At 72.2% G+C, this 56,036-nt stretch carries 51 protein-coding genes and 2 riboswitches (2 of these 53 running past the window's edge); of the genes, 28 read left to right on the top strand and 23 right to left on the bottom strand.

Annotation, left to right across the window (positions count from 1 at the left end):
- Window positions 1-1,149, bottom strand: the 5' portion of a protein-coding gene (locus ACZ6NZ_RS15530; RefSeq protein WP_465858698.1) for a hypothetical protein. The gene continues 30 nt to the left of window position 1, outside the view; 1,149 of the gene's 1,179 nt are visible here — the first part of the coding sequence; its start codon is at window positions 1,147-1,149; its stop codon lies beyond the left edge, outside the window.
- 372 nt (window positions 1,150-1,521) lie between these two features.
- Between ACZ6NZ_RS15530 and ACZ6NZ_RS15525 the strand changes: the two genes are divergently transcribed.
- Together ACZ6NZ_RS15525 and ACZ6NZ_RS15520 are read left to right on the top strand one after the other, a co-directional pair.
- Window positions 1,522-4,386, top strand: a complete 2,865-nt coding sequence (locus tag ACZ6NZ_RS15525) for an alpha/beta fold hydrolase (RefSeq protein ID WP_465858697.1) — start codon at window positions 1,522-1,524, stop codon at window positions 4,384-4,386.
- On the top strand, window positions 4,386-5,252 hold the full coding sequence (locus ACZ6NZ_RS15520; RefSeq protein ID WP_366610830.1) for an ABC transporter permease: 867 nt from the start codon (window positions 4,386-4,388) through the stop codon (window positions 5,250-5,252). The genes ACZ6NZ_RS15525 and ACZ6NZ_RS15520 overlap by 1 nt, the downstream gene beginning before the upstream one ends.
- Here ACZ6NZ_RS15520 and ACZ6NZ_RS15515 read toward each other — a convergent pair.
- On the bottom strand, window positions 5,242-5,847 hold the full coding sequence (locus ACZ6NZ_RS15515) for a DUF4232 domain-containing protein (protein ID WP_465858696.1): 606 nt from the start codon (window positions 5,845-5,847) through the stop codon (window positions 5,242-5,244). The genes ACZ6NZ_RS15520 and ACZ6NZ_RS15515 overlap by 11 nt on opposite strands.
- Window positions 5,848-6,228: 381 nt before the next feature.
- Here ACZ6NZ_RS15515 and ACZ6NZ_RS15510 point away from each other — a divergent pair, with 381 nt between their 5' ends.
- Window positions 6,229-6,684, top strand: a complete 456-nt coding sequence (locus ACZ6NZ_RS15510; RefSeq protein ID WP_465858695.1) for a DoxX family protein — start codon at window positions 6,229-6,231, stop codon at window positions 6,682-6,684.
- Between the two features lie 397 nt (window positions 6,685-7,081).
- Here the strand turns inward: ACZ6NZ_RS15510 and ACZ6NZ_RS15505 are convergent, their stop codons facing one another.
- Window positions 7,082-7,387, bottom strand: coding sequence for an ArsR/SmtB family transcription factor (locus tag ACZ6NZ_RS15505; protein WP_465858694.1), 306 nt, complete (start codon window positions 7,385-7,387; stop codon window positions 7,082-7,084).
- Window positions 7,388-7,478: 91 nt separating this feature from the next.
- Between ACZ6NZ_RS15505 and ACZ6NZ_RS15500 the strand changes: the two genes are divergently transcribed.
- The 4 genes from ACZ6NZ_RS15500 (at window position 7,479) to paaN (ending at window position 13,000) form a co-directional block, all read left to right on the top strand.
- The gene (locus ACZ6NZ_RS15500) at window positions 7,479-8,441 is read left to right on the top strand and encodes a DMT family transporter (protein ID WP_465858693.1); all 963 of its coding nucleotides are present in this window, start codon (window positions 7,479-7,481) and stop codon (window positions 8,439-8,441) included.
- Between the two features lie 68 nt (window positions 8,442-8,509).
- Window positions 8,510-8,645, top strand: a riboswitch (SAM riboswitch).
- A 10-nt stretch (window positions 8,646-8,655) separates the two neighbouring features.
- Entirely contained in the window at window positions 8,656-9,942 is a 1,287-nt protein-coding gene (gene thrC, locus ACZ6NZ_RS15495) for a threonine synthase (RefSeq protein WP_465858692.1), read from the top strand.
- Between the two features lie 264 nt (window positions 9,943-10,206).
- The gene (locus tag ACZ6NZ_RS15490) at window positions 10,207-11,226 is read left to right on the top strand and encodes a GNAT family N-acetyltransferase (RefSeq protein ID WP_465858691.1); all 1,020 of its coding nucleotides are present in this window, start codon (window positions 10,207-10,209) and stop codon (window positions 11,224-11,226) included.
- A gap of 100 nt (window positions 11,227-11,326) precedes the next feature.
- Window positions 11,327-13,000 carry a phenylacetic acid degradation protein PaaN gene (paaN, locus tag ACZ6NZ_RS15485; protein ID WP_465858690.1) on the top strand — a complete coding sequence of 558 codons (1,674 nt, stop codon included), beginning with the start codon at window positions 11,327-11,329 and terminating at the stop codon, window positions 12,998-13,000.
- Window positions 13,001-13,507: 507 nt separating this feature from the next.
- On the opposite strand, the gene ACZ6NZ_RS15480 is transcribed toward paaN, so the two are convergent.
- A complete protein-coding gene (locus ACZ6NZ_RS15480; RefSeq protein WP_366610814.1) occupies window positions 13,508-14,038 on the bottom strand; it encodes a GNAT family N-acetyltransferase in 531 nt (176 codons plus the stop codon).
- Between the two features lie 325 nt (window positions 14,039-14,363).
- On the opposite strand from ACZ6NZ_RS15480, the gene ACZ6NZ_RS15475 reads away from it, so the two are divergent.
- The 3 genes from ACZ6NZ_RS15475 (at window position 14,364) to groL (ending at window position 17,720) form a co-directional block, all read left to right on the top strand.
- Window positions 14,364-14,567 (top strand): cold-shock protein, encoded by a 204-nt coding sequence (locus tag ACZ6NZ_RS15475; protein WP_091402914.1) that lies wholly within the window; start codon window positions 14,364-14,366, stop codon window positions 14,565-14,567.
- Window positions 14,568-14,661: 94 nt separating this feature from the next.
- Window positions 14,662-15,825: a hypothetical protein gene (locus tag ACZ6NZ_RS15470; protein ID WP_465858689.1), complete on the top strand. Its 1,164-nt coding sequence runs from the start codon at window positions 14,662-14,664 to the stop codon at window positions 15,823-15,825.
- Between the two features lie 272 nt (window positions 15,826-16,097).
- Window positions 16,098-17,720, top strand: a complete 1,623-nt coding sequence (gene groL / locus ACZ6NZ_RS15465) for a chaperonin GroEL (RefSeq protein WP_354882257.1) — start codon at window positions 16,098-16,100, stop codon at window positions 17,718-17,720.
- 56 nt (window positions 17,721-17,776) lie between these two features.
- Here the strand turns inward: groL and ACZ6NZ_RS15460 are convergent, their stop codons facing one another.
- The 3 genes from ACZ6NZ_RS15460 to ACZ6NZ_RS15450 form a co-directional block, all read right to left on the bottom strand.
- Window positions 17,777-18,025, bottom strand: a complete 249-nt coding sequence (locus ACZ6NZ_RS15460; RefSeq protein ID WP_465858688.1) for a hypothetical protein — start codon at window positions 18,023-18,025, stop codon at window positions 17,777-17,779.
- A gap of 78 nt (window positions 18,026-18,103) precedes the next feature.
- Window positions 18,104-19,039, bottom strand: a complete 936-nt coding sequence (locus ACZ6NZ_RS15455) for a GNAT family N-acetyltransferase (RefSeq protein ID WP_465858687.1) — start codon at window positions 19,037-19,039, stop codon at window positions 18,104-18,106.
- 56 nt (window positions 19,040-19,095) lie between these two features.
- Window positions 19,096-21,915: a S8 family serine peptidase gene (locus ACZ6NZ_RS15450; RefSeq protein WP_465858686.1), complete on the bottom strand. Its 2,820-nt coding sequence runs from the start codon at window positions 21,913-21,915 to the stop codon at window positions 19,096-19,098.
- Between the two features lie 318 nt (window positions 21,916-22,233).
- Between ACZ6NZ_RS15450 and ACZ6NZ_RS15445 the strand changes: the two genes are divergently transcribed.
- Both ACZ6NZ_RS15445 and ACZ6NZ_RS15440 read left to right on the top strand, forming a co-directional pair.
- Window positions 22,234-24,099: a glycerol-3-phosphate dehydrogenase/oxidase gene (locus ACZ6NZ_RS15445; RefSeq protein WP_465858878.1), complete on the top strand. Its 1,866-nt coding sequence runs from the start codon at window positions 22,234-22,236 to the stop codon at window positions 24,097-24,099.
- A gap of 124 nt (window positions 24,100-24,223) precedes the next feature.
- On the top strand, window positions 24,224-24,724 hold the full coding sequence (locus tag ACZ6NZ_RS15440) for a hypothetical protein (RefSeq protein ID WP_465858685.1): 501 nt from the start codon (window positions 24,224-24,226) through the stop codon (window positions 24,722-24,724).
- Between the two features lie 10 nt (window positions 24,725-24,734).
- Here the strand turns inward: ACZ6NZ_RS15440 and ACZ6NZ_RS15435 are convergent, their stop codons facing one another.
- On the bottom strand, window positions 24,735-26,135 hold the full coding sequence (locus ACZ6NZ_RS15435) for an FAD-binding oxidoreductase (RefSeq protein ID WP_465858684.1): 1,401 nt from the start codon (window positions 26,133-26,135) through the stop codon (window positions 24,735-24,737).
- Between the two features lie 68 nt (window positions 26,136-26,203).
- Between ACZ6NZ_RS15435 and ACZ6NZ_RS15430 the strand changes: the two genes are divergently transcribed.
- Window positions 26,204-26,488, top strand: a complete 285-nt coding sequence (locus ACZ6NZ_RS15430) for a DUF4031 domain-containing protein (protein ID WP_366610805.1) — start codon at window positions 26,204-26,206, stop codon at window positions 26,486-26,488.
- On the opposite strand, the gene ACZ6NZ_RS15425 is transcribed toward ACZ6NZ_RS15430, so the two are convergent.
- The gene (locus ACZ6NZ_RS15425) at window positions 26,460-27,116 is read right to left on the bottom strand and encodes an HD domain-containing protein (protein ID WP_465858683.1); all 657 of its coding nucleotides are present in this window, start codon (window positions 27,114-27,116) and stop codon (window positions 26,460-26,462) included. The genes ACZ6NZ_RS15430 and ACZ6NZ_RS15425 overlap by 29 nt on opposite strands.
- A gap of 106 nt (window positions 27,117-27,222) precedes the next feature.
- Here ACZ6NZ_RS15425 and ACZ6NZ_RS15420 point away from each other — a divergent pair, with 106 nt between their 5' ends.
- Window positions 27,223-28,458, top strand: a complete 1,236-nt coding sequence (locus tag ACZ6NZ_RS15420; protein WP_465858682.1) for an FUSC family protein — start codon at window positions 27,223-27,225, stop codon at window positions 28,456-28,458.
- Between the two features lie 25 nt (window positions 28,459-28,483).
- On the opposite strand, the gene ACZ6NZ_RS15415 is transcribed toward ACZ6NZ_RS15420, so the two are convergent.
- Window positions 28,484-29,743: an aminotransferase class V-fold PLP-dependent enzyme gene (locus ACZ6NZ_RS15415; protein WP_465858681.1), complete on the bottom strand. Its 1,260-nt coding sequence runs from the start codon at window positions 29,741-29,743 to the stop codon at window positions 28,484-28,486.
- A gap of 46 nt (window positions 29,744-29,789) precedes the next feature.
- Window positions 29,790-29,910: riboswitch (SAM riboswitch) on the bottom strand.
- Window positions 29,911-29,933: 23 nt separating this feature from the next.
- On the opposite strand from ACZ6NZ_RS15415, the gene ACZ6NZ_RS15410 reads away from it, so the two are divergent.
- Window positions 29,934-31,433: a PrsW family intramembrane metalloprotease gene (locus ACZ6NZ_RS15410; protein WP_465858680.1), complete on the top strand. Its 1,500-nt coding sequence runs from the start codon at window positions 29,934-29,936 to the stop codon at window positions 31,431-31,433.
- Window positions 31,434-31,754: 321 nt separating this feature from the next.
- On the opposite strand, the gene ACZ6NZ_RS15405 is transcribed toward ACZ6NZ_RS15410, so the two are convergent.
- Both ACZ6NZ_RS15405 and ACZ6NZ_RS15400 read right to left on the bottom strand, forming a co-directional pair.
- Entirely contained in the window at window positions 31,755-31,922 is a 168-nt protein-coding gene (locus ACZ6NZ_RS15405) for a hypothetical protein (protein WP_167337262.1), read from the bottom strand.
- A gap of 148 nt (window positions 31,923-32,070) precedes the next feature.
- Window positions 32,071-32,409 carry a GroES family chaperonin gene (locus tag ACZ6NZ_RS15400; RefSeq protein ID WP_366610797.1) on the bottom strand — a complete coding sequence of 113 codons (339 nt, stop codon included), beginning with the start codon at window positions 32,407-32,409 and terminating at the stop codon, window positions 32,071-32,073.
- A 159-nt stretch (window positions 32,410-32,568) separates the two neighbouring features.
- On the opposite strand from ACZ6NZ_RS15400, the gene ACZ6NZ_RS15395 reads away from it, so the two are divergent.
- Complete coding sequence (locus ACZ6NZ_RS15395) at window positions 32,569-33,879, top strand: AI-2E family transporter (protein ID WP_465858679.1); 1,311 nt, start codon at window positions 32,569-32,571, stop codon at window positions 33,877-33,879.
- Window positions 33,880-34,018: 139 nt separating this feature from the next.
- Here the strand turns inward: ACZ6NZ_RS15395 and ACZ6NZ_RS15390 are convergent, their stop codons facing one another.
- On the bottom strand, window positions 34,019-36,253 hold the full coding sequence (locus tag ACZ6NZ_RS15390; RefSeq protein WP_465858678.1) for an ATP-dependent DNA helicase: 2,235 nt from the start codon (window positions 36,251-36,253) through the stop codon (window positions 34,019-34,021).
- A 103-nt stretch (window positions 36,254-36,356) separates the two neighbouring features.
- On the opposite strand from ACZ6NZ_RS15390, the gene ACZ6NZ_RS15385 reads away from it, so the two are divergent.
- Window positions 36,357-36,863 carry a DUF402 domain-containing protein gene (locus ACZ6NZ_RS15385; protein WP_366610793.1) on the top strand — a complete coding sequence of 169 codons (507 nt, stop codon included), beginning with the start codon at window positions 36,357-36,359 and terminating at the stop codon, window positions 36,861-36,863.
- 24 nt (window positions 36,864-36,887) lie between these two features.
- Here the strand turns inward: ACZ6NZ_RS15385 and sigJ are convergent, their stop codons facing one another.
- Window positions 36,888-37,853, bottom strand: coding sequence for an RNA polymerase sigma factor SigJ (sigJ, locus tag ACZ6NZ_RS15380; protein ID WP_465858677.1), 966 nt, complete (start codon window positions 37,851-37,853; stop codon window positions 36,888-36,890).
- A gap of 190 nt (window positions 37,854-38,043) precedes the next feature.
- Here sigJ and ACZ6NZ_RS15375 point away from each other — a divergent pair, with 190 nt between their 5' ends.
- The 3 genes from ACZ6NZ_RS15375 (at window position 38,044) to ACZ6NZ_RS15365 (ending at window position 40,752) form a co-directional block, all read left to right on the top strand.
- Window positions 38,044-38,985: a PPK2 family polyphosphate kinase gene (locus ACZ6NZ_RS15375; protein WP_465858676.1), complete on the top strand. Its 942-nt coding sequence runs from the start codon at window positions 38,044-38,046 to the stop codon at window positions 38,983-38,985.
- A gap of 128 nt (window positions 38,986-39,113) precedes the next feature.
- The gene (locus ACZ6NZ_RS15370) at window positions 39,114-39,740 is read left to right on the top strand and encodes a DUF47 domain-containing protein (RefSeq protein ID WP_053655020.1); all 627 of its coding nucleotides are present in this window, start codon (window positions 39,114-39,116) and stop codon (window positions 39,738-39,740) included.
- Window positions 39,741-39,744: 4 nt separating this feature from the next.
- Window positions 39,745-40,752, top strand: coding sequence for an inorganic phosphate transporter (locus ACZ6NZ_RS15365; RefSeq protein WP_366610788.1), 1,008 nt, complete (start codon window positions 39,745-39,747; stop codon window positions 40,750-40,752).
- Window positions 40,753-40,816: 64 nt separating this feature from the next.
- On the opposite strand, the gene ACZ6NZ_RS15360 is transcribed toward ACZ6NZ_RS15365, so the two are convergent.
- The gene (locus ACZ6NZ_RS15360) at window positions 40,817-41,785 is read right to left on the bottom strand and encodes a Gfo/Idh/MocA family protein (RefSeq protein WP_465858675.1); all 969 of its coding nucleotides are present in this window, start codon (window positions 41,783-41,785) and stop codon (window positions 40,817-40,819) included.
- A 284-nt stretch (window positions 41,786-42,069) separates the two neighbouring features.
- Here ACZ6NZ_RS15360 and ACZ6NZ_RS15355 point away from each other — a divergent pair, with 284 nt between their 5' ends.
- The gene (locus ACZ6NZ_RS15355; protein WP_465858674.1) at window positions 42,070-42,903 is read left to right on the top strand and encodes an NUDIX hydrolase; all 834 of its coding nucleotides are present in this window, start codon (window positions 42,070-42,072) and stop codon (window positions 42,901-42,903) included.
- 202 nt (window positions 42,904-43,105) lie between these two features.
- On the opposite strand, the gene pstB is transcribed toward ACZ6NZ_RS15355, so the two are convergent.
- The 7 genes from pstB to ACZ6NZ_RS15320 form a co-directional block, all read right to left on the bottom strand.
- The gene (pstB, locus tag ACZ6NZ_RS15350) at window positions 43,106-43,882 is read right to left on the bottom strand and encodes a phosphate ABC transporter ATP-binding protein PstB (RefSeq protein ID WP_112584183.1); all 777 of its coding nucleotides are present in this window, start codon (window positions 43,880-43,882) and stop codon (window positions 43,106-43,108) included.
- Window positions 43,883-43,899: 17 nt separating this feature from the next.
- Window positions 43,900-44,988, bottom strand: coding sequence for a phosphate ABC transporter permease PstA (gene pstA, locus ACZ6NZ_RS15345; RefSeq protein WP_366610784.1), 1,089 nt, complete (start codon window positions 44,986-44,988; stop codon window positions 43,900-43,902).
- Window positions 44,985-46,076: a phosphate ABC transporter permease subunit PstC gene (gene pstC / locus ACZ6NZ_RS15340; protein WP_355005819.1), complete on the bottom strand. Its 1,092-nt coding sequence runs from the start codon at window positions 46,074-46,076 to the stop codon at window positions 44,985-44,987. Before pstC ends, pstA begins: the two co-directional genes overlap by 4 nt.
- 38 nt (window positions 46,077-46,114) lie before the next feature.
- The gene (gene pstS, locus ACZ6NZ_RS15335; protein WP_465858673.1) at window positions 46,115-47,221 is read right to left on the bottom strand and encodes a phosphate ABC transporter substrate-binding protein PstS; all 1,107 of its coding nucleotides are present in this window, start codon (window positions 47,219-47,221) and stop codon (window positions 46,115-46,117) included.
- Window positions 47,222-47,512: 291 nt separating this feature from the next.
- Window positions 47,513-48,439 carry a mycothiol synthase gene (mshD, locus tag ACZ6NZ_RS15330; RefSeq protein WP_366610782.1) on the bottom strand — a complete coding sequence of 309 codons (927 nt, stop codon included), beginning with the start codon at window positions 48,437-48,439 and terminating at the stop codon, window positions 47,513-47,515.
- Window positions 48,440-48,497: 58 nt separating this feature from the next.
- The gene (locus ACZ6NZ_RS15325; RefSeq protein WP_465858672.1) at window positions 48,498-49,376 is read right to left on the bottom strand and encodes a polysaccharide deacetylase family protein; all 879 of its coding nucleotides are present in this window, start codon (window positions 49,374-49,376) and stop codon (window positions 48,498-48,500) included.
- Window positions 49,377-49,530: 154 nt separating this feature from the next.
- Window positions 49,531-50,250: a winged helix-turn-helix transcriptional regulator gene (locus ACZ6NZ_RS15320; RefSeq protein ID WP_181518701.1), complete on the bottom strand. Its 720-nt coding sequence runs from the start codon at window positions 50,248-50,250 to the stop codon at window positions 49,531-49,533.
- A gap of 242 nt (window positions 50,251-50,492) precedes the next feature.
- Here ACZ6NZ_RS15320 and ACZ6NZ_RS15315 point away from each other — a divergent pair, with 242 nt between their 5' ends.
- From ACZ6NZ_RS15315 to ACZ6NZ_RS15285, 7 genes are all read left to right on the top strand, one after another.
- Window positions 50,493-51,551 carry a hypothetical protein gene (locus ACZ6NZ_RS15315; RefSeq protein ID WP_366610781.1) on the top strand — a complete coding sequence of 353 codons (1,059 nt, stop codon included), beginning with the start codon at window positions 50,493-50,495 and terminating at the stop codon, window positions 51,549-51,551.
- Window positions 51,552-51,655: 104 nt separating this feature from the next.
- Window positions 51,656-52,444, top strand: a complete 789-nt coding sequence (locus ACZ6NZ_RS15310) for an LmeA family phospholipid-binding protein (protein ID WP_465858671.1) — start codon at window positions 51,656-51,658, stop codon at window positions 52,442-52,444.
- Window positions 52,445-52,549: 105 nt separating this feature from the next.
- The gene (locus ACZ6NZ_RS15305) at window positions 52,550-52,627 is read left to right on the top strand and encodes an Ms5788A family Cys-rich leader peptide (protein WP_310503780.1); all 78 of its coding nucleotides are present in this window, start codon (window positions 52,550-52,552) and stop codon (window positions 52,625-52,627) included.
- A gap of 206 nt (window positions 52,628-52,833) precedes the next feature.
- Window positions 52,834-53,682 carry a sulfurtransferase gene (locus tag ACZ6NZ_RS15300; protein WP_366610779.1) on the top strand — a complete coding sequence of 283 codons (849 nt, stop codon included), beginning with the start codon at window positions 52,834-52,836 and terminating at the stop codon, window positions 53,680-53,682.
- A gap of 2 nt (window positions 53,683-53,684) precedes the next feature.
- Window positions 53,685-54,005: a DUF1416 domain-containing protein gene (locus tag ACZ6NZ_RS15295; protein WP_366610777.1), complete on the top strand. Its 321-nt coding sequence runs from the start codon at window positions 53,685-53,687 to the stop codon at window positions 54,003-54,005.
- Window positions 54,006-54,200: 195 nt separating this feature from the next.
- Complete coding sequence (locus ACZ6NZ_RS15290; protein WP_465858877.1) at window positions 54,201-54,659, top strand: winged helix-turn-helix domain-containing protein; 459 nt, start codon at window positions 54,201-54,203, stop codon at window positions 54,657-54,659.
- Between the two features lie 70 nt (window positions 54,660-54,729).
- Entirely contained in the window at window positions 54,730-55,593 is an 864-nt protein-coding gene (locus tag ACZ6NZ_RS15285; protein WP_465858670.1) for a hypothetical protein, read from the top strand.
- Window positions 55,594-55,603: 10 nt separating this feature from the next.
- Here ACZ6NZ_RS15285 and ACZ6NZ_RS15280 read toward each other — a convergent pair whose 3' ends face one another.
- On the bottom strand, window positions 55,604-56,036 hold the final stretch of the coding sequence (locus ACZ6NZ_RS15280; RefSeq protein WP_465858669.1) for an amylo-alpha-1,6-glucosidase. It continues 1,622 nt past the right edge of the window; only the last 433 of its 2,055 coding nucleotides appear in the window; its start codon lies off the right edge, out of view; the stop codon is at window positions 55,604-55,606.

The following is a 56,036-nucleotide window of genomic DNA, read 5'->3' as shown; positions in this document are numbered from 1 at the left end:
TGCGGTCTCCGGGTCACGGGCCGCGCCGACCGGTTGCAGCGCATGGGCCTCGTCGGCGGGCGGTTGCCACGGGTCGCGCAGCGGCGGGGTGTCGGGACTCTCCGAGTGGGTGGCGGCCAGGGCGGCCCGCCGTTGCGCCCGGCGAGCGGCGGCGACCAGCAACGCGGCGAGCCAGCCCAACAGCAGGACGGCGACGACACCCGCCCCGGCGGTCAACCAGCGGTCCCGGTCGAGCCGGTCGATGCGCTCGGCCAGCAGGGAGTCCAGTTCGGTGAGGATGACCGGTTGAAGCTGGCGGGCGGAGCGGTGCGAGCTGAGCGCGGCGGCACTCAACTGGCCCGGGTCGACCACGCCGGTGTCCTTGGCCGGCAGGGAGTACCCGGCGAGCGCCTCCACCGAACGCTGGTAGGTGTCCAGTGGGGTCAGCACGTTGGCACCGAGGTCGGTGCTCTCCGAACCGTCCACTGCCGAGCGCAGGTTGTCGACGAGGTCCGCGGCGGGGGTCAGGGCGGACACCCGCAGGCCGGTCAGCTCCAGCAGGCCGCGCGGTCGCTCGGCGGCGGGCCGGCGGGCGACGAGCGTGGACAGGTCGGCCAGCCGACCGGCGCCGATCACCGCCTCGGGAAGCTCCTGGCCGGCGCTGTCCTGGAGGAAGAACGAGTCGGCCTCCGGGTCGCGGACCAGCCCGGAGCTCTCCCGGACCTTGCGGTGCAGGGCCAGCAGCAGGTCGGAGACCTCACCGTACGCGGTGTAGGCCGTCTCGGGGTCGGTGGCGCTGCGACCGCGCAACGCCTCCAGCTTGGCCCGTACGCCGGCCCAGCGTTCCTGGCTGAGCAGCTCGCCGCCGATGCGGGCGTCCACCGCGGCGGCCTTCTCGACGGCCTCGTTCAACGCCTCGCGGGCGACGGGGCGACCGTTCACCGCGTTGGACTGGGCCTCCACCAGGGCGTCGGTGACCGCCGCCAGCGCGGTGAGGTACTGCACGCCGAGCCGTTCCCGGGCGGCGAGGTCCCGGTCGTCGGTGATCTGCCGCCAGTTCGACGTGACGAGCAGGCCCAACGGTGCCAGCAGTGCTCCGATGAGCAGCAGGGGCAGCAGCCGGCCCAGCGTGGACGGCCGTCGACGGGCCCGCGGCGCGGGGACTGTCATGTGTGTCTCCTCCGGCGTGGGGCGCTGATCGGCGCGGCGTCGGGCTGGCCGACAAGTCCCGTGCACCGGACCGGAAAACTAATCGAACCGCCGCCAGGTCAGACCTCACTCGGGGAGTCAGGTTCGCGTCACTTCGAGTCATGTCACCATTTGTCCGCGTTACCACCACGCTCCGTGTCCGCTGTGGGTGTGACATGGAGGGATCGAGGTGGATATCTACTTAAGATCGGAATTCACGGGATCCGAACTCAACTCACTGTGCCGCGTCGGACGATGCGCGCTCGCACCCCGCCGGGCACCGATCGGGGCAACCGGACGGACGTACGGCGGATCTCAGCCAACGCTCAGGCTGTGGGCCGTACCGTGTGCCGCATGACATCGCCGTCGCCGGCCGCCTGGTTCCGGCGTGCCCTGCCCACCCGCCGCCGGGCGATCGCCGCCGCAGTCGTCGTCGTGCTGTTGGCCGCCGCCGTGACCTGGGCGGTGTGGCCGCAGGGGCCGGGCGTACGCACCGAGAGCGCGATGCTCACCGTCCGCTCCGGACCGTCCGGTGACGAGCCGGTGAGCCTCGACACCACCCTCTATCTGCCGGACGACGCCTCGTCCGGCCGGAAGGTGCCGGCGGTGCTGCTGGCGCACGGGTTCGGCGGCACGAAGGAGTCGGTGCGCTTCGACGCGGAGGAGTTCGCCGGACGCGGCTACGCGGTGCTCACCTGGACCGCGCGTGGTTTCGGCCGCAGCGGCGGTGAGATCCACCTGGACAACCCGGACTACGAGGTACGCGACGCCGAGCGGCTGCTGGACTGGCTGGCCGCCCGGCCGGAGGTGCGCACCGACGCGGCCGGCGACCCGTTGGTCGGTGTGGTTGGCGGCTCGTACGGCGGTGGGTTGGCGTTGCTGTTGGCCGCCCAGGACCGCCGGGTCGACGCGATCGTGCCCATGATCACTTGGAACGACCTGTCCCGCGCGTTCCTACCGGAGAGCACCGGCGCAGCGCCGACCGAGGGCGTGTTCAAGAAGGGCTGGGCCGGCCTCTTCTTCGGCGGCGGCGGCAACGTGGGCTCCGGCCCGGCCGGGCTCTCCGGAGCGATCGCCGCCCAGCCGCAGGGCGCACCGGCGTCGGCCGGCCCGCCCAGCCCCGGGCCGGGTGCCGGCCCCGGCACCGGTCCCGGTGGCGCCCCGGCGGGTGCCGCCGACCCGTCCTGCGGTCGGTTCGCCGCCGACGTCTGCGCCGCGTACCTCCGGATCGCCACCACCGGCCGCGCCGACCAGGCCGCCGTGGACCTGCTGCGGCGCTCCAGCCCGGCCGGCGTGCTGGACCGGATCAAGGCCCCCACCCTGCTGGTGCAGGGCGAGGCGGACACCCTCTTCCCGCTCGGTGAGGCGGACGCCAACGCGCGGGGCATCGCCGCCGCCGGCACCCCGGTACGGGTCGCCTGGTTCACCGGCGGGCACGACGGTGGCAGCGGGCCCCGTTCGGACTCCGACCGGGTGAAGTTCCTGACCGTCCAGTGGCTCGACCACTACGTCAAGGGCGAGGGGGACGCGCCCGGCGACGACTTCACCTGGTCGCGGATCGCCGGCTTCGACGCGCTCGACCGGGGTCTCGTCGCCACCGGTTTCCGCCGCGCCGACTACCCGGGCCTCGCCGGCAACGCCCGTCGGGAGGTGACGGTCGCCGGCCCGGCGCAGCCGATCGCGAACCCGCCGAACGGCAACCCGGCCGCCATCTCCTCGATTCCGTTCGCGGGCGGGCTCGCCTCGCTGCTCGACGGCGTGGCCGGTGACGTGCCCGGCCAGCACGCCCAGTTCGAGTCCACCCCGCTGACCGAGGCCGTGGACGTGGCCGGTGCGCCCACCGTCACCCTGCGGGCCGCGTCGCCGACCGGCGAGGCGGTGCTCTTCGTCAAGCTCTACGACGTCGACAAGGACGGGGCGGCCACCCTGCCGAACGGCCTGGTCGCCCCGATCCGGCTCACCGGCCTGCCGCAGCAGGTGCAGGACGCCCGCCCGGTCACCGTGACGCTGCCCGGCATCGTCCGCCGGGTGGAGGCCGGGCACCGGCTGCGGCTGGTGGTGGCCACCTCCGACCAGGCGTACACCACGCCGGCCGCGCCGACCGTCTACACGGTGGCCGCGGACGGCGTGGTCAGCCTGCCGACGGTCAGCGGTGAGCCGATCCCCACCGCGGCGACGATCTGGCGCTGGGTGCTGGCCGGCCTGCTCGCCGCCATCGTGATCGGGCTCGTCGTGGTCGTCGCCCTGGTCCGCCGCCGGCACCGCCGCCAGGACCGGTCGGTCCATCCGGAGTACGCGGACACCCCGCTGGCCGTGCGCGCGCTGCGCAAGGAGTACGCGGACGGCTTCGTCGCCGTGTCGAACGTGGACTTCGAGGTGCACCCGGGTCAGGTCGTCGGTCTGCTCGGGCCGAACGGCGCCGGTAAGACCACCACCCTGCGGGTGCTGATGGGGCTGACCCAGCCGACCGCCGGGGAGATCTACGTCTTCGGTCGTCGGCTGGTGCCCGGCTCGCCGGTGCTGTCCCGGATCGGGGCGCTGGTGGAGGGGCCGGGCTTCCTGCCGTACCTGTCGGGCCTGGACAACCTGAAGGCGTACTGGCGGGCCACCGGGCGGCCGTGGGAGGACGCGCAGTTCGACGCGGCGCTGGAGATCGCCGGGTTGGGTGACTCGGTGCACCGGAGGATCAAGAACTACAGCCACGGTATGCGCCAGCGGCTCGCCATCGCCCAGGCCATGCTCGGTCTGCCCGAACTGCTGGTGTTGGACGAGCCGACCGACGGGCTCGACCCGCCGCAGATCGCCGAGATGCGCCGGGTGCTCCAGCGGTACGCCACGGACGGCCGGGCGGTGCTGGTCTCCAGTCACCTGCTGGCCGAGGTGGAGCAGACGTGCACGCACGCGGTGGTGGTGAACAAGGGCCGGATCGTGGCGTCCGGGCCGGTGGAGGAGATCGTGGGCGAGTCGCCGAGCGTGCTCTTCGACGTCACCGACCCGGTGGCGGCGCGGGCGGTGCTGGACCGGCTGCACGGGGTCCGCGTGTTGCCGGAGAGCGACGGCCAACTGGTGGTCGACACCAACGGCACGGCCCGCAGCGAGGTGGTGGCGGAGCTGGTGCGCGCCGGCATCGGGGTGGACCGGGTGGTGCCTCGGCGGCGCCTGGAGGACGCGTTCCTCGCCCTGGTGGGCGAGAACTCTCGGGGAAGCGGTGACCGGTGATGGCTGTTACTGACGCGGGTGAGGCCCGTGGTTACCGGCCGTCGGCCACCCTGCCGTTGATGGCGGAGTTCCGTCGGCAGGCGTCCCGGCGGCGGACCCAGTTGGCGCTGGGGTTCATGGTGGTGCTGCCGCTGATCATCCTGATCGCGTTCCAGTTCGACTCGGGCGGTGACGACGACAACGGCCGCAACGAGTTCGCCAGCCTGGTCGAGCTGGCCACCTCGGGTGGGCTCAACTTCACCCTGTTCTCGATCTTCGTGTCGGCGTCGTTCCTGTTGGTGGTGGTCGTCGCGCTGTTCTGCGGCGACACGGTGGCCAGCGAGGCGAGCTGGGGCAGCTTGCGGTATCTGTTGGCGGTCCCGGTGCCCCGGGCGCGGTTGTTGACGGTGAAGCTGGTGGTCGCGCTCGCGTACTCGGGACTGGCCCTGCTGCTGTTGGCCGGCACCGCGTTGCTGGCCGGCACCCTGCGCTACGGCTGGTCGCCGCTGCGCAGCACCGTCGCCGCTGAGCTGGAACCCACCGAGGGGTTGCTCCGGTTGCTGGCCGTGCTGGGTTACCTGGCAGTCGTCCTGCTGGTGGTGGCCGGCCTGGCGTTCCTGCTGTCGGTGATCACGGACGCGGCGCTGGGCGCGGTGGGTGGCGCGGTCCTGCTCTGGATCCTGTCCAGCATCCTGGACCAGATCACCGCCCTGGGCGCGCTGCGTGACTTCCTGCCGACCCACTTCAGCACCGCCTGGCTGGGGCTGCTGTCGACACCGGTGCAGACCGACGACGTGGTGCGCGGCTGCATATCGGCGGTCAGCTACGCGACGCTGTTCTGGGGGCTGGCGTTCTGGCGCTTCACCCGCAAGGACATCACGTCGTAGCCTTCTTCCAGGCGCTGACGCCGATCCGGCCGGTGTTGCCGAGGTCGATCGGCCCGTCCGGGTCGACCTCCTCGGCCGGCTGCGCGGCGGCGGGCGCCACCGTCAGGAACTCGCCGTTGGTGGCGACCACCGTCGAGTCGGTGACCAGGTTGCGCCAGAGCACCACGGCGGTGGCCCGCTCCCCGGCGAGGAGGGTGACCGGCTGGGGCGGTTGATCGAAGCCCGAGGTGATCTCCTTGGCGCCGTTGACCACGCGCAGCATGACCGGCTCGCGCTCCTCGTCGAAGACGTGCAGCACCGGGTACCCGTTGAGCTGGTAGGGGTGCTCGCCGCAGTTGACCAGTTCCAGACCGAGGGCGCGCAGGCCCATCGCGGCGTCCCCACCGGTCGACCGGATCCGAACGCCGCTGGCCGGGCACTCGGCCGGCGGCTCGGTGCTGGCGGTCGGGTCCGCTTCCGGCCTCGACGCGGCGGGCGGCGGTCCGCTCGGGTCCCCACCCTGGCCTTCATGGTCACGAGTGCAGCCGCCGAGCACGAGAGTCGTCGCGACTGTCGCGGCGATGCGTCGCAGTGCTGCCGTGTCGCGGGAGATCATCCGTTGATCCTCGCCCATGGAGGTGCCTCGCTGGCGTCCGGCGTCGCCCCGACCCGCCCGCAGCCCGCGTCACGAGGCCAGACAGGGTCCGCCGTGGTCGGCGCCGCAGGCAGGCCGACCACGCAAGTGCCGACCTGGCACGCCCCCGCGCGCTCGAGTGCGCTTCTGCGTCGATCTTGCAGTTTCCGCTGTCGGTATGGAGGGATGCGCCCCTTCTGTCGGGACAGAAAGCGCAAGATCGCGGAGTAGGGGCGGGGCGGGGCGAGGAAACGTCGGACCATTTTCGGGGAGGATTTTCCCACCAGCAAGGAAATTATGATTTTCGATGCCCGCGTGCCTCAGGATCGTGGAGACCCATTCAATTTCCTCGATGGAGGTCTGATGAACGTCTCTCGGCTCGGCGGGCCGATCCTGTCCCTGTTCCGCATCGTGATCGGTCTGCTGTTCACGTTGCACGGCCTGTCCTCGGTGTTCGGGTTGTTCGGCGGCAACCCGATGACTGGCAAGGCGGTACCGTTCGGCACCTGGCCGGGCTGGTGGGCCGCCCTGATCCAGTTGGTCTGCGGCGTACTGGTGCTGGTCGGGCTCTTCGCCCGCCCCGCCGCGCTGCTCGCCTCCGGCTCGATGGCGTACGCCTACTTCGTGGTGCACCAGCCGGATGCCGTGCTCCCGCTGCACAACGGAGGCGAGCTGGCGGCGCTCTTCTGCTGGGCGTTCCTGCTGGTCGCGGCGCTCGGCCCGGGTGCCTGGGCACTCGACTCGCTGCTCGCCCGGCGTCGCGCCGACGCCCCCTCGGCATCGGCTTCGGCGGCCGAGCCCGGCACGGTGTCCGTCTGACCAGACCCGAACCGCGCGCCGCCGAAGCCTCGACGAGGCGGCTTCGGCGGCGCGCCCGGTCAGGGGTCGGCCGATGTGCCCGGGGGGCCGGGGTCGGCCGACGCGCCCGGTCAGGGTCGGCCGATGTGCCGCGGGGCTGGGGCCGGCCGGCAGGCCCCGCCCGGGACCGGCCGACACTCCGCGGTCGCGGTGCTACTTCTCGCTGATGCCGTAGACGATTCAGCTCCACAGCGAGCGTCGGAGGCATCTCCCGGTCCGCCGAGGTCACGGTCCGCCGCCCACCGGCCGCCGAGGTCACGCGCCACCGCTCACCGGCCGCCGAGGTCACGCGCCGCCGCCCACCGGTTGCTGCGGCCGCGCGGACCGCACGCGGCCGGCGAGCCGAGGCGGGGCGGGGTCAGGCCGGCGGACGCCGGCTGAGGACCGCGTCCAGCAGGCCGGGGTAGAGCTTGTCCAACTCGTCGCGGCGGAGCCGGACCAGTCGGCTGGTGCCGGCCGCCCGGGTCCGGGTCAGCCCCGCCTCGCGCAGCACCTTGAGGTGGTGGCTGCGGGTGGCCTTGGAGACGCCGAAGTCGAAACTGCCGCAGGCGGACTCGCCGCCCTCGGCGAGCGCCCGGACGATCTGTAGCCGCACGTCGTCGGCGAGTGCGGCCAACACGGTGGTGACCGGTACGGCGGTCAGGTCGGGTTCGTGCGGCTCCATGTGACCAGTGTAACCCTTGTTCGACAACTATCGAACAACGTCCTATGGTCGGTGTCGTTGGTTCGACGATACTCGAACATTGGAGTTGCCGATGCGATCCCGCGCCACCGCGTACCCACTGGTCGCCGTGCTGGGCTGGGGCGTGATGTTCCCGATCCTGGCCAGCGCGCTTCACCGGGTCGACCCGCTCAACCTGACCACCGCGCGCTACCTGCTGGCCGCCGTCGTCCTGGTCGCCATCCTGCTGCTGCGCGAGGGCGTCGGCGCGCTGGGTCACGGCGGCCGGGCGCTGGAGGTGGTGGTGCTCGGAGTGGTCGGCTTCGCGGGCTTCAACCTGCTCACCAACCTGGCGCTGGAACACGCCGCCCCGCAGCAGATCTCCCTCTTCGTGGCCACCACCCCGGTGATCACCCAGCTGGTCCGCTGGGCTCGCGACGGCGTACGCCCGAAGCCGCTCCTGCTGGCACTCTCCCTGGTGGCGCTCCTCGGCGTCGGTCTGGTGATCACGCGCGGGAGCCTGGCCGGGCTCGGCCAGTTCGGCCTGGGTGGGCTCATGATGATCGGCGCGGTGCTGGGTTGGGGCATCTACACCCACGGTGCCAGCCGGTTCGGCGAGTGGTCGCCGCTGCGCTTCACCACACTGACCGCGCTCGCCGGCACGGCCGCCATGCTCGTCCTGAGCGTCGGCGCCGACGCCGTCGGCTGGCAGCACGCGCCGGCCGCCGCCGACCTCGTGGCGGTCGCTCCGCAACTGTCGTACGCCGTGCTGGTGGGTGCCGTGATCGCGGTCCTGGCCTGGAACACCGGCGTGCAGCGACTCGGCGCCGCCAACGCCGCGCTGTTCATGAACCTGGTTCCGGTGACGACGTTCGCGGTGCAGATCGCCCGCGGCTACCGCCCGGAGCCCGTCGAACTGGTCGGGGCCGCCATCACGATCGCCGCCCTGATCGCCGCGAACCTCGCCGCCCGGCCCCGGGCCGCGGCGCTGCCCCAGACGAGCGCGGTGACGGACCCGATCGCGGTGACCGACCCCGTCGCGGTCAGTTTCCGCTGACCCAATACCTGGGATCAGTGGTAGCAGCGGCCGACAGCGTTGTCCTAGACTCGACGGCACAACTGAATACCTCATCCAGAGGGGCTGAGGGATACGGCCCGACGACGCCCCGGCAACCACCCCGCGCGCTCACCGCTGAGCGACCCGCGGGGCAGGTGCCAATTCCGTCCCCGCCGCACCGTGCGATGCGGGGAAAGATGAGAGGACCCTCGACATGACGTCGACGCTCGTCGCCTCCGGCATCGACACCGCTGCCAGCCCCGCCCGCGCCCTGGTCTGCCGTGCCTGTTCGGCCCGCTACCCGCTCGCCGCCCAGCACGCCTGTTACGAGTGTTTCGGCCCGCTGGAGGTCGACTACGACACCGCCGCGCTGGCCACCGTCACCCGCGAGCAGATCGAGGCCGGCCCGAACAACATCTGGCGGTACGCCGCCCTGCTCCCCGCCGGACAGGACCCGGCCAGCCGGGTCACCCTCGACCCGGGCCTGACCCCACTGGTGGCGGCCCCGCACCTCGCCGCCGAGTTGGGCATCACCGCGCCGCTCTGGGTCAAGGACGACAGTGCCAACCCGACCCACTCGTTCAAGGACCGGGTCGTCTCGGTGGCGCTCACCGCCGCCAAGGCCCTCGGCTTCAGCCGGTTCGCCTGCGCGTCGACCGGCAACCTGGCCAACTCGGTGGCCGCCCACGCGGCCCGCGCCGGGGTGCCCTCGGTGGTCTTCATCCCCAGCGACCTGGAGCAGGGCAAGGTCATCACCACCGCCGTCTACGGCGGCGAACTGGTCGCCATCGACGGTTCGTACGACGATGTCAACCGGCTCTGCGGTGAGCTGGTGGAGACCGACGAGTTCGAGGACACGGCGTTCGTCAACGTGAACGTCCGGCCGTACTACGCGGAGGGCTCCAAGACGCTCGGCTACGAGGTGGCCGAGCAGCTCGGCTGGCGGATCCCGGCGCAGGTGGTCATCCCGATGGCCAGCGGCGAGCTGCTCACCAAGATTGACAAGGCGTTCTCCGAGCTGGTGGAGATCGGCCTGGTCGAGGCGCCCGCCGACGGCTGGAAGGTCTTCGGGGCGCAGTCCGCCGGCTGCAACCCGATCGCCGTCGCGCTGCACGGTGAGACCGACACGATCGTCCCGGTCAAGCCCACGGGCATCGCCAAGTCACTCAACATCGGCGACCCGGCAGCCGGCCTCTACGCCCTGGAGGCGGTCCGCCGCACCGGCGGCTGGATGGAGTACGTGGACGACGACGAGATCCGCGCGGGCATCCGCGATCTGGCCCGTACCACCGGGGTCTTCGCGGAGACCGCCGGCGGGGTCACCGTGGCGGTGCTGCGCAAGCTGGTCGAGTCCGGCCGGCTCGACCCGAAGGCCGAGACCGTCGTGTTCAACACCGGCGAGGGTCTGAAGACCATCGACGCGGTGGCCGGCCAGGTCGGGCCGACCCACCACATCAAGCCCTCGCTGCGCGCCGCCCGCGACGCCGGCCTCCTGGGCTGAACGGCCCGCCCGGCACCGGGCCGAGTGGATCAGCCGGTAACTGGGTTTTCGCTGTGAGTGTGGAAAACCCGCCCCTACGGACTTGACGGCAGGAACCGGACGGCGCAAGATGCTCCGTGCGGGAGGGCATTTCGCCGAAGACTTTTGAAGTTCTTGCGACCCAACGCCGGAGGCGTTGTGCGAGTGTCCCTCCCGACCAACGTTCGATCAGGCCAGCGATAATTCGCTGGCCTGATCGCTTTTGTGCGGTGCACGCTCACCGGCATGAGCATCACCATCGCGTCGTTCGACGACGCTGACCGGACGTCGGTCGACGAGGCGTACCGGATCGGGTCGGCGGCCAACGACGCCGACCTGCCGGACTTCCCGCCCTTCTGCCGGCGTCGCTTCGACGCGTTGTTCCACACTCCGATGCCCGGCACCCGGTCGCTGTGGGCGCTGGCCCGTCTGGACGGCGAGCCGGCCGGCTACCTGCAACTGGACCTGCCGCAGCTCGACAACACCGACAACGCCACCGTCGAGCTGCTGGTGCATCCGCGGCTGCGGCGTCGGGGCGTCGGCCGGGCCCTGCGCGAGTACGCGCTGCGCCTGCTCCGCGAGCACGGCCGCAAGCGGGTGGTGGGGATGGCCGTCTCCGCGCTGCCCGGCGGACCGGCCCGGAGCGGGGCGGGCGACGCGTTCGCCGCCGCGACCGGAGCCCAGCCCGCTCTCGCCGAGGTACGCCGCCGGCTCGACGTCGGCAAGATCGACCGGATCGCGTTGCGGGCGGCGCTCGCCGAGGCCCGGCCGCGCGCCGAGGGCTATCACGCCGTCTGCTGGCAGGGCTCCACCCCGCAGGAGTACGTCGCCGACATCGCCTACCTGGACGGCCGGTTGCTGATGGACGCGCCCATGGGCGACGTGCAGTGGGAACCGGAGCAGGTGGACGCCGAGCGGATCCGCGGCAACGAACGGGCGTTGGACGCCCGGGGCCGGCGACGCTACCACCTCGGGATGCGACACGAGGCGTCCGGCCGGCTGGTCGCCTGGACCCTGCTGGACGTGGGCGCCGCCGCCGACTGGCACGCGTACCAGCAGATCACCATCGTCGACCCGGCCCACCGTGGGCACCGGCTCGGCCTCATCGCCAAGGCGGAGAACCTGCACCACCTGCTGACCCACGAGCCGGCGGTACAGGTGATCGACACCTGGAACGCGGCGAGCAACAGCTACATGGTGGCGATCAACGAGCAGCTCGGCTTCCGCCCGGTGGACGCCTGGACCGACTGGCAGCTCACCTTCTGACGGGCACCGACGCTACTGCTCGTGGTGCGTCCTCAGGCATGAACCGCTGCCGGGCATTCGCGCTACTGCTCGCGGACGTGACTCAGGCATGATGGCGGGCATGACGGAGACCCCGCATCCCCTGTACGACAGGCACGCCGACACCCTCAACCGTGCGCTGACCGCGATCACGGAGCGGGGCTACTGGTCCGCCTATCCCGAATCCCCCAGCCCCCGGGTGTACGGCGAGACCGCCGCCGCCGACGGTAAGGCCGCCTTCGAGGCGTACCTCGGCGGTGATTTCCCGCTCGACCAGCCCGGCGCGGGCGCTCGGGTCGCCACCGAGACGAGCCCGTTCGGGGTGGAGTTGGCGGTGCGGTACCCGCACGCCATGCCCGGTGAGCTGGTCGACGCCGCCTCCGCCGCGCTGCCGGCGTGGCGCGACGCCGGCCCGCAGGCCCGGGTGGGCGTCTGCCTGGAGATCCTCGACCGGCTGCACAAGCACATCTTCGAGCTGGCCAACGCTGTGCAGTTCACCAGCGGGCAGGCGTTCGTGATGGCCTTCCAGGCCGGTGGCGCGCACGCGCTGGACCGGGCGCTGGAGGCGCTGGCGTACGCGTACGCCGAGATGACCCGGCACCCGGGCACGGCGGGCTGGGAGAAGGCCGCCGGCAAGGGTGACCCGCTGCGGATGACCAAGACGTTCCACGTGGTGCCGCGTGGGGTGGCGCTGGTGATCGGCTGCAACACCTTCCCGACCTGGAACTCGTACCCCGGGCTGTTCGCCTCGCTGGTCACCGGCAACCCGGTGATCGTCAAGCCGCACCCGCGTGCGGTGCTGCCGCTGGCCATCACCGTGAAGTACGCGCGGGAGGTGCTCGCCGAGGCCGGGTTCGACCCGAACCTCATCATGCTGGCGGCCGAGGCGCCCGGTGAGAAGCTCGCCAGTGACCTGGCCCTGCACCGGGCCATCCGGATCGTCGACTTCACCGGCTCCACCGAGTACGGCGACTGGCTGGAGACGCACGCCCGGCAGGCATCGGTCTACACCGAGAAGGCCGGCCTCAACACCGTCGTCGTCGACTCCACCGACGACTTCGCCGGCATGTGCCGCAACCTCGGGTTCACGCTGACCCTCTACAGCGGGCAGATGTGCACCACCTCACAGAACATCCTCATCCCCGCCGGGGGTATCGAGACCGACCAGGGGCACAAGAGCTTCGACGAGGTGGCCGGCGGGATCGCCGCCGCCGTCGGCAAGCTGACCGCCGACCCGGCCCGGGGTGTGGAGCTGACCGGCGCCATCGTCAACGACGGGGTGCTGGAACGGCTGGCCGAGGTGACCAAGGTCGGCGAGCCGGTGCTGGAGTCGCGGGCCGTGGCCCACCCGTCGTACACCGACGCGGTGGTGCGCACGCCGACGATCGTGAAGCTGACCGCGGATGACGCGGAGACGTACGGCCGGGAGTGGTTCGGGCCGATCTCGTTCGCCATCGCGACCGACTCGACCGCGCACAGCCTGGAGCTGCTGCGCCGGACGGTCGGCGAGAAGGGCGCGCTCACCGCCGCTGTCTACTCGACCGACGACGCGGTGCTGGACGCAACCGAGGCGGTGGCGGTCGAGGTCGGGGTGCACCTGTCCTGCAACCTCACCGGCGGTGTCTTCGTGAACCAGTCGGCGGCGTTCTCCGACTTCCACGGCAGCGGAGCCAACGCGGCGGCCAACTCGGCGCTGACCGACGGGGCGTACGTCGCCAACCGGTTCCGGATCGTGCAGTCGCGGCGGCACATCTGAGTTTCGGGTTCTTGTCGGGGATTTCCGGCGCGGCCCGTTGCGGTCGCGGTTGGGGGTTTCCGGGGCGGCCCGTCCTGGTCGCGGTTGGGGGTTTCCGGGGCAGCCCGACCCGCTTCGGGCGGTCAGGCTTGATCCCTGCGCGGGTCGGGCTGCCCCGGAAACCCGCCGTGGGCGCGGTTGTCGTCGGCGTGTCCGGCCCGGAACCTCTGCGTTGCGTTGCTGGGCCACGGGGCACGGCGAACTCCCAGCAGTGTTCCTCAAAAAACGCGGCGGCTGCGCCGATCTTGCGGTTTCGGTCGTCGAGATGGGCGAAATGCCCACTATGCCGGGGCAGGAAGTGCAAGATCGCGGAGAAGGGCAGCTGGCTTGGTGTTACGTGCGCAATTTGTCACCCAGCACGACTCCATGATCGACGGGGCGACGCGGCGCGGACCGCTTTGGCGGTGCCGGCGGCAGGGGCGGTCATTCGTTCCGGGGGGCGGGTGAATCATTGGGGTCGTTCGTGGGTCAGGCGGGGCGGCGCATCTGTAGTTCGGTCAGGGCTGGGATGGTGGGGTGGGGGACCCGTACCCCGGTGTCCTTGAAGCCCAGGCGCTGGTAGGCGCGGTAGGCGCGGTCGTTGCCGACCACCACCTCCAGCAGCAGTTCCGGCCGGCCGCAGGCCCGCGACCAGGCGGCCACCCCGTCGATCAGCTCGCCGAGCAGGCCACTGCCGCGCCAGGCCGGCGTGACGTACACGGCGTAGATCACGGTCAGTCCCGGTTCGTTCGGGTGGGTCGTACCACCGGCGTGCCCGACCAGCCGGCCGCCCGGGTCGGCGACGAACTGCGCGTTACCGGCGCCGGCCGAGGTGTACGCGACCCGAGCGGCGAACTCGTTGTGCGGTCGGGCCGCGGCGTCCGCCAGGGTCTCCAGGAAGGCCAACGGCGCGTCGGCCAGCATCTCCAGGCGTAGCGCCCGCATCCGCGCGGCATCCTCGGGCCGGACCCGGCGGATCTCGGCGAGCCGCACTGCCGGCGGGCCCTTGTCGGTGGTCATGTCCGCATACCTACCACAGGGCAGGGACGGCTTTTCGCGAGCCGGGCCCGATCGTCGTCATCTCCGGGCCGCCCGGCGACCGTCCCTCCATTTCGCAATGACGCGGGCGGATCCGGTGGCCCGGTAATTCGACCGATCAGTGCGGTCGGTACGCCTCGGAGTGTGTCTGATTTGTGGCCGTGCGCGGCCGTCAGTCCTCGTGTAGCGTGCGATTTCGGTCACCTGATTCAATGGCGGTCATCGATCGCTGAGTCGGTGGTCCGGGGCGCCCGGCCGTGCCGTGCGCCGAGTCAGGCAACGCCGGGCAGAGTGAGGGAAGTGCACAGTGGCACAGGGCTCCGTGAAGTGGTTCAACGCCGAAAAGGGCTACGGCTTCATCGCCGTCGACGGCGGGCAGGACGTTTTCGTCCACTTCTCCGCGATCGAGATGGACGGTTACAAGGCGCTGGACGACGGTCAGCGGGTCGAGTTCGAGATCACCCAGGGCCAGAAGGGCCCACAGGCCGAGCACGTACGCGTCATCGGCTGAGCTTCCTGGCCGATCGGCCCGCGAGTCGGGGCTGCGGCAGGGGCGTGCAGCCGGGAAGATCGTGAACCGTTCCAGCCGATGCTGAGGAGCGTTCATGACCGACCAGCCACCCCCGCACATTCCGTCCTCCGGGTCGGGGGAGCCGGAGGAGTCCTCGCCCGCCGGCAGCCCCGGGCCCGCCGGGCCGCCGCCTGGCTGGGGGCCGGGCACACCCCCGGCCGGCCCGTCCACCGGCCCCGCCGGTCCGCCGCCGGGCTGGGATCCCGCTCAGGGTGCCTGGGGTGCGGCCCCGCCACCGCAGGGCTGGGGGTTCCCGCCCACCGGGGGCTACCCGCCCGGGTCGGGTCCCTACGGAGGGCAGCCGTGGTACCCGGGGCCGCCGGTCGGCTGGTACCCGCCGGGTTACGGGGCTGACCCGAACGACGCCCTGGTCACGCCACCCGGCGCGGGCATCGGCGGCTGGTTCAACCGGTGCGGTCAAGCGCTGCGCCGGGGCTGGCGGCAGTTGGTGCCGATCATGCTGCTCACCCAGGTGCTGCCGGCGGCGGTGCTCTCGGTGCTCTCCCTCGGGCTGGACCCGTCGGCGAAGTGGGCCGCCCAGGCCGGATCGACGTCGACCCCCGCGCTGCCGGACAATTTCGTCGTCGAACTGCTGAGCCTCCTGGTCCTGCTGCTCGGCGGCAGCATCGTCGTCGGGTTGGTGCAGGCCATCGGGTGGGCCGCCGGCACCTGGGTGATCACCCAGCAGGCGGCCGGTCAGCCGGCCAGCCTGGAGTCGGCGTTGCGCTACGGCCTGCGTCGGGCACTCGGGCTGTGGGCGTGGACCCTGTTGGTCAGCCTGCTGATCGGCGTCGGCGTCTGCTTCTGCGTCCTGCCGGGTGTCTACCTGGCCTTCGCGCTGAGCATGGCCGGCCCGGTCTATCTCTTCGAACGCCACAACCCGATCGGTCGCTCGTTCCGGATGTTCCACGACCGACTCGGCCTGCTGCTCGGACGGGTGGCCCTGGTGGCCGTTGCGGTGATCGTCGGCACGCTGATCCCCGGTGGCCTGGAGGGGATCGGCACCGGCGCGTTCGGTACGGATCCGTTCTCGTCGGCGGGTACCGCCGCCGGGGCGGTGGTGGTGATCGGGATCACCGCCGTGCTGGCCCTGCCGGCCCACCTCGCGCAGATGATCGGTCTGCTGGTGACGTACGCCGAGCAGCGTGCCCATGAGGCGCCGGTGAACAGCGCTGGACTGGCCGCCGAACTCGGCTGAGCGGCGGCATCGTGCTTGCACTCGGCAGGGGAGAGTGCTAAACAAGTCATTGGCACTCGCATACCGTGAGTGCCAATGGTCGGGACGGTGGGGCCAGGTTGCACCGGCGTGGAGACGCCGGGGCGGCACATGGCCGGTCGTCGCGGGCTATCCGGCCCGGCCGAAGGACGTCGTCGTCGCCAGGTGGCGACGTCCCAAGGTGCGTACACCAGGCGGCCCATCCGGGGCACACATCTCGGGTGGCCCGTGAGTGTCCAGGAGGACAACGCCGTATGGCCAAGATGATCGCGTTCGACGAAGAGGCGCGCCGCGGCCTCGAGCGGGGCATGAACCAGCTCGCCGACGCCGTAAAGGTGACCCTCGGCCCCAAGGGCCGCAACGTCGTGCTCGAGAAGAAGTGGGGTGCCCCCACCATCACCAACGATGGTGTGAGCATCGCCAAGGAGATCGAGCTCGAGGACCCGTACGAGAAGATCGGCGCTGAGCTGGTCAAGGAGGTCGCCAAGAAGACCGACGACGTTGCCGGTGACGGCACGACGACGGCGACCGTCCTGGCCCAGGCCCTGGTTCGCGAGGGCCTGCGCAACGTGGCCGCCGGCGCCAACCCGATGGCCCTGAAGCGGGGCATCGAGGCCGCTGTCGCGAGCGTCTCGGAGGAGCTGTCCAAGCTCGCCAAGGACGTCGAGACCAAGGAGCAGATCGCCTCCACCGCCTCCATCTCCGCTGGCGACAGCACCGTCGGCGAGATCATCGCCGAGGCGATGGACAAGGTCGGCAAGGAAGGCGTCATCACCGTCGAGGAGAGCAACACCTTCGGGCTGGAGCTGGAGCTCACCGAGGGTATGCGCTTCGACAAGGGCTACATCTCGGCCTACTTCATGACCGACCCGGAGCGTATGGAGGCCGTCTTCGACGACCCGTACATCCTGATCGCCAACAGCAAGATCTCGTCGGTGAAGGACCTGCTCCCGATCCTCGAGAAGGTCATGCAGTCGGGCAAGCCGCTGCTGATCATCGCCGAGGACCTGGAGGGCGAGGCCCTCGCCACCCTGGTGGTCAACAAGGTCCGTGGCACCTTCAAGTCGGTCGCCGTCAAGGCGCCGGGCTTCGGTGACCGCCGCAAGGCCATGCTGACCGACATTGCCATCCTCGCCGGTGGCCAGGTCATCAGCGAGGAGGTCGGCCTCAAGCTCGACGCCGCCAGCGTCGACATGCTGGGCCGCGCCCGCAAGGTCGTGGTGACCAAGGACGAGACCACCATCGTCGACGGTGCCGGTGACGCCGAGCAGATCCAGGGCCGGGTCAACCAGATCCGGGCCGAGATCGACAAGAGCGACTCCGACTACGACCGCGAGAAGCTGCAGGAGCGGCTGGCCAAGCTGGCCGGCGGCGTCGCGGTCATCAAGGTCGGCGCGGCCACCGAGGTCGAGCTCAAGGAGCGCAAGCACCGCATCGAGGACGCCGTTCGCAACGCGAAGGCGGCCGTCGAGGAGGGCATCGTCCCGGGTGGTGGCGTCGCGCTGGTGCAGGCCGGCAAGACCGCTTTCGACAAGCTCGACCTGGTCGGCGACGAGGCGACCGGTGCGAACATCGTCAAGGTCGCGCTGGACGCCCCGCTGCGGCAGATCGCCGTCAACGCCGGCCTTGAGGGCGGCGTCGTGGTGGAGAAGGTCCGCAACATCGAGGCCGGTCACGGTCTGAACGCCGCCAACGGCGAGTACGTCGACCTGCTGGCCGCGGGCATCATCGACCCGGCCAAGGTGACGCGTTCGGCGCTGCAGAACGCCGCTTCCATCGCGGCGCTCTTCCTCACCACCGAGGCTGTTGTCGCGGACAAGCCGGAGAAGACCCCGGCTGCCCCGGCTGGCCCGGGTGGCGGGGACATGGACTTCTGAGTCCAGTTCCGACACCGAACGGGGCGGGCCGCTGACGCGGTCCGCCCCGTTCGTCGTCAGGTCGGAAGTGGGCGCTGGTTGCGCCGCTTCTGTGCCCGGCTGTACGGCGGAAGCAGTTGGATCGGTGCGTCCACCATCTCCTGCGGCTCCTCGACCACCGACGGCTCACCGTCGGTGGTCATCTCCGCCAGTTGCTCGGCGTCGCCGTAGTCGAGCCGGTCGAACGGCAGTTGGCCGGGGAGTTCTTCCACCGGCTTCCAGGTGATCGGCGGGCCGTCCTCGGTCTGGTTGTCATCCGTGGTCATGGCTGCCTCCTCTACCGAAACGGTAGGGGGCGTCGTTGGCCGGTGCGGGCGAATGGATCTATGTCCTGTTTGCCCTGGTTATCCCCGGGGCGGGGTTCGCCGGTACAGGAAGAAGACCCGCTCGATCCGCGCACCCGCGCTTCCCGAGTAGAACGGCACCGGTCCTACCCAGCCGATCTGTGCCCGGTCCAGCCCCGCCGCCCGCTGGTCGCGCAGGCAGCGCCGCAACAGCACACCACCGATGCCCGACCCCTCCGCGGCCGGTGCGGTGCCCATCGGCCCGAACCAACTCGGCCGGGACGACCCGTACGCGGCGAACCCGAGCACCTCGCCGTCCCGCTCCGCCAGGTGGCAACCGGCGTCGGCGCGTCCCACCGACCCGGCCAGCTCGCCGTCCCACGTTCCGCCGAAGGTGGACCGGGCGAACGCGGTCAGCGCCGGCAGGTCCGAAGGCTCCGCGCGGCGTACCGTGACGCCCTGGTCGGCCAGCCGCCGCTCCGTCGCCTCGGTGGACCTCAGTGCCGGCGACCCGTCGTACGACAGATCCGCGGTCATGTTCCAGGCGGTCCGGTCCTGCTGGTAGCCGAGCGCGAGGGCGGCGCAGACCGCCGGCGTGTAGCGGACGTCGATCCCCGGCCACGCGTAGTACGGCGGGTTCCCAGCCAACAGCACTTCGGTCGCGCCGCGGTCGGCGAGCACCCGCTCGGCCCGCTGGAGCAGCGCCCGGCCGACGCCCCGACGCCGCTGATCCGCGAGGACCGCGACCAGGTCGACGTGCCCGATCCCCGGCTCGATCGACGACACCGAACAGATCAGCACCCCCACCAGGTCCGCACCTCGGTACGCGCCCAGCCCGACCACGGGCCGGTCGGTGGCGGCCCGGGTCCAGAGCACGTCCACGATGGAAGCCGCCTCGGCGGAGTCCTCGGGCAGGTCGAGTGCCTGCTGGCAGAGCTGCACGACGCTGGTGACCAGGTCGGCGGTCAGCTCGGTGACGATGATCTCGGCGTCCATGGTCGCCGACCCTAGATCACCGGATGTCGAGCCGCACCCCCGCCCGTGGGCGACCATCACCGCTGGGCGGCGCGAACGGCGGCGTAGGCGTCGACCTGGCCGGCGCCGGTGATGTTCGCCGGAGCGCCACAGGCGTCGGAGGGGCTGTCGGAGCGATAGGTGGGCGTCACCTTCGTGGCGGTGTCCCGCAGGATCTGCCGGGTCCGTGTCACGTCGCCGACCAGCGCCGGGTTCGCCGACCACATCAGCGCGACCACCCCGGCCACCTGCGGGGTCGCCATCGACGTGCCGTCCAGCTCGGCATACGTGCCGCCCGGCATGGCCGACACCACACCCACCCCCGGTGCCAGCACGTCCGGTTTACCCGAGCCGTCCGGCCCCGGCCCGCGCGACGAGAACTCGGCGACCCGCCGTTGGTCGTCCACCGCGCCCACGGTCAGCACGTCCGGGTAGGGGGCGGGCGGATCGTCGATCGAGGCGCACCACGGGCCGGTGTTGCCGGCCGCGGCGACCACGAAGATCCCGGCGGCGTCGAGGGCGGCGGTGGCCGGCCGCAGCACGCGCTGGTCGCAACCCTCGATCGGCGGGCAGCCCCACGAGTTGGTCAGCACCTGCGGGGCGCGCTCGGGACGGCCGTCGGTGAACGGGTCGCCGCCGGCCGGGAAGGGCGCCAACATGAACTGGAGACAGTCCAGATAGTGCGCGGGGCTACCGAGGTTGCGGTCCAGGTTGACGCAGCCCACCCACTGCGCGTCCGGGGCCACCCCGATGCCGTCCCGCCCGACCGCGCTGCCCACCGTGTGGGTGCCGTGCCCGCCCTGGTCGGTCGGGCTCCGGGTGTCGTCCCACGGGTCGTACCAGGAGTCGTCCCCACCACGGAAGTTGGCGCGTAGCGCCGGATGGCCGCCGTCCACCCCGGAGTCGGAGCTGCCGACCACGATGCCCGCGCCGGTGACCTGAAGTTGGGACCACACCCGGTCGGCGCCGATCTGACGGATGTTCCACTCCGGGCCGGCGGGCTTGGCCAGGGTGCCCCGGCTCTGCCCGGCCGGGGCCGGCAACGGTCGCAGGCGCTGGCTGACCAGCACCCGCGCCACCTCCGGTCGACGGGCGAGCCACGCCCGAACCGCCGGCCCGCCGTCCACCTCGACCGCGTTGACCAGGTAGTACGACACCGGGTCGAGCCGCAGCCGGTTCAACCCCCGGAGCAGGTCGCCCTGGCTCTGCTCGGCGGTCGTCACCAGCCGCCGGTAGACCTCCGCCGCGCGGGCGTCCCGTCCGGCCCGGCCCGGCGCGGCGGCCGGGAGACCGCTCAAATCGGCCTGCGTACGCAGCACCACGAACAGCCGCTCGCCGTACAGGCCCGGCTGGCCGGGGCCGAGATCGACCGCCCCGAACGCCACCAGCAGCACCACGGCCGCCACCGCGGCGACCCGCCTGCTCGGGGTACGTGCCGTCGGCCGGGCGAGCAGCACGGCGTACCCGATGGCGACCAGGACCGCGACGGCGAGCCCGACGCCGGCGGCGACCGCCACCCAGAACGGGATGTCCCGGGTGCCGACCAGCAGCAGGCTGATCTCTTCCGGGTCGGTGAAGGCCAACGGGCCGAGCGTGGCCAGACCCACGAGCCAACCGGTCGCCGCTCGGCCGGCGCGCGCGGCCTGCGCCGGGTCACCGGTTGGCCCAGCCCAGAGTGCGGCTTCGGCCGGGTCACCGGTTGGCCCGGCCCAGAGTGCGGCTTCGGCCGGGTCACCGGTTGGCCCGGCCCAGAGTGCGGCTTCGGCCGGGTCGGCGGTGGGCTGCCGGGTGGCGGCCCAGAGCGCGGCCTGGGCCGGGTCGGCGGTGGGCCGCCAGGTGGCGGCCCAGAGCGCGGCCAGCGCGAAACCCACCGGCGGCAGGGTCAGCAGCGCGGGCATTTGCGCGCCTGACTGCCCGGTCCCGGCCGCGAGCAGCAGCAGCGCCACCCCGGCGACCAGTCCGCCGACCAGCACCAGCCGAGCTGGCCGGGGTGGTCGCCCAACCGCGAACCGGGCCCAGAAGGGGGCGTCCAGCAGCGTCGCGGCGAGCACCCCGAGCGCGGCGGCCGCCAGCAGCGCGAGAGCGGTCTCCAGAAGGCCGCCGAGCGCGCCCAGCCAGGCCCACGGCAGCAGCAGCGCCAACCCGGCGGCCACCGCGAGTAGCGGCACCGGGCCAGCACGGCGCACGCGCCGTCCGGCCGACTCCGCGTTTCCGCTGGCCTCGGGCCCGGTGGCGCCGCCGTCTCTGGCGGCCGCGATCGGCGTGGCGTCGCCCTCTCTGGCAGCCTCGGGCCGCGTGGCGTCGCCGCCTCCCGTGGCCCCGGGCCGGGTGGTACCTCTGCCCACGATGGTCTCGGGCCGTCCGGCGGCCTCGGGCCGAGTGGCGTCGCCGCCTCCGGTGGGTGCCGGGCCGCCGGCCGGGCCGACCAGCCCGGGGTACGCCCACCGGCGGGTCGACCACCGCACGGCGAGCGCGCTGAGCGATGCGGCGCCGGCCAGCGCGGCGAGGTACGCCTCATGGTGCACCGGCGGCACTGCCCGCAGCAGGGTGAGCACACCGAGTACGAGTGCCCCGATCAACCAGGCCCGCCCGGTGGCCCGGACCGCGCCCGATCGGGGCAGGACGGCCAGCAGCAGGGCGGGCGTGCCGGCCAGCACGACGGTGGCCAGGCCGAGCACGGGCCAGAGCCAGCCGAGCCGGTCCCGTCCGAAGCCCAGCAGCACCTGATCGGTGAGCCAGCCACCGGTCTGGGTGCCCACGGTGACCGCAACCGTCCAGCAGCCGACCAGCACGGCCGCGACCACCGGCCACGGGGAACTGCGGTCGCTGGGGCCCTGGTACGCAGGTTGACCTTGCATCCGAGAACCTTACGACTACGAGGAAGGGATTCGACCCGACCGTCGGGTTCCGGGACGCCGAGGAACCGTGCAGATCTTGGACACTTTCCGTCATCGCGTGACGGAAAGTGTCCAAGATCTGCGAACGGTCGGGTGGCGCGGTCGGCCGGGGGTCGTGTGGCGCGGTCGGGTGGGGTCGGGTGGCGCGGTCGGGTGGGGTCGGGTGGCGCGGTCGGCCGGGATCGGCCGGGGTCGGGTGGCGCGGTCGGCGGGGGTCGGGTGGCGGGACGTGTCGTGCGGGCTCCGCAGCAGGTGGGCGCGGTGCGGGGCGGGCGGCGAATGTCGACTCGGTGCCTCGACGGTTACGGTGGACAGGTGCGCGACCCGAATGTCTCCCGATCCGTCGCCGGTCAGCTCTCACCGGTCCGCCGTGCGTCCGACCTGCGTCGACTGCGTGCCGAGCGCTTCGACGTGCTGGTCATCGGGGGCGGGGTGACCGGAGCCGGTGCCGCCCTGGACGCCGCGTCCCGTGGCCTGAAGGTGGCGCTGGTCGAGGCGCGTGACCTCGCCGCCGGGACTTCCAGCCGGTCCAGCAAACTCATCCACGGTGGCCTGCGGTATCTGGAGCAGTTGGAGTTCCACCTGGTCCACGAGGCGCTCACCGAGCGCGGCCTGCTGGCCACCCGGCTCGCGCCGCACCTGGTACGCCCGGTGCCGATCATGGTGCCGCTGCCGGCCGGGCGGGGCCTGCGGGACCTGCCGGCCCGGGTCTTCCGGCGTTCGTACTACGGCGCCGGGGTGGCCGCGTACGACGCCTTCGCCGGGCTCTTCGGCGGGGGTCGGGGAATGCCCCTGCACCGTCACCTGACCCGGGAGGGTGCCCGGCGGATCTTCCCGAGCCTGCGGGCCGACGCGCTGGCCGGGGCGATCCGCTACTACGACGGGCAGGTCGACGACGCCCGGCTGGTTGTCACCCTGGCCCGGACCGCGGCCAGCCTCGGCGCCACGGTGGTGAGCAGTGCCCGTGCCGTCGGGTTGATCCGGCAGGCCCGCGAGGTGACCGGCGTCCGCGTCCGGGACCTGGAGGCGCCGCCGGGCTCGCCGGACGCGGAGTTCGAGGTGCAGGCCCGCACCGTCATCGCCGCCACCGGTGTGTGGAGCGACGACATGTCCCGGATGCTCAATGACGTCGGCCTGCGGCCCGGCATCCGGGTGCGCGCCTCCAAGGGGGTGCACCTGGTGGTGCCCCGCTCGGCGATCACCGGTGAGACGGGGCTCATCCTGCGTACGGCGAGTTCGGTGCTCTTCGTCATCCCGTGGGGCGGGCACTGGATCATCGGCACCACGGACACCGACTGGCGGCTGGACCGGTCCCACCCGGCCGCCTCGGCCCGCGACATCGACTACCTCCTCCAGCAGGTCAACACCGTGCTGGAACGGCCGCTGACCACCGCCGACATCGAGGGGGTGTACGCCGGGCTGCGGCCACTGCTGGCCGGCGAGGCCGACTCGACCTCGAAGCTCTCCCGGGAGCACGCTGTCTTCGAGCCGATGCTCGGGCTGCTGCTGGTCGCTGGCGGCAAGTACACGACGTACCGGGTGATGGCGTCCGACGTGGTCGACCGGGCCGTTCGCCGGCTCGGTGGCGCTCGCTCGTCGCGTACCGCCGACCTGCCGCTGCTCGGTGCGGACGGTTACCCGGCGATGTGGCGGGACCGGGCCGACCTGGCCCGCCGGCACGGGGTGCCGGTGGGCGTGGTGGAGCACCTGCTGGAGCGGTACGGCACCCTCACCCTGGACCTGCTGGCGCTGGTCGACGCCGATCCTCTGCTGGCGTCCCCGTTGGCTGGTGCCCCGGAGTATCTGGCGGCGGAGGTCGCGTACGCGGCGCGGGCCGAGGGCGCGCTGCACCTGGAGGACGTGCTGACCCGGCGGACCCGCATCTCGTTCGAGACCAGCCACCGGGGGCTGGAGTCGGCGGAGCACACCGCAGAGTTGATGGGGGCGGTGCTCGGTTGGGACGCGGCCACCCGGGCGCGCGAGGTCGAGCACTACCGGGTTCGGGTGGAGGCGGAGCGTCAGTCCCAGTTGATGCCGGACGACGCGGCGGCGGACGCGGCCCGCCTCGGCGCTCCGGACGTCAGGGGTTACGCGGCTGACCGGGGTGACGACAACCAGGCGGAGCTGCGCTCGTCCGCTCGATGACGAATTGCGACGTTACCGATGGGTAACCATCGATACCGGCCCGGATGGTGGTTTCGAACGCTACCTACGGTGGGGTAGGTTTCCGCGCGTGCTAGCCCGCGCGCGCCCTCGTCTGCTCGTACCCTTGCTCGCCGTCGCGCTCGTCGGCGCCCTGACCGGGTGCTCCCTGTTCGAGGGAGACAAGCCGAGCACCCCGGTGGCGCAACCGACCCCCGGCACGGCGGGTGGCGGCTCGCAGCCGGAGATCCCCACCACTGTGGCCGCCGGTCAGGTGAGCCTGCTCCAGCGGCTCGGCGAGGACGGGCCAATGCGCACCCTGAGCGTCGAGCGCAACGGCGCGTGGCAGTGCGTCGACTGCGCCGGCGACGGCGTGACCTCCCGGGGCACCCTCGCGCCGGAGCTGACCGAACGGCTCCAGGTGCTGCTGGCCAACCCGAAGCTGGCCGACGAGACCGATCAGGCCCGGCGGTACCGGACGACCTGCATCGACGCGCTGACGTCCAGCCTCATCACCTCGACCGGGCTGATCACCTCCCAGGACTGCCCGGGCGAGGAGCTCACGCCGGTCGCCGGGGAGATCCTGCTGCTGCTCACCCAGGCGACCCCGGCCGAGGTCAAGGGCTGACCGCAGCCGGTCAGAGCACCTTGCCCGGGTTGAGCAGGCCGGCCGGGTCGAGCGCCGACTTGATCGCCTGATGCACCCGGACACCGACCGGCCCGATCTCCCGGGCCAGCCAGTCCCGCTTGAGCAGCCCCACCCCGTGCTCACCGGTGCACGTGCCGCCCAGGCCCAGGCCGAGCCGCATGATCTCGTCGAAGGCCCGCCGACCCCGCTCCACGCTCGCCGGGTCGGCCCGGTCGACAACGATGTTCGGATGCATGTTGCCGTCCCCGGCGTGCCCCACCACGCCGATCGGCACCTCACACTCGGCCGCGATCCGGGCAACCCCGTCCAGGAGCGCGGCGAGCGCGCCGCGCGGCACCGCCACGTCGTCGATCACCAGACCGCCGTTGCCGCCCGGGTAGGCGTCCGCCGCGAACTTCTCCATCGCCGGGTGGGCCAGCCGGCGAGCCTGGAGCAGCGCCGCCGCCTCCACCGCGTCGGTGGCCGCGTAGACCTCGTCGGCGCCGACGGCCTCGCACACCTCCGCCAGCACGGCCAGGTCGTCCGCCGCGCGGGAGCCGGTGTCGGCGGCGGCCAGCAACAGGGCCTGCGCGTCGGTCCGCAACCCCATCGGTCGGTACGCCTCGATCGCCCGCAGGTGGGTCTGGTCCAGCAACTCCAGCAGGCTGGGGGTGAGACCGCGAGCCGCGATCTCGGCCACCGCCGCGCCGGCCGTGGCGGTGGATCCGAAGACCGCCACCAGGGTCAGTGAGTCGGCCGGGGCGGGCCGCAGCGCCACGGTCACCTCGGTGATCACGCCAAGGGTGCCCTCCGACCCGACGAACAGTCGGGTCAGGTCATATCCGGCCACCCCCTTGGCCGTACGCCGGCCGGTGCGCAGCACCTCACCGGAGGCGAGCACCACCTCCAGGCCGAGCACGTACTCGGTGGTCACTCCGTACTTCACGCAGCACATGCCGCCGGCGTTGGTGGCCACGTTGCCGCCGATCGTGGACGACTCCCAGGAGCCGGGGTCCGGCGGGTACCACAGTCCCTGTTCCGCCACCGCCGCGGCCAGGGCCGCGTTGACCACCCCCGGTTGGACCACGGCGATCCGGCTCACCGGGTCGATCTCCCGGATCGCGTTCATGGCGACGGTGCTGAGCACCACCGCGCCGTCCACCGCGTTCGCCGCGCCGGCCAGCCCGGTCCGTGCGCCCTGCGGCACCACCGGTACGCCGTGCCGCGCCGCCGCCTGGATCACGGCGACCACCTGTCCGGTGTCGCGCGGGCGGGTCACCACCAGCGGGACGCCGGCGGCACACAGATCGGCCTCGTCCCGCTGGTGCAGGCGCAGCAGGTCCGGATCGCTGAGCACGGCGTCGTCACCGAGCGCGGCGCGCAGGTCGTCGAGGAGCACGGTGGGGGCCATGCAGCCGAGGTTAGGGCGGTACCGGGCGATCATCAACATGATCGACTGAGCGGGTTAACGTGGCACCCGTGCTCTACCTGGACCGGCCGGCCTGGCCGTGGCGCGGCCGGCTCTGGTCGCACCTGATCAGCGACGTCTCGTACGCCGAGCTGCACGCCTTCGCCGAGGCGCTCGGCGCTCCCCGGCGCGGCTTCGACCGGGACCACTACGACATCCCGGCGGACCGGTTCGCGGCGGCGGTGTGGCTCGGTGCTGAAGTGGTGCCGAGTCGGGAGTTGGTCCGGTTGCTCCGCGCCGCCGACCTGCGTCGGCCGAAGCACCTGGTCAAGCCGCGTTCTCCGGTGCCCCGGTGAGGGCGGCCAGCTCGCGGCGCACATTGTCCCGGGCGGGCTCCTCCCACCGGCTCGCCAGCGGTGGCGACCGGAACAGCGCGGGCAGCGACAGCAGGCCGGTCAGCACGGCGGCCCGCCCAGCCCGGAAGGCCGGTTCCGGCACGTGGGCGTACTCCCGGCGGATCGCCGCCGCGTAACGCTCGTAGCTGGCCGGCGGCGCGGCCAGTACGGCCAGGTCGGCGTCGCAGAGCAGCACGCCGTCCCGGTCGCCCGGCGTCACCGCGTGCCCGGCGGTGAGCAGCACCAGCCGGCGCACCTCGGCCACCGTGGGCCCCGGCAACCCGAGCCCGGTGAGCACGCTCTCGGCCAGCGCGGCGCTGTCCCGTTCGTTGGCGTCGCCGTCGGCCCGGGGGTCGTAGACCGCGTCGTGGAACCACGCCGCCAGCCGGACCGCGTCGGCCCGATCGACCAGGTCGGCGTGCTGGTCCACCACATCGAGCACCGCCGTCAGGTGGCTTACCGTGTGGTAGTGCCGGTGCGGCTCCCGCCAGCGGGCGATCAACTGCTCGCCGGCGCTGGTGGTGTCCGGACCGGGCCTCGCGCCGGCACCCCGGGCCGCCGCCCGCCACCGGTCCAACAGATCAACCACCGCCCGAGTGTGCCGCATCCACCCGTGACGCGCGGGTAGGGAGGGTTCAGCGGGCCCACCACGGGTAGTCGCGCCCATGGCCGTGGCCCGGGACAAGCGACAGCCGATGGTGCGACGTACCGCGCTGCGCGACGGTTTGGTGGACATCGACGGCGCGCGGATCGCCGAGGCCACCGAACAACTGCGCCACCGCGGCCGGGCCACCCTGCACGACCGGCTGCACCGGGTACGGATGGCCGGCGGACTCGCGGTGCAGGCCGGGCTGGCCGCCGGGCTCGCGTACCTGATCTCGCACAAGGTGCTCGGCAACCCGCAGCCGGTCTTCGCGCCGATCTCCGCGGTCGGCACCCTGGCCGCGTCGGTCGGTCAGCGGTTCCGCCGGACGGTGGAGCTGATCGTCGGGGTGGGAGTCGGAGTGTTCGTCGGCGACCTCCTGATCTACCTGCTCGGCACCGGGGCGTGGCAGCTCGGCCTGGTGGTCACCGTGGCGATCCTGCTCACCATCTTCGCCGGAGCGAGCGTGGCCATCGTCATCCAGGCGGCGGCCACGGCGGTGCTGATCGTGACGTTGAGTCCGTCGACCCAGAACCTGGAGATCCCCCGCTTCGTCGACGCGTTCCTCGGCGGCGGAATCGCGCTGCTGGTCACGGCGGTGCTGCTGCCGCTGAACCCGCTCCGGGTGATCAACCGGGCGGCCCGCCCCGCCTTGGACCTGCTCGCCGCCCAGCTCGACGCCACCGCCGACGGGCTGCGCAACCGGGACCGCGCCACCGTCCAGGCCGCACTGGAGAGGCTGCGCAACAACAAGGAGGAGCTGGCCACGCTGGGCGAGGCGATCGAGGGGGCGAAGGAGACCGCCACCCTCTCCCCGGCCCGCTGGCACCGCCGCGACGAACTGACCCACTACGCCGAGGCGGCCGACCCGATCGACCGGGCGATGCGCAACAGCGGCACCCTGATCCGCCGTTCCGTCACGCTGGTCGAGGACGAGGAACCGGTACCCGATCCGATGCCGGACGCGATCGGCCACCTCGCCGAGTCGGTCCGGCTGCTCAAACACGAGTTCGCCGCCGGTGAGGAGCCGGAGAAGGCGCGGGAGCGGTCGCTGCGGGCGGTCAGCGAGGCCGGCCGGGCGTACGGCGACGGGGTGGGGTTCTCCGGCAGCGTGGTGATCGCCCAGATCCGGACGACAGCGAGCGACCTGCTGGTCGCCTCCGGCATCGAGCAGGAGGAGGCGAACCGGTGGATCCGCACCGCCTTCGGTGAGCAGGAGCGCCCGGTCGGTGAGCCCGCCGAGCCCGGCGAGGCGCCGAAGCCACCCACCGCCCCGCCGATCGGCTGAGCGGAAACGACCGCCCGGACGGGCCTCAGGCCAGCTCGGCCAGGGCCGCGAGCAGCCGATCCACCTCGGCGGCCGTGCTGCCCAGCCCGATGCTGGCCCGCAGCGCGGTGGGCGGCAGGTCCCGCCGGCCGGTCCGCCCCGCCGCCTCGCCGAGCAGACGCCGGGCCAGCGGGTGGGCACAGAACAACCCGTCCCGTACGCCGATGTGGTGCTCGGCGGCCAGCCGGGTGGCCACCTCGGTGGAGTCCCAGCCGGCGACCACGAACGAGACGATGCCGACCCGGGGCGCGTCCGGGCCGAAGGTACGCAGCTCGACGACGTGCGGCAGGGCGGCGAGGCCGCTCCGCAGCCGGGCCAGCAGGGCCTGCTCGTGGGCGGCCAGCGCGCTCCGGTCCGCCTCGTCGAGCGCCCTGCACACCGCCGCCAGCGCGACCGCTCCGAGCAGGTTCGGGGTGCCGCCCTCGTGTCGGGCCGGGCCGGTCGCCCAGGTCACGTCGTGGGTGGCCGGCCCGACGTGGCTGGTGGCGCCACCGCCGGCCAGGTAGGGCGGGGCGGCGTCCAGCCAGTCGGCGCGACCGATCAGCACGCCCGCGCCGAACGGCGCGTACAGCTTGTGGCCGGACACGGCCAGATAGTCGACGTCCAGCGCCAGCAGATCGACCGGGGCGTGCGGGGCGAGCTGCGCGGCGTCGAGCGCTATCCGAGCACCGTGCCGGTGCGCCACCCGCGCCAGCTCGGCGACCGGCCACCGCTCACCGGTCACGTTGCTCGCACCGGTCACCGCGACCAGCACCGGCAACGCCGGGCTGCTGCCCCGACGCAGCTCGGTGAGGGCGGCGGCGAGATCACGAACCGCCCCGTCGGGGTCGCTGGGCACCGGCAGCCGCACCGACCCGCGCGGCCAGGGCAGCAGGTTGGCGTGGTGTTCGCCAGCGAACGTGACCACGGTGGTGCCGGCCGGCACGGCCCGTGCCAGCAGGTTGAGCGCGTCGGTGGTGTTGCGGGTGAAAATCACATGATCGTCGGCGCGAGCGCCGAAGAAGTCGCCGATGGTCTGCCGGGCCTGCTCGTACGCGAGGGTGCAGCGCCGCGACAGCGCTCCCGCTCCGCGATGCACGCTGGCGTACCAGGGCAGCAGCTCGGCCACCGCGTCGGCGGCGGCCCGCGCGCACGGCGCACTGGCCGCGTAGTCCAGGTTGATCTCGCCGGGCACGCCGAGGACGTCGAGCGACGTGGACGGCACGGTGGGCAGGCTGGGCAGCGAGGGGACGAGAGTGACGGACACGCCGGAACCTCCGGGGTCAGGGACCCCGGGTGCGACATCGGGACGGGGTCCGCGCTTGCCCAGCACACCGATCGGGCTGGGCCCGGTCATCACCCGGGGCACCCCACCGCGAACTCGACGAGGGTTGCCGGCCAGCAAGCCGGGGCTTGACGCTGGCGCTCGTGACCTGCCGGCAGCATAGCGGCTACCGATGCGGCCGAACCAGCCGGCGGTGGATGGCTACGCTGACCGCATGGCCGACACCCCGCCCGGTTCACCGCTGCCGCCTGCGCCCGCCGCACCGCCCGCGCCCGCCGGCCCGCCCACGGGCAAGACGCCGCGGATGCCGCTGCGCCGACTGGGCTGGCGGCGGTTCCTGGTGCTGGCCGGGGTGGTGCTGTTGATCGCGGCGTGCGCGGTCTTCATGGTCTTCACGCTCGGCCAGTCGCTCGGTGTGCAGGCCCTGCTGATCGGGGTGGTCGCCGCCATTCTGCCGGTGCCGGTGCTGGTCGGTTGCTTCCTCTGGCTGGACCGCTACGAACCGGAGCCGTTGAAGTATCTGATCTTCTGTTTCGCCTGGGGGGCGTTCGTCTCCACCGCCGCCTCGCTCACCGTGAACGACTTCGCGGCCAACCGCTTCGACGACTGGGGCCTGCCGTCGGCGCTCACCGGGGTGCTGGTGGCACCGTTCATCGAAGAGCTGACCAAGGCGTTGGGCCCGATCCTGCTGCTGGTGTTCCGCCGCCGCGAGTGGTCGGGGATCACCGACGGCCTGGTCTACTGCGGGCTCGCCGCGGTCGGCTTCGCGATGGTGGAGAACATCCTCTACCTGGGTGGGTTGGGCTACGCGTCCGGTGCCGACCGGTACGGCCCGGCCACCGGCATCCAGCAGGTCATCGCGATCTTCATCCTGCGGATCCTGCTGTTCGGGTTCGCCCACCCCCTCTTCACCTCGATGACCGGTGTGGGGTTGGGTATCGCCTCCCGGACGGCGGACCGGCGCATCCGGGTGCTCGCGCCGATCGCCGGTCTGCTGCTGGCGATGATGCTGCACGGCACGTGGAACCTGCTGCCCACGCTGACCCAGGCCACCGGCGAGGCCATCATCATGCTGTACGGCTTCCTGGGTCTCATGGTGCCGGTCTTCTTCGGCACCGTGGGACTGGCGCTGTGGCTGCGCGCCTGGGAGGGGCGGCTCACCGAGCGGGTCCTGCCCGACTACGTACGCGCCGGCTGGCTCAGCCCGCCCGAGGTGGCCGCCCTGAGCAGTCTCGGCCGGCGGCACGCGGCCCGGAGTTGGGCGCGACGGGTGGCCGGCGACGCCGGGGTACGGGCGATGCGGGGTTACCAGTCCGCCGCCACCCGGCTGGCCCTGCTGCGCGACGGGGCCCTGCGCGGCCTGGACCGCAAACCCGCCGACCAGGAGCGGACCGTCCGCGAGGAGCGGGAACTGCTGGACGCGATCACCGAATACCGGTCGTTCTTCGTGGGTCGGGACCCGCAGGCTCCGGCGGGGGTCTGGGACGGCACCCGCTACCAGCTGCGCTTCCCGGACGGCACCGAGCGCGTGGTGGACGCGCCGGACGAGCCGGTCGTACCGATCCCGGTGGTGCTGTCGCCCGCCCCGGCTCCGGCGGGCTACCCCTCACCCACCCCACCCGGCTGGCCCGCCCTACGCCCACCCTCCCCCTGGCCACCAACCCACCCCTGACCCGCCGCCGCCCGCCCGCGCCCAGCCCACCCCGAAGCACGGCCGGCCTGCCCCCCGCCCCCGCGCCCCCACCCCACCCCACCCCGCGTCGATCTTGCAGTTTCGGTTGTCGAAAAGCGTGGAATGCCCCATACGTCGGGACAGTAAGTGCAAGATCGCGGCTGACTCCGGTCGATCATGGAGTTGTGGTGCCTGGCTTGGGGCTAATTGCGGGCTTTGTCCAGCACCACAACTCCATGATCGACGCGGGGTTTGGGTTACATCGCGCGTGGCGTGACGCGTGGGGGCGGCGGGCGGGTTCCGTGGTGTGGCTTGGTGGGTTCAGGTCATCAGGGAGGTGAGGAAGTCACCGAGGCCCTGGAACATCGCGATCAGCGCGGCGCCGATCGCCCGGAACATCTGCGCGGCACCGTCCGGCCGGAAGGCCATGAAGTAGATCAGGAACGCGACACTGCCCCAGGTCAAGAGCTTCTTCACGAATACCGGCATCGTCCCTCCCCAGGGCCACGGTCGCCGGATGGCTTCCCGTCGTGCGGCTGGGCAAACGGTGCGCGACGGGGCCTGGTGGCCGAGGAAGGGGCGTCAGAGATCGAGACCGAGGAAAGTGCGTCAGAGGTGGAGGCCGGTCGAGGGACTGTCAGAGGTAGAGGCCGGTCGAGTCGTTCTCGATCCGCTCGGCGGCCACGGCGTGCACGTCCCGCTCCCGTAGCAGCACGTAACCGCGACCGTGCAGCTCGACCTCGGAGCGCTCGTCCGGGTCGAAGAGCACCCGGTCGCCGGAGACGATGGCGCGGACGTTCGGCCCCACCCCGACCGCGGTGGCCCAGGCGAGGCGCTTGCCGACAGCGGCGGTCGCCGGAATGACGATGCCGGCGGTGGAGCGGCGTTCGCCGTCGCTGCCCTCCATCCGCACCAGCACGCGGTCGTGCAGCAGGCGGATCGGCAGGCCGGCGTCGAGATCGTTGTCGGCGGTCACGTCGCAGACGCTACCGTGTGGCCATCGGTGGCCGACCGGTGGTTACGCCGGAGGTGGTCGGGGCATTGTGTGGCGGATCCCCCCTACGGTGCTGGGAACGGACGTATGCTGTCCGACCTGTCGCTGTCGGCGGGCCGGGTTCTCTGCCAGGAGGTGCGCTTGAGCCGCTTCGAGCGGGTACGCGGGCGGCTTCGCCGCGCCTACCAGTCACGACAGGAGTCGGCGCGGGCCGACGAGGGCACCTCGAGTGACGCGTTGAACGACGTGTCGGGGGCGGCCCGGGTGGCGTCGCCGGCCGTGCCGGGGCCGACCGCGCCGTCGAGCGCCACCGTCTACGGCGCGGAGCCTCCGGTCGACCTGCACAGCTCCACCTCCAGTCGGGACGACGCTGACGTTCCGCACGGGTTGCGGATCGCCGCCGCGTGGTGTTGGCGACTGATCGTGATCGGCGTGGTGGCCTGGGCGCTGCTGCGGATCGTCGGCACGGTCAAGATCGTGATCATTCCGCTGGCCATCGCGCTGCTGCTCTCCGCGCTGCTCGCCCCTGCGGTGGGCTGGTTGCTGCGGGTCCGGTTCCCCCGGTCGCTGGCGACGGCGGTGGTGCTGGTCGGCGGCCTGGCCGCGGTGATCGGCACGCTGACGCTGGTGGTCAACGAGTTCATCCGTGGCGTACCGGAGCTGAGTGAGAAGTCCTCGGAGGGCGTCCGGCAGATCCAGAACTGGCTGAAGACGGGCCCGCTGCATCTCTCCGACACCCAGCTCGACCGCTACATCGACGAGGCGCAGGCCTGGATCAACAACAACACCTCGAGGTTCACCAGCGGCGCGCTGAGCACCGCCGCGACGCTGGCCGAGGTGCTGACCGGCACGCTGCTGGTGCTCTTCGCGACGTTCTTCTTCCTGCGCGACGGCAACCGGATCTGGCGCTTCCTGGTCCGGCTGCTGCCGGTGGCCGCCCGGTGGAAGGTCGACGACGCCGGCCGCGCCTCCTGGCAGACGCTTGTCGCCTACGTCCGCGCGACGGTGCTCGTCGCCTTCATCGACGCGGTCGGCATCGGCATCTTCCTGGTCGCCTTCGACATCCCGTTCGCCTTCCCGCTGGCCGCGCTGGTCTTCCTCGGCGCGTTCATCCCGATCGTCGGCGCGGCGCTCTCCGGCGGCGTGGCGGTGTTGGTGGCCCTCGTCGACAGCGGCCCGGTCACCGCGTTGATCATCCTCGCTGCGGTGATCGTCGTGCAGCAGGTGGAGGGTCACATCCTGCAACCGCTGATCATGGGTCGGGCGGTCGCCCTGCACCCGCTCGCGGTGATCATCGGTATCGCCGCCGGCGTCGTACTCGCGGGCATCACCGGCGCGCTGGTCTCCGTGCCGCTCATCGCGGTGCTGAACACCGCGGTCCGCCGGCTTGCCGCCCGCAGGGTGCCGGACACCCCGCCCGACGCCGTGGTCGTCGCCTCCCAGGCCCCCTGAAGTCGGGAGCCGGCGCTCGCCGCGCGCCCGCTTGATCACGCACGAACATGGAAAGAGTGGCCTCCCGCAGCGCGGAGGCCACTCTTTCCATGTTGCAGCGCGATCCTGCCGCGCGGTGCGACGGGGCCGGCGGTGGGCGTCAGGACTTGGCGAGGCGTTCCAGGGCGCCTCGGGCCACCTCGGGGCGGGTCGTGTACCAGAACGGGGGCAGCGAGCGGCGCAGGAACGGCCCGTAGCCTCGGGCCGTCTCCAGCCGGGAGTCGAGCACCGCGACCACGCCCTTGTCGCCGGTCGCCCGGATCAGCCGGCCGACGCCCTGCGCCAGCCGCACCGCCGCGATCGGCACGCTGACCGCCGCGAAGCCGGAGCCGCCGCCCGCGTCCACCGCCGCCGCGCGGGCCGCCGCCAGCGGTTCGTCCGGGCGGGGGAAGGGCAGCCGGTCGATGACGACGAGCTGACAGGCGTCGCCCGGCACGTCCACCCCCTGCCAGAGCGACATCACCCCGAACAGGCAGCTGGCGCGCTCCTCGCGGAAGCGACGCACCAGCAGCGGCAGCGCCTCCTCACCCTGGAGCAGCACCGGCAGGTCGGTCCGCGCGCGCAACAGCTCCGCCGCCTGCTGCGCGGCCCGCCGGGAGGAGAAAAGCCCGAGAGTACGACCACCGAGCGCCTCGACCAGCCCGAGCAGTTCCTCCCCGGCAGCCTCGGGCAACCCGGAGACGCTGGGGCGGGGGAGGTGCGCGGCGACGTACAGGATGCCCTGCCGGGCGTAGTCGAACGGCGAACCGACGTCGAGTGACCGCCACCCGGGGCCCTCGGTGGCCGGGACGACGGCGTTCGGGGTGACGTCGCCGGCGAGGCGACGGCCGGGCGCCTCGGCAGCCGGCCGGCCGGGGCCGGTGCGGGCGGCCTGTGCGGCCGCAGCGGGGGTCGGCGGGGCGGGCGGTGGCGCGTCCAGCCCGAGGGCGCGGGCGACCGTGTCGAACCGGCCGCCCAGCGCCAGGGTCGCCGAGGTGGCCACGACGGTGCGTTCGTCGTAGAGGTGGGTGGCGAGGGTGCCGGCCACCGACAGCGGCGCGACCACCAGCGCCCGGCGGTTGCCGCTGTCGTTCTTCTCCACCCAGGCCACGTCGTGGTCGCCCTCCTCCAGCAGCCGCTGCGCGGTGGTGGAGAGCTCGTCCAGGGCGGCCTTGGCCTGCTGCTTGCGGACCGGGTCGGGGTCGTCGGCCTTGATGTCGCCGATCGCGTCCAGGGCTGAGCGGGTCGCCGCGTCGAGCAGCGTGCACGCCTCGCGCAGCGGCGTCGGGAGCCCGGCGGTGATCCGCCCGGCCGGGGCCTCGGCCAGCCCGACCGCCAGGGCGTCGCCGGCGGCGGTGAGCGCCTCGGCGGTCTCCGGGCGCAGCAGCGTACGGGCCCGCCGGGTGGTCCGGTCGATCAGCTCGGGCACCAGCTCCGCCTGGGCGGCGGAGGAGACCCGATCGGCCAGCTCGTGCGCCTCGTCGACGATGAGCAGCTTGTGCGGCGGCACGATGTGCCGGTCGGCGAGCATGTCGACGGCGAGCAGACTGTGGTTGGTCACCACGATGTCGGCCTCCCGGGCGCGGGCCCGCGACGCCTCGGCGAAGCACTCCTGCCCGAACGGGCAACGGGCCGCGCCGACGCACTCGCGGGCCGGCATCGACACCAGCCGCCAGGCCTGATCCTCGACGCCCGGGTCCAGCTCGTCCCGGTCGCCGGTGGCGGTCTTCTCGGCCCAGTCGCGCAGCCGCTCAATCTGCTTGCCCAGCCGGCCCGCCTCACCGAGCCACTTCACCGGCTGGGCCGGGCCAGGCTTGCCGAGCGTCCCGCCGCCGGGGCGAGTCGCGGGGGCGTCGAAGAGAGTGTCCTCCGGCTCCTCCTCGGTGGAGTTGTCCAGTCGGGCGAGGCAGAGGTAGTGGTGGCGGCCCTTGAGCACGGCGAAGGTGGGTCGACGGCCGAGCACCGGCTCGACCGCGTCGGCGAGCCGGGGCAGGTCGTGGTCGACGAGCTGGGACTGCAACGCCAGGGTGGCCGTGGAGACCACCACCGGGCCGTCCACAGTGAGCGCCGGCGCGAGGTACGCCAGCGACTTGCCGGTGCCGGTGCCCGCCTGCACGAGCAGATGCTCGCCGCCGGCCACGCACTCCTCGATCGCCGTGGTCATCTGCAGTTGGCCGGGACGCTCCGCGCCGCCGGGCACCGCGCCGACCGCCGCCGCCAGCAGCTCGGTGCCACTGGGTCGGGCACCCCGCCGCCGGCCCTTCGCACGGGCCGACGGGGTGGCGGAACCGGTGGCGGTGCGGGGCGGAGTCACCGTGCGACGGTACCCGGCGCCGCCGACACCGACCGCGCCCATCCGCCGCGTGGCGCGATGCCGACCGGGCGGGGCGTCGGGGCCGACCCCGTCCGGTTACGGCCACGCTACGACGCGTTGGGCTGTATCGGTTAGGGTGCGAATCATGCCGAGCGACATGGTCCGAGTGATCTACCGCAAGTACGACGGCAGCGCCCACCGCGACTACCCGGCCCGGCGGCTCACCGAGGACGATCTCGGCGTCTGGCTCGGCGTGCCCGAGGGCACCGAGTCGGTCTACCACGGCCGGCCCTCGGTGGAGAAGATCCCTTTCGTGCTGTTGGTGCCACACCGTGCCTGGTGGACGGCCATGTTCAATCCTCCGCCCCGCACCAGCGAGGTCTACTGCGACATCACCACCCCGGCCCGCTGGGAGTCCGACGACACGGTCCACCTGATCGACCTGGACCTGGACGTCGTCAGGCGTCGGGCCACCGGCCTGGTGGAGCTGCTCGACGAGGACGAGTTCGCCGAGCACCGGGCCCGGTTCGGCTACCCGGACGACGTGGTGGCCGAGGCGGAGGCCGCGGCGCAGCGGCTGTTGAGGGCGCTCGGCGACGGCACCGAGCCGTTCGCCACCGCGTACCGCAAGTGGTTGGCCCTGGTGGTCTGAGGCCGCACGGCCGGTCTGGCCGGCTCACCAGCGTGGCGGCCAGGCGTCGTCGGCGTCCAGTGGCGGCAGGTCGGTCAGCTTTTCCGGGTTGAGCTGGTTGTAGATGGCGGTGATCCGGCCCTGGTCGACGGCGAACGCGGTGACCAGGCGGATCGGTCGCCCGTCGGTGTGCGTGGTCTCCAGCTGTAGGCCGAGGATGCCGTCGACGAGCACGGGCCGCGCCAGCACCCGGTCGGTGTACCGGCCGGTCCGGCCGAACAGGCCGAGCGTGAGGCGGGCCACGGGGTCCGCGCCGAGGATCGGCCAGCGGGCGGCCGGGAAGTGCCCACCCGAGTCGCCGACGAAGACCACGTCCGGCGCGAGCACCTGAAGCAGCTGATCCAACTCGCCGGACTCGGTGGCGGCGACGAACGCCTGGAGCACCCGACGCTGCTCGGCCGGGTCGGCGGTGTGCCGGGGTACGTCCGGAGAGGTGACCGCCCGCCGGGCCCGGGAGGCCAGCTGCCGGGCCGCCGCCTCGGTGGTGCCGAGCACCCCCGCGACCCGGGCGAACGGCAGCGCGAACACGTCGTGCAGAACGAGGGCCACCCGTTGTTCCGGCGCGAGCCGCTCCAGCACCACCAGCAGCGCCGTGCCGACCTCGTCGGTACGCACCGCCCGCTCCGCCGGGTCGGGCGCGTAACCGTCGACCGGTGGCCGGTCGCCCAACGGGCTCACCACCGGCTCCGGCAGCCACTGCCCCGGGTACGCCTCCCGGCGGACCCGGGCCGAGCGGAGCACGTCGAGGCAGATCCGAGCGCAGGTGGTGGTCAGCCACGCGGACAGGTCCCGGATCTCGGCGCGGGCCGCCGGGTCGGCCAGCGCCCCGGCGTAGCGCAGCCAGGTCTCCTGCACGGCGTCCTCCGCCTCGCTGCGGCTGCCCAGCATCCGGTGGGCCACCGCGAGCAGCCGGCCCCGCTCGGCCTCGAACTCCGTCGCCAGCTCCCGCACGACCCACCACCCCTTCCGGTCGGCGTCCCGGACTACATCCTCCCGCCGAGCGGGCGCGCCGGCAGCCCCGAGAAGGCCCCGCGAACCGGCTCTTGCCGTGGGCGCCGGTCGGTCGGTGCCGACCCGCGGGCCAGGGTTCGGAGGTGAGCCTCGGCGGGCGGAACGGCCCTGGGTGGGCGATGATCCGTGCATGAGCGCACCCCAGCAAGGGCAGGTCGTGGCACCCGAGGGCGGTTCCGTGCGGGACCTGCTGCGGGTCACCGCGCCGGTGGATCTCGGCGCGATCGACCCGCGGTCCATGCCCGGCCTACCGGGGCCCGTGGGCCGCGGCGAGCACCGTAAGACCTGGGCGCGGGAGCAGGTGGAGCTGGTCGGCGAGGAGCTGGGCCGACAGCAGGAGATGCTCTTCGCCATGGCCAAGACCGGGTCGGAGCGGCCGGCGCGTCGGGTGCTGCTGGTGCTCCAGGCCATGGACTGCGGCGGCAAGGACGGCACGATCAAGCGGGTGGCCGGCGCGATGAACCCGCTGGGCCTGCACATCCGCTCGTTCGGGCCGCCGACCCGCCAGGAGCTGCGGCACGACTTTCTCTGGCGGATCCGTCGGGAGCTGCCACCGCCGGGGTACGTGGGGATGTTCAACCGTTCGCACTACGAGGACGTGTTGATCGCCCGGGTCGGCTCGCTGGTGCCGGAGACGACCTGGCGTGCCCGCTATGACGAGATCAACTCGTTCGAGCAGGAGCTGACCGAGGGCGGCGTCACCCTGATCAAGGTGATGCTGCACATCTCCTACGCCGAGCAGGGCAAGCGCCTGATGGACCGGCTCACCGACCCGCGTAAGCACTGGAAGTACAACCCCTCCGACATCGACTCGCGAGGGCACTGGGACGACTACCAGGCCGCGTACGCCGAGGCCCTGAGCCGGTGCGGCACGGACGCCGCGCCCTGGTTCGTGGTGCCGGCGGACCGCAAGTGGTACCGGGACTGGGCGGTCGCGCACCTGCTGCGTGAGACGTTCGACACGCTCGACCTCGGGTATCCGGCTGCCGATTTCGACGTTGCACGGGAGCGGAAACGGCTTCTGGCTGGGAGAGCGGGTACGGGTGGGACGGCCGAGATGAACGGCAGGTGAACGAGCGGTGAATGACGCCTGGCCAGGGGTGGGCCGGCGAATTCCCGGATCCGCCGTTTCCTAGCATTCACCGAGCGGGCACCCGTTGGGCACCGCCACCCTTCCACCGACGCGACGAGGTCTGTGCTGTGAAGTTTTCCTTCCGCCCCACCGAGGGCGCCTTCTACGAGCTCTTCACCAGGGCCGCGCAGAACCTGGTCCGGGGCACCGCGCTGCTCAACGAGCTGGCCCTGCCCGGCGTGGACGTGCAGTCCGTCAGTGAGCGGCTGACCGAGGTCGAGCACGACAGCGACCAGATCACCCACGACCTCTACAAGAAGATCAACTCGACCTTCATCACCCCGTTCGACCGGGAGGACATCTACCGGCTCGGCTCGCTGCTGGACGACGTGATGGACCACCTGGAAGCGGTGGGCGACCTGCTCTACCTGTACGGGTTGACCGAGCTTCCGGCGCTGCCCCGCGAGCTGCACGAGATGGTCAACGTGCTCGACCAGCAGGCCAAGCTGACCGCCGACGCGATGCCCCGGCTGAAGTCGATGAAGGATCTCGAGGACTACTGGATCGAGTGCAACCGGCTGGAGAACGAGGGCGACCGGATCAACCGGCAGCTGCTCGTCCGCCTCTTCTCGGGTGAGTACGACGCGTTGACGGTGCTGAAGATGAAGGAGGTCGCCGACGAGTTGGAGGCTGCCTGCGACGCCTTCGAGCACGTGGCCAACACCGTCGAGACCATCGCCGTCAAGGAGTCCTGAGCCGGTGTCCCCTGAACTCATCGCCGTGCTGGCGGTGATCGCGGTGGCCCTGGCGTTCGACTACACCAACGGCTTCCACGACGCCGCCAACGCGATCGCCACAAGCGTCTCCACCCGGGCGCTGACACCCCGGATCGCCCTGGCGCTCGCCGCGGTCGGCAACTTCATCGGCGCCCACTTCGGTGCTGGCGTCGCCAAGACCGTCGGCGACGGTCTGGTCACCCTCCCCACCGGGGTGAGCAGCCTCGGCGTGGTCTTCGCCGGGGTGCTCGGAGCGATCGCCTGGAACCTGATCACCTGGTACTTCGGTCTGCCCTCGTCGTCCTCGCACGCGCTCTTCGGTGGCCTGGTCGGCGCCACTCTGCTCTCCACCGGCGGCATCGTGCAGTGGGTCAACATCGGCGAGAAGGTGCTGCTGCCGATGGTGCTGTCGCCGATCGTCGGCCTCACCCTCGGTTACCTGCTGATGCTGGCCATCCTGTGGCTGTTCCGGAAGGGGCAACCGGGCAAGCTCAACCGGGGCTTCCGTTGGGCGCAGACCGCCTCGGCGGCCGCCATGTCGGTCGGCCACGGCATGCAGGACGCCGCCAAGACCATGGGCATCGTGGTGCTGGCGCTCTACACCGGCGGTTTCCAGGAGAGCAAGACGCACATCCCGGGCTGGGTGTTCTGGACCTCGGCGACGATGCTCGCCCTCGGCACCTACGCCGGCGGCTGGCGGATCATCCGTACCCTCGGTCGCAAGATCATCGACCTGGGTCCGCCGGAGGGCTTCGCCGCCGAGACCGTCGCCAGCGCGGTGCTCTACTTCAACGCCCTGGTCCTGAAGGCCCCGATCTCCACCACCCACACGATCACTTCGGCGATCATGGGTGTGGGCGCGACCAAGCGACTCTCCGCGGTTCGCTGGAACGTGGCCGGCAACATCGTGCTCGCCTGGATCATCACGTTCCCGGCCGCCGCGCTGATCGCCTGCGTCACGTACCTGCTGGTCCGGCCGCTCTTCGGCTGAGTCGACGACAGGGCCCCCGGTCACGGTTCAGCCGTGGCCGGGGGCCCTTGCGCTGTTCCGCTGTTCAGACGTAGCGCACGCCGATCTGCTCGCGGACCGTGTCCAGCAGGGTCATCACCTCGAGGGTCGTGGCGTGCGGCACCGCAGGGCTCTCGGTCAGGCCGGCAGCCAGGCAGCGCTGCACCTCGATCGCCTCGTGCTGGTAGCCGTTGCCGGCCCCGTCGGCGACGATCGTCTCCGGCTCCGCGCCGGCCCGGTGCAGGGTCACCGAACCCGGCCGGAAGAACGGCTCCGGCAGATCGATTCGCCCCGTGGTGCCGGTGATCGAGGCGGTCTGTCCGCTCAACCCGACCATGCCGCAGCTCAGGGTCGCCAGGGCTCCGGTGTCGTAGCCGAACAGCATGCCGGTGTTCTCGTCGGTCCCCTCCGGGCCGAGCTGCGCCCAGGACCTGATGTGCTGCGGCACCCCGAGTAGCAGGTGGGCCAGGCTGATCGGGTAGATCCCCAGGTCGAGCAGGGCGCCGCCGCCCAGCGCCGCGTTGCGCATCCGGTGCTCCGGGGGGAACGGCCCGGCCACCCCGAAGTCGGCCCGGACGCCGGTCACCGTGCCGATCGCCCCGTCCGCGATCAGCTCGACGACCCGCAGGATCATCGGATTCAGCCGCATCCACATGGCCTCCATCAGGAAGACCCCGGCGGCGCGGGCGGTCTGCACCAACTCGGTGCTGGTGGCCAGGTCGAGGGTGAACGGCTTCTCCAACAGCACCGCCCGCCCGGCGGTGAGGCAGGTCATCGCCGCCTCGTAGTGCGCGGAGTGCGGGGTCGCCACGTAGATCGCGTCCACCTCCGGGTCGGCGGCCAGCTCCACCCAGGAGCCGTGGGCGCGCTTCGCGCCGTACGTGTCGGCGAAGCGCTGTGCGCTCTCCACGGCACGGGAACCGACCGCTACCAACTCGGCGTCCGGCACCAGCCGGAGGTCTTCGGCGAAACGGCTGGCGATGTGGCCGGTGGCCAGGATGCCCCAACGAGTCATGCCGGCACGCTAGCCCAGCCAGGTGAACCGCCCGCTGCCCGGCCTGCGACGCAACCACATCGCGGGCCCGGCCCCTCGGGCCTGACGTCCTGATGAGCGTGATGACTCTGAGACATCTTGATGTCTCAGAGTCATCACGCTCGAATCGCCGACCGCGCCGACCGCGCCGACCGCGCCGACCGCGCCGACCGCGCCGACCGCGCCGACCGCGCCGACCGCGCCGACCGCTTCATGGGCCGGGCGCGCGGCCGGCGGTCCCGCAGGCGGGAACTAGGCTCGCGGGCATGACGATCGACAGTGACGGCTTCGCCGCCCCGGCCGCCCTGGTCGAGCACGCCCGCCGGTTCCAGGCCGAGGGCGGCACCCCGGTGACGCCGCGGGTCGCGGCCACCGTGTTGCTGCTGCGTCCGACCGACGCCGACTTCGAGGTGTACGTCATCCGCCGGGTCGCGGCGATGACCTTCGGCGGGATGTACGCCTTCCCCGGCGGCGGGGTGGACCGCTCCGACTCGGAGGCGCACCTGGACTGGGCCGGCCCGACGCCGGGCGAGTGGGCGGACCGTCTCGGAGTGGCCCCGCACGCCGCGCAGGCGGTGGTCTGCGCGGCAGCGCGGGAGGTCTTCGAGGAGGCCGGCGTGCTGCTGGCGGGCTCGAACCGGGAGACCGTGGTGGGCGACGTCAGCGGCGACGACTGGGAGGCGGCCCGACAGGATCTGGAGGGACGCCGGCTGGGCTTCGCGGCGCTGCTCGCCGACCGTCAGCTCACCCTTCGGTCGGACCTGCTGCTGCCCTGGAGCCGGTGGATCACTCCCGAGTTCGAGCCGCGCCGCTTCGACACGTACTTCTTCGTCGCCCTGTTGCCGGCGGGCCAGCGGACCCGCGACGTCTCCGGCGAGGCCGACCACACCCTGTGGATCCGCCCGGCGGATGCGCTGGCCCGCGCGCGGGCCGGCGAACTGACCATGCTGCCGCCGACCCTCGTCACGTTGGCCCAGGTGGCGGCTGCCGGTGACCTGGCCGGGGTGGCGCGGGTGGCGGCCGATCGGGACGCCGTCACTCCGGTCATCCCGCGCCTGGACCTGCCCCCGGACGGTGAACCCCGCTTCGTCCTGGGCTGACCCCGAAGGCCGACCGACCCAAGATCGTGCTCGATCCATGAAGTAGTGGTCTGGTCGCGCGGAGGAGGCCACTACTTCCCTGTTCCAGCACGATCTTGGCGTGGGGGCAGGCGGACAGGTCGCCGCAGGCAAAGCCGGGGGCGAACATGGCACCGGCGCCCACGCCGGGAGGGCGGGGCGCCGGTGACCGGACGTGTTCGATTCAGCCGAAGCGGCCGGTGATGTAGTCCTCGGTCTTCTTCACGCTCGGGTTGCTGAAGATCTTCTGGGTGTTGTCGTACTCGATCAGCCGGCCCGGGTCGCCGGTCTTCTCGATCGAGAAGAAGGCGGTCCGGTCCGAGACCCGCGCTGCCTGCTGCATGTTGTGCGTCACGATGATGATCGTGAACTTGTCCTTGAGCTGGAACATCAGGTCCTCGATCGCCAGCGTGGAGATCGGGTCCAGGGCGGAGCACGGCTCGTCCATCAGGACGACCTGCGGCTCGACCGCGATGGTCCGGGCGATGCAGAGCCGCTGCTGCTGACCGCCGGAGAGGCCCGCGCCGGGCTTGCCCAGCCGGTCCTTGACCTCGCCCCACAGGTTCGCGGCGCGCAGGGCCTTCTCGGCCGCGTCCTCCAGGATCGACTTCTTGCGGACCCCGTTGAGCTTCAGCCCGGCCACCACGTTCTCGAAGATGCTCATGGTGGGGAACGGGTTCGGCCGCTGGAAGACCATGCCGATGGTGCGCCGGACCGCCGTGACGTCCACGTCCCGGTCGTAGATGTCCTGGTCGTCGATGGTCAGGCTGCCCTCGACCCGGGCACCCGGCAGCACCTCGTGCATCCGGTTGATCGACCGCAGGAACGTCGACTTGCCGCAACCGGACGGCCCGATGAGAGCGGTGACCGTCTTCGGCTCGACCGTCAGGTTGATGTTCTCGATCGCCTTGAAGCCGCCGTAGTACGCGGTGACGTTCGAGGCGGAGACGCGCTTGGCCATTGTGGTACCTCCGGGGTTCATCGGCTGAGCCTGTTGCGACGGGCCAGCAGCTTCGCCGCGATCGTCAGGATGAGCACGAGGGCGACCAGGGTGAGTGCCGCGGTCCACGCCCGTGCCGGTGCGTACTTCGACGCGTCGCCGGCCTGCTGGTAGACGAAGAGGGACAGCGACGACTGGTTGTTCTCGAAGGGGTTGGTGTTGATCGCGGCGCCACCGCCGGCGACCAGCAGCACCGGAGCGGTCTCGCCGGCCGCGCGGGCGATGGCGAGCATGACGCCGGTGACGATGCCGGGCAGCGCCGTCGGCAGGACCACCCGCAGGATGGTCTTCCACTTGGGTACGCCGAGCGCGTACGCCCCCTCGCGCAGTGGCGCTGGCACGAGGCGGAGCATCTCCTCGGTGGAGCGGACGATGGTGGGCAGCATGAGCACGCTCAGCGCGAGCGCGGCGGCGAAGCCGGAGAAGCTGGGCCGACCGTCGTTGAACCACGGCGACACGATCAGCACCCAGAACGCCAGCACGAAGAGGCCGGAGACGATCGACGGGATGCCGGTCATCACGTCCACGAAGAACCGGATCGCGAAGGCGAACTTGCCCCGCCCGTACTCGACGATGTAGATCGCGCAGAGAACGCCGAGCGGGACGGTGATCAGGGTGGCGATGCCGACCTGCTCCAGCGTGCCGACGATGGCGTGGTACGCGCCGCCGTTGGCGTCCCGGGCCCCGATGTTGTTCATCGAGGTCTGGAAGAAGTTGACGTCCAGTCGGTCGGCGCCCTTGCTGACCAGCGTCCAGACCACCGACACGAGCGGCAGCACCGCCAGCACGAAGGCAGAGTGGATCAGCGCGCTCCAGGTGCGGTTGCGGGCCGATCGGCGCCCCTCGACCGCGTTGGCGGCGGCGAAGAGCCCGACCAGGTAGAGGATCGCGCCGAGGACGACCACGAGGATCGGGCCGCCGATGCTGGTGCCGTAGACGACCACGGCGGAGAGCGCCAGGGCCGCCACGGCGATGGCCGGTGCGGCGTACCAGGGCAGTCGCTTTGCCCGCAGCGAGTCGGGCTGGGCCGGCGGCCGGGTGCGGTGGGAGGTGGCGGTTGTGGTCATGCGGCCGACTCCGTGAACTCCCGGCGGCGGTAGATGATCGCCCGCGCCGTGATGTTGACGATCAGCGTGATGGTGAACAGCACCAGACCGGAGGCGATGAGCGCGCCCCGGCCGGTCTCGTTCGCCTCGCCGAACGCGTTGGCGATGTTGGCGGCGATGGTGTTGCCGCCGTTCTGGATCAGGTTGAACGAGATGCCGAAGGTGATGCCGAGGGTCAGCGCCAGGGCGATGGTCTCGCCGAGCGCACGGCCGAGGCCGAGCATCATCGCGGCGATGATGCCGGGACGGCCGTAGGGGAGCACCGCGGTGCGGAGCATCTCCCAGCGGGTGGCGCCCAGGGCGAGGGCGGCCTCCTCGTTCGCCGTCGGCGTCTGGAGGAACACCTCGCGGGAGAGCGAGGTGATGATCGGCAGCACCATGATCGCGAGCACCAGGGCGCCGAGCATGACGGACGCCCCGAAGGGGCCGTCGCCACCGAAGAGCGGGATCCAGCCGAAGTGCTGGTTCAGCCAGACCGAGAAGTCCCGGACGGGGCTGCTGAAGACGTCCCGACCCCAGAGGCCGAAGACCACGCTGGGTACGGCGGCCAGCAGGTCGACCAGGAAGCCGAGCGCGGTGCCCAACCGGCGTGGCGCGTAGTGCGAGAGGTAGAGGGCGATGCCGAGCGCCACCGGAACCGCGATGAGCAGTGCGAGCGCCGAGCTGAGCACGGTGCCGAAGGCGAGCGCACCGATGCCGAACTTCGGCTCGGTGTCGTTGGGGGACCAGCCCTCGTAGGACCAGAAGTTCTCGGTGTTGGCGCGTAGGGCCGGCACCGCCTTGGCGACCAGGAAGATCGCGATGGCGGCGATGATGACCAGAACGGCGGTGCCGGCGGCCAGGGTGAGGCCGCGGAAGGCCCGCTCGGCGCCAAACTTACGGCTGCGCGGCAGCGCGCCGCCGCCGCCCAGCCCGGTGCCGCCCGGGGAACGGGTGCTGACTGGTGCCTCGGCCACACGCGCCGAGGCACCGGCGGGCCACTCGTGACTCTGGGTCACGCGCGTCCCACCGGTGCCGGCGTCGGCCGAGCGGTGAGGGGTTTCACCCATCTGCTCGCTCGATTCGGTTGCGGAGGTGTGGAATCGGGTCAGGAGAGGTTCTTGACCGCGGTCTCGACCTTGGTGCGGACCGTCTCCGGCAGCGGGGCGTAGCCCAGCTCGGTGAGAGAGGCCTGGCCCTCGGCGCTGGCGGCGTGGCCCAGCAGGCCCTTGACCAGCTTCAGCTTGTCGGCCGCGAGGCCCTTGCTGCAGACGATCTCGTACGTGGCCAGGACGATCGGGTACGCCCCGGCCTCCTTGGTGTTGTAGTCGATCTTCAGCTTGAGGTCGTCGCCCTGGCCTTCGACGGCAGCACCGGCGATGGTCTTGCCGGCCGCCTCGGCGGTCAGCGCGGCGAACTCGCCGTTGCCGTTACCGATCTTCGACATCTTCAGACCGGCGTTCTCGGCGAACGACCACTCCATGTAGCCGATGGAGCCGTCGGCGCCCTTGACCCGGCTGGCCACGCCGTCCGAGCCCTTGGCGCCGGTGCCGCCCGGGGCCTTCCACGCCTTGGCGTTGCCCAGGGTCCAGTCGCTCTCAGCGGTCTTCGAGAGGTACTTGGTGAAGTTGTCGGTGGTGCCCGACTCGTCCGAACGGTGGACGGTCTGGATCGTGGTCGCCGGGAGCTTGGCCTCCGGGTTGTCGGCCTTGATCGTGGCGTCGTCCCACTTGGTGACCTTGCCGGCGAAGATCTTCGCCAGGGTGGCCGGCTTGAGCTGGAGGTTGTCCACGCCGCTGACGTTGTAGGCGACGGCCACCGGGCCGATCACCATCGGCAGGTGGATGGCCTTGCCACCGACGCACTTGGCGTCCGCCTGCGGCTGCTCCTCCGGCTTGAGCGCGGAGTCGGAACCGGCGAAGTCGGCGGTCCCGGCGATGAACGCCTGGATGCCGGCGCCCGAGCCGGAAGCCTCGTAGTTGATCGTGGTGCCCTGGCACTTCTGCTGGTACGCCTTGATCCACTCGGCCATGGCGTTCTTCTGCGCCGACGAGCCCTGGGCGTTCAGCGTGCCGGTAGCGCAGTCGACCGCGGCGGCCGAGCCCGAGGCGCTCGCGCCGGAGCCGGGCTCGTTGTTGTCCGAGCCGCATGCACTGAGGCCGAGCGTCGCGGCAAGAGCGAGGCAGGCAATAGTGCCGTACCGCTGGAGCTTCACCTGAGGGGTTTCCCTTCGCGTCTGACTTGGCGCCCCGATCCCGGGGCCCGAGGACCGGCACTGACCGGCTGACACGAAAGTTAGAAGTGCCAGGTAGCCGGTTCGCCGGTCGCAAGTGAACGCAAGGTGAACACGTACGGCCCCCGAGGTGACCGCTTGCTGAGGGTGAGTTGTCCGTTAAGTGAACCCGGGTACACCTGTCGGAAGTATGGGTATATTTCCGGTTCGGCGTTATCCCGCCGATGCTCGCCCGTTACCCATCGGTGACGCTGTCGCAGCGCGGGTGGACGGTCAGCCCAGGTGGTAGTTGATGTGCGCGGACCAGCGTGCGAAGCCCAGCCGCTCGTAGAGCGCGACGGCCCCGGTGTTCGAGTCGTCCACGAAGAGCATCACCCGGTCGAGGCCCCGCTTGTCCCGCAGGTGTGCCAACCCGGCGGTGGTCAGGGCCCGGCCCAGCCCGCCACCGTGCGCGGTCGGCTCCACCCCCAGGACGTACACCTCACCGATCCGGGCCGACCCCGGCCGCTCGTGCACCTTGGTCCAGTGGAAACCGAGCAGCCGGCCGGTCGCGGTCTCTTCGGCGAGCAGGAAGCCGGCCGGATCGAACCACGGCTCGGCGAGGCGGACCCGCAGGTCGTCCGACGTCCACCGGCCCTGTTCGGGGTGCTCGGCGAAGGCCCGTGCGTTGAGCGCCAACCAGGCCGCGTCGTCGGCCCCGGGCCGGAACGCGCGCAGCGCCACCCCGTCGGGCAGGCGCGGCTCACCCAACGGGGCCGCCAACGGCCGGCGCAGCTGCCAGAGCACCCGGGCGCGGGCGAAGCCGAGGTCGACGGCGAGCGCGGCGGCCGAGGGGTGGTCGCCGTGCGCCCACGCCCGCAGCGGCCCGGTGGCCGAGGCGAGTACGCCCCGGGCGAGCGCGCGCCCGGTGCCCCGCCGCCGGTACGCGGGGTGCACGACCAGTTCCACCCCGATCCCGCCGACCGGGTCGGTGGTGTCCAGGTGCGCGTACCCGGTGAGGGTGCCGTCGTCGGCGCGGGCGATCAGATGCACGGCGGGGGCGTCGGGATCGCGCAACCGCAGCAGGACGTGTTCGTCGAGCGGGTCGGCTCCGTCCGTGTCACCTGCGGCGCCGGCGAGGGTGAGTACGTCGGCGATCTCCGCCGGCGCCAGTTGGTCGCTCCGGGTCACCTGGTCGCTGGTCGGCTCCGCGCTGCTCATTCCGCCACCGTATCCGTTGCGTGTCGTGACGCCCGGAGCGTCGCCGTAAAGCCGCGGCTCACGTCGGGTCGGTGGGAAGTGCCTCCAGCTCGAACCGGGCGGTCAGGTCGGGCAGGATCCGGCGCAGCGCCTCCATCGTGCCCTGCCGGTCCCCACCGGCGTCGTGCAGCAGCACCACCGAGCCCGGCGCGGCCTGGCTGAGCACCGTCGCGGTGATCTTGGTGGCGCCGGGCAGCTCCCAGTCCGACGGGTCCACCGACCAGTGCAGCGGGGTCATGCCGAGCTGACGCGCCACCGACACCACCGGGTACGTCCAGGCTCCGCCCGGCTGGCGGTACCAGACGATCGGCGCGTCCGGCACCGCCGCGCGGATCGCCGCGTTGGTGCGCAGGAGGTCGGAGCGGATCGCGTCGGCCGACCGGGTGCCCAGGCCGACGTCGTGGTGCCAGGAGTGGTTGCACAGGGTGTGCCCGTCGTCCACGATCGACTGGATCAGGTCAGGGTGGTTCTGCGCGTTCTCGCCGACGACGCAGAACGTGGCGCGCACGTCGTATTCGCGCAGGAGGGCGAGGACCTGCGGCGTGTAGCGCGGGTCCGGCCCGTCGTCGAAGGTCAGCGCGAGCCGCGGAGTGCCGGTGGTGGCCTGCGCGCCGAACAGGTTGTCGTCTCCGGCCACCCGTCCGGACCCGTCCTGGCCGGTCTCGGCCGGGCCAGTCTCGACCGGGCTCGCGCTGGCGCGCGGGGCTCCGCCGGGCTCGCCGACGCTGGGTTGGTCGGCGTAGTGCGGTCCGTCGGCGCTCGTGGTGACACCGGTGGACTGTCGAGGCGTCTGGTCGGGGACGAGGCTGCGGCCCAGCATGTACGCGGAGCCGAGCAGCCCGGCCACCACCAGCGTCACGATTCCCGCGGCCCGGGCGGTGGCGCTGACCCGCGTCACGACTTCCGCCTGGTCTGCCGGTCACGCCGGCCCGTCGCCCCCGTGTTCAGTGCGCGCACCGTCGCCCCTTTCTCCGACAAACCCGGCAGTCAGAATAGAGCTGCCAAGCTGCGCAAAAAGGGCATATGGGAAATCGCCCGGAGTTGGCTCCGGATCAGACCGGCAGGGGCGCGTGCTCCGCCTCGGGAAGCGACCGCGACGGGGGCACGACGAACTTGTAGCCGACCTGGCGGACCGTGCCGATCATCGACTCGTACTCCGAGCCGAGCTTGGCGCGCAGTCGCCGGACGTGCACGTCCACCGTGCGGGTGCCGCCGAAGTAGTCGTAGCCCCAGACCTCGCGCAGGAGCTGGTCCCGGGTGAACACCCGGCCCGGGTGCTGGGCCAGGAACTTGAGCAGCTCGAACTCCTTGTAGGTGAGGTCGAGCGGACGGCCCTTGAGCTTGGCCGCGTAGGTGTCCGGGTCGATGGTCAACTCGCCGGCCCGGATCGAACCACCCGCGCCGGCGGTCGCGTTGCTGAGCCGGCCCACCGCCAGCCGCAGCCGTGCCTCGACCTCGGCCGGACCCGCCGAGGCGAGGATGACGTCGTCGACGCCCCAGTCGGCGTTGAGCGCGATCAGGCCGGCCTCGGTCACCACCGCGACAAGCGGCACGCCGAGCCCGGTGGCGTGCAACATCCGGCAGGTCGCGCGGGCTTCGCTCAACTCCGATCGGGCGTCCACCATCACCGCGTCCGGGCTGGGGCCCGCGACCAGGGTGCGGACGTCGCGCGGCGCGGTACGGACCGAGTGCGGCAGCAGGTCGAGCGCCGGCAGCACAGCCGACGGTTCACCTGCGCGCGCGGTCACCAGCAACAGGATCTCCACGATCACCTCCGTCCCGGCGGCGCGAGGCCGCACGCGACCAGACGCACTCGGCGAGGGAGTGCTCTGAGAAATTGCGTGGTCCCGGCGTCGCTGACGGGCGGGTAACGCGTTGAGCCTAACTGATCGCTCCGGCCGCACCGTCAGGCCATTTCCTGTTTGTCTAGCTTGCCCCTGATCGTGGCCCGCTTTTTAACGTGGCCGAAACCCGTGACCACCGTGTCGGGCCGTCGATCTGGCACGATCGGGTCGTGTTTCCCTCCACCTCGCCCGAGGCCGGCCGCGAATCATGGCCCGCCGGGCCCCAACCGGGTCCGGCCGCCGCAGCGACGCGCGGCCAACCGCCCGCGCCGCGTACCGGTCCGGCCACCACCGATGGCGACCGCCGCGAACGGGGTAAGCCGCGCCGTGCCCGCCGCTCCGGCGAGCCGGCCCGCCGATCCGAAGACGAGATCGACGAGCCGGAGGAAGAGGTCATCCCCCCGGTCGCGGTGCACCGTCAACTGGCGCTGACCATCGCCGGCTTCGCCGCTCTGCTCGGTGTCGGCCTGGTGCTCGGCGCGCAGACCTCGGGTCCCGGTCACCGGCTGCCGTTCGCCTTCATCATCTTCGGCGTCCAACTGCTGTTCGTGCTCGCCTGGACCATGGCGATGCGTCCGCCCGCGCTGCTGGTGGTCGCCGGGATCAGCGCCGCCGTCGCGGCGTTGGTCGACATCGCGGCGGTGCGGACCGACGTCGCCGGCCTGGCGCCGCTGGGCTACCTGGCCGCCGGCGGGTTCCTCGCCGCGGTGCTCGGCCAGCTGGTTCGTCGCGTCGACCGGGTCCGGGTCACCGACTCCCTCGGCTCCACACTGCTCATCGTGGTCGGGGTGGTGGCCTTCGGCACCCTGATCGTGCTCAGCCGGATCCCGGCCGGCACCCAGGCGATCACCGTCTGCCTGACCGCGAGCGGTGTCGCGCTCACCGTCGCCCGGCTCACCGACGCCGTACTGCCCTGGCCCCGGCTGGCCCCGCAGGTGCCCCGGGGCGCCGCCGGCGTGGTGGCCGGCGCGATGGTCGGCACGCTGACCAGCGCACTCCTCGGCAGCTACCTGGTGGCTCCGTTCACGCCGACCCGGGCCGCCGTGATCGGCCTGGTCGCGGCGGTCACCGCCGTCCTCTCCGACCTCGCCGTGGGGTACGCGGAGGCGGGCCGGTTGATGGCCGGCGAACCGCCCACGATGTGGGTGGCCCGGCACATGCAGGGCCCGCTCGGCGGCTTCGCCCTGGCGGCGCCCGCCGCGTACGCCATGTGCATGCTCTTCCTCTGAGTCGCGGTTGAGCGCTGGGCCGGTCGGGTACCTACGGGTGCGCCGCCCTGCGGCGTCGGTATGGACGACCCGTCGCGGCGCGACGGGCGGAGACAGGAGGCGGCGTGGCGCAGGACTATCCGGTGAATCAGGCGCGACCCCGACGGCGTGGCCGCAAGCTGCTCATCGGGCTGTTCGTGCTGCTCCTGCTGCTGGCGGGGTTGCTGGTGGTCGCCGACCGGGTCGCGGTCGGGGTCGCCGAGCGGATGATCGGCGACCGCGTCAGCCAGGAGATCGCCAAGCAGGGCGCGCAGTCCGCCGCACCTGAGGTGGAGGTGGGCGGAACTCCGTTCCTCACCCAGGTGCTGGATGGCCGTTACCAGCGGATCACCATCAACCTGCGGGACGTGCAGGCCTCGGTCGAGGGCGACGCCGTCCGGCTGCCGGTGCTCGACGTGACCGCCCGCAACGTCCGGGCCTCGCTGGACACCCTGCGCACCGGCCAGGGTGACGTCGTGGCGGACACCGTCAACGGTGCCGGCACGATCAGCTACGAGAGTCTGGCCGCGCTGCTGAAGCGCCCGGGTCTCACCCTCGGCGAGCAGAACGGCAAGCTCACCGTCACGGCCCCGGCCGACATCCTCGGTCAGAAGCTCACCATCAGCGGCACTGCCGACGTCACCGTCGCCGACAACGGCGCTGTCGCCCTGCGGTTCAACGACCTGGACGCCGCGGGTCTGCCGAACCTGCCGCTGGCTCGGGCCTTCCTGAGCAACTACGCCAAGAGCATCTCCATCGACGTGCCCCTGCCGGAGTTGCCGTTCCAGCTCGCGGTCCGCGAGGTCCGTCCACTGCCGGAAGGGCTGGCGGTCACCGCCGACGCCAAGAACGTGCCGATCAACTCCGCCGGCTGACACCGGAGGCGCGGTGGGACGCCGGAATCCCCGGCGATCCCGGCGATTCCCGGATGGTGGTCGGCCCAGTGGCAGCACGGTCACTGGCTGGTAGGCTCCCTGGCCATGGGGACCCACCTCACCAAACGGCGCGCGGTCGACCTGTGCCGCGTGGCCACCTGCCTGTGTCGCCCCGTCATCTGACGGCGGGGCTGTCTCCGGCCGCCTGACGGCGGCCACCGGCACAGGGTTCTCACACCCTCCGGTCATCCCACCGAACGCCCGGCAGCGGCGCCGTCGCACGAACCCGTGATCCCGTCCTTCCGCTGGGTCCCGCGCGTGGTGCGACAGTTGCATCCATCGATCTCCGCGCGTTGGCTCACCATCCATCCTCACCAGGGAGTGATTCGATGAGTCGCGACACCGCACTCGTTTCGGCCGAGTGGGCCGAGAAGAACCTCGACGCCCCGGGCGTCGTCTTCGTCGAGGTCGACGAGGACACCTCGGCCTACGAGACCGGCCACATCGCCGGCGCCATCAAGATTGACTGGAAGACGGACCTCCAGGACCAGGTCCGCCGGGACTTCGTCAACAAGTCGCAGTTCGAGGCGCTGCTCTCCGAGCGGGGCATCAGCAACGACGACGTCGTCGTCCTGTACGGCGGCAACAACAACTGGTTCGCCGCGTACGCCTACTGGTACTTCAAGCTCTACGGCCACCGGGACGTGAAGCTGCTCGACGGCGGCCGCAAGAAGTGGGAGCTGGACGCCCGTCCGCTCGTCACCGACGCGGTGTCCCGCCCGGCGACGCAGTACGTCGCGCAGGAGCCGGACACCTCCATCCGGGCGTTCCGCGACGAGGTCGTCGCGGCGATCGGCACCAAGAACCTGGTTGACGTGCGCAGCCCCGACGAGTTCGCCGGTCGCCTGCTCGCCCCCGCCCACCTGCCGCAGGAGCAGGCGCAGCGGGGCGGCCACATCCCCACCGCGATCAGCGTGCCGTGGTCCAAGGCGGCCAACGAGGACGGCACCTTCCGGTCCGACGACGAGCTGCGCAGGATCTACGGCGACGCGGGGCTCGACGACGGCAGGGAGACCATCGCGTACTGCCGGATCGGTGAGCGCTCGTCGCACACCTGGTTCGTGCTCCAGGAGCTGCTGGGTCACCGCAACGTCAAGAACTACGACGGCTCCTGGACCGAGTACGGCTCGCTGGTCGGCGTGCCGGTCGCGCTCGGCGACGAACCCGGGGAGGCGTGACCATGAGTCTTCCCATCGCCGCGGGTTGCGCCGCACCGGACCAGGCCGCGCCGCTGCCGGCCAGCCTGGACCTGGAGAAGGAAACCGTGATCACCGGCATCGTCCGTTCCGCCGAGGCCGAGCCGGTGCCCGGCGCGTACGTCCGGCTGCTCGATTCGACCGGTGAGTTCACCGCCGAGGTGGTCACCTCGTCCGCCGGGCAGTTCCGGTTCTTCGCCGCACCGGGTTCCTGGACGCTGCGGGCGTTGTCCCGGCACGGCAACGGCGACACCGCTGTCACTGCCGGCCGAGGCGTCAACGAGGTTGCCGTCACCGTCGCCTGACCCACTGCTCTGATCGACCGGGGCCGGTCACCCTCCCGGGGGTGGCCGGCCCCGGCCGTGTGTCGGCGGTGTGCCGGCACGCCGGGACGGGTGCCGAAATCCATCGGCGTGCGTCAGTATCTACTGGTGAGTTTCAGGGATGAAAGCGGCGGGTCCGACGAAGCGGTCCCCATCGTCCTCTGCGTGGGCACCGACGTGTCGCTGCGGGAGCGGGTGCTGAGCCAACTCGACGGGCGTGCCCCGGTGCTCAGCTGTTCCGATCTGGCCGAGCTACGCGAGCTGCTGTCGTCGCCGGCGGGTCCGGCCCCGGTCAGTCCCACGGTCCTTCCACTCACCGAGGCGCGGAGCCTGGTGAAGTGGGGCGAGCTGGTCGTCGACCGGGCCGGACATCGGGTCACCTGGCGCGGCGAGGTGCTCCCGCTGACCCCCAGCGAACGGGAGCTGCTCACCCTGCTCATCGGCCCACCGCTGGTGGTGTGGAGCTACGAACGGCTCTGCGCCTCGGCGCTGGGTGGCGCCGACACCGCAGCGCTGCAATCCACCGTCAGGCGGCTGCGTCGCAGGCTGCGGGGCCTGCCGGGCGGCCCGCAGGTGCACACCGTGCGCGGCGTCGGCTACCGGCTCGACCCGTCGCCCCGGCGAAACGACCACTGACCCGCCGGCCTGCGTCGGGCCGACCGCCTCCGCTGCCGGCCGGGCGGCGGGCGCGTGACACCATGGCCGGGTGAGCGGTGCTGTCCAGACGGGTTGGGCCTCTTCGGCCGGTCCCGCCGCGCCGACACCGGCCGGGTCGCGGCGGCGTTGGCTGCTGGCCGTGACAGTGGCCTGGGCGATGCTGCTGGCCGGGCTCACCTGGATATCGGTGCGTGACGACCCGCCGACCGTCCGCGAGCAGCGCTCCCTCGACCAGGCCGGCCCGGTGGTCGACCGGGCGGTCGGCGAGCTGGCTCGCGCGGCCGGTGCGGCCGGGCTGCTGGAACTGAGCCCGGCCCGGGTCGCGTCCGGCTGCCGGGTCACCCCGTTCGCCTACGGGGCGAGGTTGCGGCGCGAGGTCGGGGTGCTGGCTGCCGCCGGTGACGAGCGGGCCGTGCTGGCCGGCATCGTCGAGCGGCTGCCGGCGAGTTGGCGGGCCGGGGTCGGGCCCGGGCTGGACGGCCCCGAGCTGCGCGCCGACGCCGGAGAGTTCGTGGCCGTCGAGGGTCGGCCCACCGTCGACGGCCGGGTGCGACTGGTCGTCGACACCGGTTGCCGGCCGGTCGGCGCCGGTTACCCGTCGGCTCCGGCCACCGCTGCCGGCCCGGAGGCCGTCGCGCTGAGCGCCGCGCTGAACGCCCTCGACCGGCCGGGCGACGCCGCGCCGGAGCTGGCCACCGCGCCCTGCCCGGGTGGCGGTCTCGCCCGTACCGCCTGGTCCGTGAACGGTCCCGGCCCGACGGCCTCGACCGTCGCTCTCGCCCCGCTGGCCGGCAACGCCCCACTGCTGGACCAACCCTCGGTGTACGCGTATCGCAGCGGTGCCGTCACGGTGCTGGCCGAGATCAGCCCGGACGCCACCCGACTCGCCGCCACCGTCGGCTGCCCGAGCTGAGCCGGGCGGGTCAGCGGCCGTCCGGCTGATCGTCGGGGCCACGGCTGCGGCCCAACGCGTCGACCATGCCCCACCGGCCGGGGATGTCCAACAGCTCCACCCGACCCATGCCCGGTGGCACGGCCGGGTCGATGATCAGGTGCTCGCCCTGCGGCTCCAACCCCAGCATCACCCGCAGCAGCAGCAGCGGAGTGCCGGTCGACCAGGCCTGCGGGCTGCACGCGGTGGGGTACTCCACCGGATAGTCGGTGAGGTCGCGGGCGTAGCCGGCGAACGCCTCCGGCAGCCGACCCTCGAAGTACCGGGACGCGGCCAGCATCGTCTCGCAGAGCAACCCGGCCTCCTCCCGGAAGCCGTACCGCCACAACCCCCAGGCGATGATCGAGTTGTCGAACGGCCAGACGGTGCCCACGTGGTAGCCGATCGGGTTGTACCGCCCCTCG

The organism is Micromonospora sp. NPDC047756, from assembly GCF_055587245.1.
The sequence above is the reverse complement of the archived record's forward strand: the minus strand, read 5'-3'. Positions and strand labels throughout refer to the sequence as shown.

Coding starts and splice junctions, on each gene's coding strand:
- ACZ6NZ_RS15525 (WP_465858697.1), top strand. CDS start 1,522: ATGACATCGCCGTCGCCGGCCGCCTGGTTCCGGCGTGCCCTGCCCACC.
- ACZ6NZ_RS15520 (WP_366610830.1), top strand. CDS start 4,386: ATGGCTGTTACTGACGCGGGTGAGGCCCGTGGTTACCGGCCGTCGGCC.
- ACZ6NZ_RS15515 (WP_465858696.1), bottom strand. CDS start 5,847: ATGATCTCCCGCGACACGGCAGCACTGCGACGCATCGCCGCGACAGTC.
- ACZ6NZ_RS15510 (WP_465858695.1), top strand. CDS start 6,229: ATGAACGTCTCTCGGCTCGGCGGGCCGATCCTGTCCCTGTTCCGCATC.
- ACZ6NZ_RS15505 (WP_465858694.1), bottom strand. CDS start 7,387: ATGGAGCCGCACGAACCCGACCTGACCGCCGTACCGGTCACCACCGTG.
- ACZ6NZ_RS15500 (WP_465858693.1), top strand. CDS start 7,479: ATGCGATCCCGCGCCACCGCGTACCCACTGGTCGCCGTGCTGGGCTGG.
- thrC (WP_465858692.1), top strand. CDS start 8,656: ATGACGTCGACGCTCGTCGCCTCCGGCATCGACACCGCTGCCAGCCCC.
- ACZ6NZ_RS15490 (WP_465858691.1), top strand. CDS start 10,207: ATGAGCATCACCATCGCGTCGTTCGACGACGCTGACCGGACGTCGGTC.
- paaN (WP_465858690.1), top strand. CDS start 11,327: ATGACGGAGACCCCGCATCCCCTGTACGACAGGCACGCCGACACCCTC.
- ACZ6NZ_RS15480 (WP_366610814.1), bottom strand. CDS start 14,038: ATGACCACCGACAAGGGCCCGCCGGCAGTGCGGCTCGCCGAGATCCGC.
- ACZ6NZ_RS15470 (WP_465858689.1), top strand. CDS start 14,662: ATGACCGACCAGCCACCCCCGCACATTCCGTCCTCCGGGTCGGGGGAG.
- groL (WP_354882257.1), top strand. CDS start 16,098: ATGGCCAAGATGATCGCGTTCGACGAAGAGGCGCGCCGCGGCCTCGAG.
- ACZ6NZ_RS15460 (WP_465858688.1), bottom strand. CDS start 18,025: ATGACCACGGATGACAACCAGACCGAGGACGGCCCGCCGATCACCTGG.
- ACZ6NZ_RS15455 (WP_465858687.1), bottom strand. CDS start 19,039: ATGGACGCCGAGATCATCGTCACCGAGCTGACCGCCGACCTGGTCACC.
- ACZ6NZ_RS15450 (WP_465858686.1), bottom strand. CDS start 21,915: ATGCAAGGTCAACCTGCGTACCAGGGCCCCAGCGACCGCAGTTCCCCG.
- ACZ6NZ_RS15445 (WP_465858878.1), top strand. CDS start 22,234: ATGTCGACTCGGTGCCTCGACGGTTACGGTGGACAGGTGCGCGACCCG.
- ACZ6NZ_RS15435 (WP_465858684.1), bottom strand. CDS start 26,135: ATGGCCCCCACCGTGCTCCTCGACGACCTGCGCGCCGCGCTCGGTGAC.
- ACZ6NZ_RS15420 (WP_465858682.1), top strand. CDS start 27,223: ATGGTGCGACGTACCGCGCTGCGCGACGGTTTGGTGGACATCGACGGC.
- ACZ6NZ_RS15410 (WP_465858680.1), top strand. CDS start 29,934: ATGCGGCCGAACCAGCCGGCGGTGGATGGCTACGCTGACCGCATGGCC.
- ACZ6NZ_RS15405 (WP_167337262.1), bottom strand. CDS start 31,922: ATGCCGGTATTCGTGAAGAAGCTCTTGACCTGGGGCAGTGTCGCGTTC.
- ACZ6NZ_RS15390 (WP_465858678.1), bottom strand. CDS start 36,253: ATGGGCGCGGTCGGTGTCGGCGGCGCCGGGTACCGTCGCACGGTGACT.
- ACZ6NZ_RS15385 (WP_366610793.1), top strand. CDS start 36,357: ATGCCGAGCGACATGGTCCGAGTGATCTACCGCAAGTACGACGGCAGC.
- ACZ6NZ_RS15375 (WP_465858676.1), top strand. CDS start 38,044: ATGAGCGCACCCCAGCAAGGGCAGGTCGTGGCACCCGAGGGCGGTTCC.
- ACZ6NZ_RS15360 (WP_465858675.1), bottom strand. CDS start 41,785: ATGACTCGTTGGGGCATCCTGGCCACCGGCCACATCGCCAGCCGTTTC.
- ACZ6NZ_RS15355 (WP_465858674.1), top strand. CDS start 42,070: ATGACGATCGACAGTGACGGCTTCGCCGCCCCGGCCGCCCTGGTCGAG.
- pstB (WP_112584183.1), bottom strand. CDS start 43,882: ATGGCCAAGCGCGTCTCCGCCTCGAACGTCACCGCGTACTACGGCGGC.
- pstA (WP_366610784.1), bottom strand. CDS start 44,988: ATGACCACAACCGCCACCTCCCACCGCACCCGGCCGCCGGCCCAGCCC.
- pstC (WP_355005819.1), bottom strand. CDS start 46,076: ATGGGTGAAACCCCTCACCGCTCGGCCGACGCCGGCACCGGTGGGACG.
- mshD (WP_366610782.1), bottom strand. CDS start 48,439: ATGAGCAGCGCGGAGCCGACCAGCGACCAGGTGACCCGGAGCGACCAA.
- ACZ6NZ_RS15305 (WP_310503780.1), top strand. CDS start 52,550: ATGGGGACCCACCTCACCAAACGGCGCGCGGTCGACCTGTGCCGCGTG.
- ACZ6NZ_RS15300 (WP_366610779.1), top strand. CDS start 52,834: ATGAGTCGCGACACCGCACTCGTTTCGGCCGAGTGGGCCGAGAAGAAC.
- ACZ6NZ_RS15295 (WP_366610777.1), top strand. CDS start 53,685: ATGAGTCTTCCCATCGCCGCGGGTTGCGCCGCACCGGACCAGGCCGCG.